General features: G+C 57.6%; 45 protein-coding genes and 1 riboswitch (1 of these 46 cut by a window edge). Of the genes, 17 read left to right on the top strand and 28 right to left on the bottom strand.

Going from position 1 to position 51,125, the window contains the following annotated elements; all coding sequences use genetic code 11:
* From ACIQUH_RS05530 to ACIQUH_RS05515, 4 genes are all read left to right on the top strand, one after another.
* Positions 1-195 (top strand): acetyl-CoA carboxylase biotin carboxyl carrier protein subunit (locus ACIQUH_RS05530; RefSeq protein WP_400813009.1); only part of this gene is annotated, 195 nt, incomplete at its 5' end.
* Positions 196-335: 140 nt separating this feature from the next.
* Entirely contained in the window at positions 336-2,477 is a 2,142-nt protein-coding gene (gene scpA, locus ACIQUH_RS05525; RefSeq protein WP_400813008.1) for a methylmalonyl-CoA mutase, read from the top strand.
* A gap of 13 nt (positions 2,478-2,490) precedes the next feature.
* Positions 2,491-2,907 carry a methylmalonyl-CoA epimerase gene (gene mce, locus ACIQUH_RS05520; RefSeq protein WP_400813007.1) on the top strand — a complete coding sequence of 139 codons (417 nt, stop codon included), beginning with the start codon at positions 2,491-2,493 and terminating at the stop codon, positions 2,905-2,907.
* Between the two features lie 172 nt (positions 2,908-3,079).
* On the top strand, positions 3,080-4,624 hold the full coding sequence (locus ACIQUH_RS05515) for a glycerol-3-phosphate dehydrogenase (protein ID WP_400813006.1): 1,545 nt from the start codon (positions 3,080-3,082) through the stop codon (positions 4,622-4,624).
* A gap of 19 nt (positions 4,625-4,643) precedes the next feature.
* Here ACIQUH_RS05515 and ACIQUH_RS05510 read toward each other — a convergent pair whose 3' ends face one another.
* On the bottom strand, positions 4,644-5,876 hold the full coding sequence (locus ACIQUH_RS05510; RefSeq protein ID WP_400813005.1) for an ROK family protein: 1,233 nt from the start codon (positions 5,874-5,876) through the stop codon (positions 4,644-4,646).
* Between the two features lie 242 nt (positions 5,877-6,118).
* On the opposite strand from ACIQUH_RS05510, the gene xylF reads away from it, so the two are divergent.
* The 4 genes from xylF to metE all read left to right on the top strand — a co-directional run bounded on the left by xylF (position 6,119) and on the right by metE (position 12,198).
* The gene (gene xylF, locus ACIQUH_RS05505) at positions 6,119-7,159 is read left to right on the top strand and encodes a D-xylose ABC transporter substrate-binding protein (protein WP_400813004.1); all 1,041 of its coding nucleotides are present in this window, start codon (positions 6,119-6,121) and stop codon (positions 7,157-7,159) included.
* 188 nt (positions 7,160-7,347) lie between these two features.
* Positions 7,348-8,652: a sugar ABC transporter permease gene (locus ACIQUH_RS05500; RefSeq protein ID WP_400813021.1), complete on the top strand. Its 1,305-nt coding sequence runs from the start codon at positions 7,348-7,350 to the stop codon at positions 8,650-8,652.
* A gap of 18 nt (positions 8,653-8,670) precedes the next feature.
* The gene (locus tag ACIQUH_RS05495) at positions 8,671-9,453 is read left to right on the top strand and encodes an ATP-binding cassette domain-containing protein (RefSeq protein ID WP_400813003.1); all 783 of its coding nucleotides are present in this window, start codon (positions 8,671-8,673) and stop codon (positions 9,451-9,453) included.
* A gap of 82 nt (positions 9,454-9,535) precedes the next feature.
* Positions 9,536-9,750: riboswitch (cobalamin riboswitch) on the top strand.
* A 99-nt stretch (positions 9,751-9,849) separates the two neighbouring features.
* Positions 9,850-12,198, top strand: coding sequence for a 5-methyltetrahydropteroyltriglutamate--homocysteine S-methyltransferase (metE, locus tag ACIQUH_RS05490; RefSeq protein WP_400813002.1), 2,349 nt, complete (start codon positions 9,850-9,852; stop codon positions 12,196-12,198).
* A gap of 195 nt (positions 12,199-12,393) precedes the next feature.
* Here metE and ACIQUH_RS05485 read toward each other — a convergent pair whose 3' ends face one another.
* From ACIQUH_RS05485 to ACIQUH_RS05455, 7 genes are all read right to left on the bottom strand, one after another.
* Positions 12,394-12,627: a hypothetical protein gene (locus tag ACIQUH_RS05485; protein WP_400813001.1), complete on the bottom strand. Its 234-nt coding sequence runs from the start codon at positions 12,625-12,627 to the stop codon at positions 12,394-12,396.
* Between the two features lie 94 nt (positions 12,628-12,721).
* Positions 12,722-13,159, bottom strand: a complete 438-nt coding sequence (locus tag ACIQUH_RS05480; RefSeq protein WP_400813000.1) for a helix-turn-helix domain-containing protein — start codon at positions 13,157-13,159, stop codon at positions 12,722-12,724.
* Positions 13,160-13,286: 127 nt separating this feature from the next.
* Complete coding sequence (locus ACIQUH_RS05475) at positions 13,287-14,444, bottom strand: hypothetical protein (protein WP_400813020.1); 1,158 nt, start codon at positions 14,442-14,444, stop codon at positions 13,287-13,289.
* On the bottom strand, positions 14,441-15,151 hold the full coding sequence (locus tag ACIQUH_RS05470; RefSeq protein WP_400812999.1) for a TfuA-like protein: 711 nt from the start codon (positions 15,149-15,151) through the stop codon (positions 14,441-14,443). The genes ACIQUH_RS05475 and ACIQUH_RS05470 overlap by 4 nt, the downstream gene beginning before the upstream one ends.
* On the bottom strand, positions 15,148-16,368 hold the full coding sequence (locus ACIQUH_RS05465) for a YcaO-like family protein (RefSeq protein WP_400812998.1): 1,221 nt from the start codon (positions 16,366-16,368) through the stop codon (positions 15,148-15,150). Before ACIQUH_RS05465 ends, ACIQUH_RS05470 begins: the two co-directional genes overlap by 4 nt.
* A 16-nt stretch (positions 16,369-16,384) precedes the next feature.
* Positions 16,385-16,813: a hypothetical protein gene (locus tag ACIQUH_RS05460; protein ID WP_400812997.1), complete on the bottom strand. Its 429-nt coding sequence runs from the start codon at positions 16,811-16,813 to the stop codon at positions 16,385-16,387.
* Between the two features lie 8 nt (positions 16,814-16,821).
* Positions 16,822-18,774, bottom strand: a complete 1,953-nt coding sequence (locus ACIQUH_RS05455; protein WP_400812996.1) for a BTAD domain-containing putative transcriptional regulator — start codon at positions 18,772-18,774, stop codon at positions 16,822-16,824.
* A gap of 172 nt (positions 18,775-18,946) precedes the next feature.
* Between ACIQUH_RS05455 and ACIQUH_RS05450 the strand changes: the two genes are divergently transcribed.
* From ACIQUH_RS05450 to ACIQUH_RS05440, 3 genes are all read left to right on the top strand, one after another.
* Positions 18,947-19,438 (top strand): hypothetical protein, encoded by a 492-nt coding sequence (locus ACIQUH_RS05450; protein ID WP_400812995.1) that lies wholly within the window; start codon positions 18,947-18,949, stop codon positions 19,436-19,438.
* Positions 19,439-19,600: 162 nt separating this feature from the next.
* Positions 19,601-19,909 carry a hypothetical protein gene (locus ACIQUH_RS05445; protein WP_400812994.1) on the top strand — a complete coding sequence of 103 codons (309 nt, stop codon included), beginning with the start codon at positions 19,601-19,603 and terminating at the stop codon, positions 19,907-19,909.
* A gap of 427 nt (positions 19,910-20,336) precedes the next feature.
* Positions 20,337-21,251, top strand: a complete 915-nt coding sequence (locus ACIQUH_RS05440) for a TIM barrel protein (RefSeq protein ID WP_400812993.1) — start codon at positions 20,337-20,339, stop codon at positions 21,249-21,251.
* Between the two features lie 77 nt (positions 21,252-21,328).
* Here the strand turns inward: ACIQUH_RS05440 and ACIQUH_RS05435 are convergent, their stop codons facing one another.
* Positions 21,329-22,726: a family 16 glycosylhydrolase gene (locus ACIQUH_RS05435; RefSeq protein WP_400812992.1), complete on the bottom strand. Its 1,398-nt coding sequence runs from the start codon at positions 22,724-22,726 to the stop codon at positions 21,329-21,331.
* Between the two features lie 278 nt (positions 22,727-23,004).
* Between ACIQUH_RS05435 and greA the strand changes: the two genes are divergently transcribed.
* Positions 23,005-23,487 carry a transcription elongation factor GreA gene (gene greA / locus ACIQUH_RS05430; protein WP_400812991.1) on the top strand — a complete coding sequence of 161 codons (483 nt, stop codon included), beginning with the start codon at positions 23,005-23,007 and terminating at the stop codon, positions 23,485-23,487.
* Between the two features lie 142 nt (positions 23,488-23,629).
* Here greA and rfbA read toward each other — a convergent pair whose 3' ends face one another.
* From rfbA to ACIQUH_RS05385, 9 genes are all read right to left on the bottom strand, one after another.
* Complete coding sequence (gene rfbA, locus ACIQUH_RS05425; RefSeq protein ID WP_400812990.1) at positions 23,630-24,493, bottom strand: glucose-1-phosphate thymidylyltransferase RfbA; 864 nt, start codon at positions 24,491-24,493, stop codon at positions 23,630-23,632.
* Between the two features lie 33 nt (positions 24,494-24,526).
* Positions 24,527-25,426 carry a dTDP-4-dehydrorhamnose reductase gene (gene rfbD / locus ACIQUH_RS05420; protein ID WP_400812989.1) on the bottom strand — a complete coding sequence of 300 codons (900 nt, stop codon included), beginning with the start codon at positions 25,424-25,426 and terminating at the stop codon, positions 24,527-24,529.
* Positions 25,423-26,490, bottom strand: coding sequence for a dTDP-glucose 4,6-dehydratase (gene rfbB / locus ACIQUH_RS05415; protein WP_400812988.1), 1,068 nt, complete (start codon positions 26,488-26,490; stop codon positions 25,423-25,425). Before rfbB ends, rfbD begins: the two co-directional genes overlap by 4 nt.
* A 6-nt stretch (positions 26,491-26,496) precedes the next feature.
* Positions 26,497-27,084: a dTDP-4-dehydrorhamnose 3,5-epimerase gene (gene rfbC, locus ACIQUH_RS05410; protein WP_400812987.1), complete on the bottom strand. Its 588-nt coding sequence runs from the start codon at positions 27,082-27,084 to the stop codon at positions 26,497-26,499.
* A 29-nt stretch (positions 27,085-27,113) separates the two neighbouring features.
* Entirely contained in the window at positions 27,114-28,004 is an 891-nt protein-coding gene (locus ACIQUH_RS05405; protein ID WP_400812986.1) for a glycosyltransferase family 2 protein, read from the bottom strand.
* Positions 28,005-28,032: 28 nt separating this feature from the next.
* Positions 28,033-29,064 carry a glycosyltransferase family 4 protein gene (locus ACIQUH_RS05400; RefSeq protein ID WP_400812985.1) on the bottom strand — a complete coding sequence of 344 codons (1,032 nt, stop codon included), beginning with the start codon at positions 29,062-29,064 and terminating at the stop codon, positions 28,033-28,035.
* 1 nt (position 29,065) lies between these two features.
* Entirely contained in the window at positions 29,066-29,491 is a 426-nt protein-coding gene (locus ACIQUH_RS05395) for a glycosyltransferase family A protein (protein WP_400812984.1), read from the bottom strand.
* Between the two features lie 299 nt (positions 29,492-29,790).
* A complete protein-coding gene (locus tag ACIQUH_RS05390; protein ID WP_400812983.1) occupies positions 29,791-30,729 on the bottom strand; it encodes an endonuclease/exonuclease/phosphatase family protein in 939 nt (312 codons plus the stop codon).
* Between the two features lie 60 nt (positions 30,730-30,789).
* Positions 30,790-31,836 carry a glycosyltransferase family 2 protein gene (locus ACIQUH_RS05385; protein WP_400812982.1) on the bottom strand — a complete coding sequence of 349 codons (1,047 nt, stop codon included), beginning with the start codon at positions 31,834-31,836 and terminating at the stop codon, positions 30,790-30,792.
* 380 nt (positions 31,837-32,216) lie between these two features.
* Between ACIQUH_RS05385 and ACIQUH_RS05380 the strand changes: the two genes are divergently transcribed.
* Positions 32,217-33,428, top strand: a complete 1,212-nt coding sequence (locus ACIQUH_RS05380) for a hypothetical protein (RefSeq protein ID WP_400812981.1) — start codon at positions 32,217-32,219, stop codon at positions 33,426-33,428.
* A 109-nt stretch (positions 33,429-33,537) separates the two neighbouring features.
* The gene (locus ACIQUH_RS05375; protein WP_400812980.1) at positions 33,538-34,482 is read left to right on the top strand and encodes a glycosyltransferase family 2 protein; all 945 of its coding nucleotides are present in this window, start codon (positions 33,538-33,540) and stop codon (positions 34,480-34,482) included.
* 150 nt (positions 34,483-34,632) lie between these two features.
* On the opposite strand, the gene ACIQUH_RS05370 is transcribed toward ACIQUH_RS05375, so the two are convergent.
* The gene (locus ACIQUH_RS05370; protein WP_400812979.1) at positions 34,633-36,120 is read right to left on the bottom strand and encodes an oligosaccharide flippase family protein; all 1,488 of its coding nucleotides are present in this window, start codon (positions 36,118-36,120) and stop codon (positions 34,633-34,635) included.
* A 491-nt stretch (positions 36,121-36,611) separates the two neighbouring features.
* Between ACIQUH_RS05370 and ACIQUH_RS05365 the strand changes: the two genes are divergently transcribed.
* Both ACIQUH_RS05365 and ACIQUH_RS05360 read left to right on the top strand, forming a co-directional pair.
* Positions 36,612-37,601, top strand: coding sequence for a polysaccharide pyruvyl transferase family protein (locus ACIQUH_RS05365; protein ID WP_400812978.1), 990 nt, complete (start codon positions 36,612-36,614; stop codon positions 37,599-37,601).
* Positions 37,602-37,648: 47 nt separating this feature from the next.
* Positions 37,649-38,524, top strand: coding sequence for a hypothetical protein (locus ACIQUH_RS05360; protein ID WP_400812977.1), 876 nt, complete (start codon positions 37,649-37,651; stop codon positions 38,522-38,524).
* A 288-nt stretch (positions 38,525-38,812) separates the two neighbouring features.
* On the opposite strand, the gene ACIQUH_RS05355 is transcribed toward ACIQUH_RS05360, so the two are convergent.
* From ACIQUH_RS05355 to ACIQUH_RS05320, 8 genes are all read right to left on the bottom strand, one after another.
* On the bottom strand, positions 38,813-41,788 hold the full coding sequence (locus ACIQUH_RS05355) for a DUF4838 domain-containing protein (protein ID WP_400812976.1): 2,976 nt from the start codon (positions 41,786-41,788) through the stop codon (positions 38,813-38,815).
* 492 nt (positions 41,789-42,280) lie between these two features.
* Complete coding sequence (locus ACIQUH_RS05350; RefSeq protein ID WP_400813019.1) at positions 42,281-43,849, bottom strand: O-antigen ligase family protein; 1,569 nt, start codon at positions 43,847-43,849, stop codon at positions 42,281-42,283.
* Between the two features lie 103 nt (positions 43,850-43,952).
* Positions 43,953-44,606, bottom strand: coding sequence for a hypothetical protein (locus tag ACIQUH_RS05345; protein WP_400812975.1), 654 nt, complete (start codon positions 44,604-44,606; stop codon positions 43,953-43,955).
* Positions 44,599-46,854: a polysaccharide biosynthesis tyrosine autokinase gene (locus ACIQUH_RS05340; protein WP_400813018.1), complete on the bottom strand. Its 2,256-nt coding sequence runs from the start codon at positions 46,852-46,854 to the stop codon at positions 44,599-44,601. Before ACIQUH_RS05340 ends, ACIQUH_RS05345 begins: the two co-directional genes overlap by 8 nt.
* 130 nt (positions 46,855-46,984) lie before the next feature.
* Positions 46,985-47,860 (bottom strand): hypothetical protein, encoded by an 876-nt coding sequence (locus ACIQUH_RS05335; RefSeq protein ID WP_400812974.1) that lies wholly within the window; start codon positions 47,858-47,860, stop codon positions 46,985-46,987.
* A gap of 232 nt (positions 47,861-48,092) precedes the next feature.
* Positions 48,093-48,884, bottom strand: a complete 792-nt coding sequence (locus ACIQUH_RS05330) for a metallophosphoesterase family protein (protein ID WP_400812973.1) — start codon at positions 48,882-48,884, stop codon at positions 48,093-48,095.
* 240 nt (positions 48,885-49,124) lie between these two features.
* Positions 49,125-49,730 (bottom strand): transglutaminase-like cysteine peptidase, encoded by a 606-nt coding sequence (locus tag ACIQUH_RS05325; protein WP_400812972.1) that lies wholly within the window; start codon positions 49,728-49,730, stop codon positions 49,125-49,127.
* A 136-nt stretch (positions 49,731-49,866) separates the two neighbouring features.
* On the bottom strand, positions 49,867-50,166 hold the full coding sequence (locus tag ACIQUH_RS05320; protein ID WP_400812971.1) for a hypothetical protein: 300 nt from the start codon (positions 50,164-50,166) through the stop codon (positions 49,867-49,869).
* Between the two features lie 344 nt (positions 50,167-50,510).
* Between ACIQUH_RS05320 and ACIQUH_RS05315 the strand changes: the two genes are divergently transcribed.
* Complete coding sequence (locus ACIQUH_RS05315; protein WP_003585610.1) at positions 50,511-51,068, top strand: HNH endonuclease; 558 nt, start codon at positions 50,511-50,513, stop codon at positions 51,066-51,068.
* A 30-nt stretch (positions 51,069-51,098) separates the two neighbouring features.
* Here the strand turns inward: ACIQUH_RS05315 and ACIQUH_RS05310 are convergent, their stop codons facing one another.
* Positions 51,099-51,125, bottom strand: partial view of a disulfide bond formation protein B gene (locus tag ACIQUH_RS05310; protein WP_400812970.1) — the final stretch only. It continues 489 nt past the right edge of the window; 27 of the gene's 516 nt are visible here — the last part of the coding sequence; its start codon lies beyond the right edge, outside the window — the gene reads right to left on this strand; it ends in the stop codon at positions 51,099-51,101.

Here is a 51,125-nt window from a genome sequence, read left to right as displayed (position 1 = left end):
CCTATGCCCGGCGTCATTACCGGCATCTCGGTCGGCGAGGGCGACGAGGTGGAGGCCGGGCAGGCGCTGGCGACCGTCGAGGCCATGAAGATGGAAAACATCCTGCGCGCGGAAAAACGCGGCCGTGTCGCCAAAGTCTCGGCAAAACCGGGCGACAGTCTCGCGGTGGACGAAGTCATCCTCGAATTCGAGTGATGTTTGTGACCGTTTTTCCGGAACGCATGCGGGCCGGAGCGGTTTACGGGCTCGGCGGGTTTATCCGGCAGTGGATTGCTGGATTTAGGTCACGATTGCCCGCCACAGTGCTAAAATGAAATGCAGAAGGGGAGAGATGCATGTCGGGTGAAAAAACGGTGCGGGATTGGCTGCAGCTTGCCGAAAAGGAGCTGAAGCGCTCACCGGAAGCGCTCGTCTGGCACACGCCTGAAGGTATCGAGGTCAAGCCCCTCTATACCGCCGACGATCTGCAAAAGGTTTCCCATCTCGAAAGCCTGCCGGGCTTTGCGCCCTTCACCCGCGGCCCGCGCGCCACCATGTATGCCGGGCGGCCCTGGACTATCAGGCAATATGCCGGTTTTTCCACGGCGGAGGCCTCGAATGCCTTTTACCGCAAGGCGCTTGCCGCCGGCCAGCAGGGCGTTTCCGTGGCCTTCGATCTCGCCACCCATCGTGGTTATGACAGCGATCACCCGCGCGTGGAGGGCGATGTCGGCAAGGCGGGCGTGGCGATCGACAGCGTCGAGGACATGAAAATCCTGTTCGACGGCATCCCGCTCGAAAAGGTATCGGTGTCCATGACCATGAATGGCGCGGTCATTCCCGTGCTTGCCAACTTCATCGTTGCGGGGGAAGAGCAGGGCGTTCCACGCGCCGCCCTTTCCGGCACCATCCAGAACGACATCCTCAAGGAGTTCATGGTCCGCAACACCTATATCTATCCGCCCGAACCTTCGATGCGGATCATTGCCGATATCATCGAATATACGGCGAAGGAGATGCCGAAATTCAACTCCATTTCCATTTCCGGTTATCACATGCAGGAGGCGGGCGCGACGCTCACGCAGGAGCTGGCCTTCACGCTGGCCGATGGCCGCGAATATGTGCGTGCTGCTTTGGCCAAGGGGCTGAATGTCGATGATTTCGCCGGTCGCCTGTCGTTCTTTTTCGCCATCGGCATGAATTTCTTCATGGAGGCGGCAAAGCTGCGCGCCGCGCGCCTGCTCTGGTCGCGCATCATGGAGGAATTCAAGCCGCAAAAGGCGTCGTCGCTGATGCTGCGCACCCATTGCCAGACATCGGGCGTCTCGCTGCAGGAGCAGGATCCCTATAACAACATCGTCCGCACCGCCTTCGAGGCCATGTCCGCCGTGCTGGGTGGTACGCAGTCTCTGCACACCAATTCCTTCGATGAGGCGATTGCCCTGCCGACGGAATTTTCCGCCCGCATCGCCCGCAATACCCAGCTTATCCTCCAGCATGAAACCGGCGTCACCAGGGTCGTCGATCCGCTGGCCGGTTCCTATTATGTCGAAAGCCTGACGAACGAACTGGCTGAGAAAGCCTGGGCGCTGATCGAAGAGGTGGAGGCACTGGGCGGCATGACCAAGGCCGTTGCGGAAGGCCTGCCGAAACGATTGATCGAGGAGGCGGCAACCCGCCGGCAGGCGGCGGTGGACAAGGGCGAGGAGGTCATTGTTGGCGTTAACCGCTACCGTTTGGAAAATGAAGAGGATATCGATGTCCTCGATATCGACAATGCCGCCGTGCGTGCCGCACAGATCCGCCGCATCGAAGAGACACGCCGCCGCCGCGATGGCAAGGACGTGACCTCCGCTTTGGCAGCACTTTCCGAAGTTGCCCGCAGCGGCAAGGGCAATATTCTCGAAGCTGCCGTTGTCGCTGCCCGCGCCCGCGCCACCGTCGGGGAAATTTCCGATGTGTTGCGGGCGTCCTTCGGCGACCATGCCGCCGTGCCGGAGGTGGTGAGCGATATCTACGGCGAGGCTTACAAGGACGAGCCGGAACTTGCCACGCTCGCCGCGCGGCTTTCCGGTGTTGCCGAACGGATCGGCACCAAACCGCGCATCATGGTCGCGAAACTCGGGCAGGACGGGCATGATCGCGGCGCCAAGGTCATTGCCTCCGCCTTTGGCGATATCGGTTTCGATGTGCTGGCCGGGCCGCTGTTCCAGACGCCGGCGGAAGCGGCCGATCTTGCGGTCAAGAACAGGGTGCATGTGGTCGGCATGTCGTCGCTCGCTGCCGGTCACAAGACCCTTGCCCCGCAACTGGTCGAGGCGCTGAAACAAAAGGGTGCCGAAGACATCATCGTTGTCGTCGGCGGCGTCATCCCGCGGCAGGATTACCAGTTCCTGCTTGATCATGGTGTTTCGGCAATTTTCGGTCCCGGCACCAATGTCATGGATGCCGCCAACAAGGTTCTCGACCTGTTGGAAGGCATCCGGCGGAACGCGTGAGGGAAAGACGGCCATGTTTGGAAGACTAAATCACGTCGCCATCGCGGTGCCCGATCTCGATGCCGCCATTGCCCGTTACAGGGCGTTGGGTGCCGATGTCTCGGAGCCGCAATCGCTGCCTGAACACGGCGTGACGGTGGTGTTCATTCAGGCGGATAACACCAAGATTGAACTTCTTCATCCATTCGGGGAGAATTCGCCGATTGCCGCCTTCCTCGAAAGAAATCCCGGCGGCGGCACCCATCACCTCTGCTTCGAGGTGGCGGATATTGTTGCCGCCCGTGATGATCTCGTCAAAAAGGGCGTCCGCATTCTGGGTGACGGCGAGCCGAAGACCGGCGCGCATGGCAATCCCGTTCTTTTCCTGCACCCGAAAGACACGGGCGGCGTGCTCTATGAGCTTGAGCAGGTTACCCCGACACACGACTGAAACACTGAGCCCGTAAGAGGCTGGCCATGCGGTGTGCGGCGCGCAGCGGCCGTTCGCCCTTGCCGAAACGTGTTTCGTTTGTTTTCTTTTGACATTCGTTTTGTTTTCGTTTTTATGGCAATTGTCTTTCAACGATGGGGGCGTAATCCCCCGGCGCTGTCGTGGAGGCTCTATGTCCGGCGAGACCATTTTCGATCTTTTTGTCATCGGTGGCGGCATCAATGGCTGCGGCATCGCCCGCGATGCGGTGGGCAGGGGCTATTCCGTGGCGCTTGCGGAAAAGGGCGATTTCGCTTCCGGCACGTCTTCTGCTGCCACCAAGCTCATCCATGGCGGCTTGCGTTATCTCGAACATTACGAGTTTCGTCTGGTGCGCGAAGCGCTGATGGAGCGTGAAATCCTCTGGGCCATGGCCCCGCATGTCATCTGGCCGATGCGTTTCGTTCTGCCCATCCAGAAGGGCGGCGTGCGCCCGGCCTGGATGGTCCGGCTCGGGCTGTTTCTTTATGACAATCTCGGTGGCCGCAAGCTTCTGCCGGCGACCCGCACACTCGATCTGCGGCGAGACCCGGCAGGAAAACCGCTGAAACCGGCTTTCGTCAGGGCTTTCGAATATTCCGATGGCTGGGTGGACGACGCCCGTTTCGTGGTTCTCAATGCGCGCGATGCGGCCAATCGCGGCGCGACGATCATGAACCGCACGCGGGTTGTTTCAGCACGGCGCGAAGGCGGGCTGTGGCTCATCGAGACGCTGGACGAAAAAACCGGACGAGCGGCCCTCCACAAGGCACGCATGCTGGTGAATGCCGCCGGTCCCTGGGTGGATACCGTGCTTTCCGGCGTCTTCGGGCGCAAGGATGTTCATAATGTCCGGCTTGTGCAGGGCAGCCACATCATCGTGCGCAAGAAGTTTTCCGATCCGCGCGCCTATTTCTTCCAGAACCCGGATAACCGCATCATCTTCGCCATTCCCTATGAGCGGGATTTCACACTGATCGGCACAACCGACCGCGATTACAAGGGCGATCCCGCCAGGGTGCGTATCTCCGAAGAAGAGATTTCCTATCTCTGCAACGCAGCCAGCGACTATTTCAGCGAAGCGGTGAAACCGGAAGATATCGTCTGGACCTATTCCGGTGTACGGCCGCTGTTCGATGACGGTGCTTCGAAAGCGCAGGAAGCCACACGCGATTACGTGCTGAAGGTGGAGGAGGCCGAGGGTGAGGCTCCACTCCTTAATATTTTCGGCGGCAAGCTGACCACCTATCGGCGGCTGGCCGAACATGCGCTGGAAAAGATCGGCGCGGCGATTGGCGAAAAGGGCAAGCCATGGACGGCGGGCTCCCACCTGCCGGGTGGCGATTTCGGCGCGGAGAGATATGAGGCGCAGGTGCGCGCGCTCGTCTCCCGTTATCCCTTCCTTGATGGGCGCCATGCCGAGCGGCTTGTCAGAAACTACGGTACGAAGGCGGCGGAAATGTTGGGCAGCGCCACCGATGTCTCCGGCCTCGGTCGGCATTTCGGCGGCACGCTCTATGAATGCGAAGTGCGCTGGCTGGTTGAGCACGAATGGGCCTTTGCGGCCGAGGACATTCTCTGGCGGCGCACGAAACAGGGCCTGCGCCTGAGCAAGGACGAGGCCGGCGGTCTGGACGACTTCGTGGCAACACTGACGGGTGGCGGGCAAAAGGCTGAAGTCCTGGCGGAGCGGGCCTGAAAATCCGCCAGTTGCCCCGTCAGTTCCCGGAACTCCTGGCCTGTCTCTCCGGGCCATCGGCGCTCAGGATATAGTCATCGGCGGCCGAAAGTGCGTGTTCCATGTGTCCTTCGAACACCAGTTCCGGTTCGTTGGGCGCGATGGCGATTTTCGGCATGCCGCCGAAACGCACCGCCTGTGATTGCGCCAGCCCGTCGCGCAGGCCGCTTTCCAGAAGATCGAAATAACGCGTGCCGGGGCCGGTGATGAAGACCGGCATATGGCCATGCAGGCTGAAGAGGCGTGAAAGACCGTTACCGAGCGCAAGTCCGGCGGTGCGGAAGGCGAACCGCGCCATGCGGGCGCCGGTGCGCGCCGAGGCGGCGATCTTGTCCACCTCTGCGATCGGCACGAATTTCGCCGGTTCGGCCTGCGGCGGAGCTTCGAAAGCGGAACGCAGGATGGCGTAGAACCCGGAATAGGCCTCGATGCAGCCTTTGGTGCCGCAACGGCACAGCGCGCCATCGGCCAGATGCAGCATATGGCCGAAATTGGGGGCGCTGACCTCGATCGCGCCGCCCGTTGCGCGGGCGATGCCAAGGCCGATGCTGTGGCCGAGCGACAGGGTGACGAGGGCTTCCGGCGCCGGGTTTTCCTTTGCGTGCTCCCGCATCCAGATGGCCTTGGCCGCCAGCAGGGTCTCGTTGTTCAGCGTCACGCGAATGCGGCCGTCCCCGGAAATCAGCCGCTGGAAATCGATCCTTTCGTCGCCGAGAACCGGCGACCAGAGAAGCGTTGCCGTGGCCGCATCCACCAGCCCCTTGCTGCTGATCGAGACCTGGAGAATATCGTGCCGGTCGATGCGCGAGCGATCGGCAAGCCGTGCAAGGCCGGCGAGGATAGCGCCGCCGAACGTGCCTTTTTCAGCCGTAATCCTCTGTTCGGTGAAGCGGTCCACCAGCTTGCCGGCATAATCGACCAGCGAATATTGCACGCTGTCGGAGGAGATGATGACGATGGCGACGTGGCAGAAAGCGCCGCGCGGGCCGAAGAGAATGCGCGGCCGGCCACGGCCGGCGGTGGCGAGCTGCTCCTTGCGCAGAATGAGACCGGCCCGCTCAAGCTCGGTGGTGATGGCGGAGACGGTCGCGGAGGCAAGCCCGGTGAAGGACGACATGTCGGTATGGGAAAGGCTGCCGTGCAGGCGCAGCGCCGCCATCACCGACAGGCTGTTTTTCTGGCGCACCAGTTCCGTACTTGCAATGGCGGACATGGGCTGGGGCCTGCTCCCTGAACGGCTTTTTCCTGTCGTGCTGACCCCGTCTGATGGCCCATACCACAGAGAAGATCAAGGCACCCGGATGCTGCCCGCAGCCGTTGTTGACAGCATGGGGAATCTCTGACATTAATTTTCTCGACTGTCGAGAAAATTGTGAAACCACAGAGACCGGCAGCTTTTTCCGGGCGTTTTCCCTGCATGGAGGTGTGGGGCTGCGCCCTTACCGGGAGGACATCATGAATTCTTTTGCCAAGCTTTTGGCGGGTACGGCCGTACTCGTTTCCCTGCATACTGCCGCGATTGCGGCTGATCTCGTCGTCGGCGTTTCCTGGTCGAATTTCCAGGAAGAGCGCTGGAAAACGGATGAGGCAGCCATCAAGGCAGCGCTCGACAAGGCCGGCGCGAAATACATCTCCGCCGACGCGCAATCATCTGCTGCAAAGCAGCTGACCGACGTGGAATCGCTGATCTCGCAGGGTGCCAATGCGCTGATCATTCTGGCGCAGGACAGCGACGCGATCGGCCCTGCCGTTGAAAAGGCCGTTGCCGAGGGTATTCCGGTCGTGGGTTACGACCGTCTGATCGAAAACCAGAACGCCTTTTACATCACCTTCGATAACAAGGAAGTCGGCCGTCTTCAGGCTGCCGAAGTCTTCAAGGTGAAGCCCGAAGGCAATTACGTCTTCATCAAGGGCTCTTCTTCCGATCCGAATGCGGACTTCCTGTTCGCCGGTCAGCAGGAAGTGCTGAAGGCCGCCATTGACGGCGGCAAGATCAAGAATGTCGGCGAAGCCTATACCGATGGCTGGAAGCCGGAAAATGCCCAGAAGAACATGGAACAGTTCCTGACCAAGAATAATAACAAGGTCGATGCCGTCGTCGCCTCGAATGATGGCACGGCGGGTGGCGCCATCGCCGCTCTCGCCGCGCAGGGCATGGCCGGTTCGGTTCCCGTTTCCGGTCAGGATGCCGATTTCGCGGCGCTGAACCGCGTCGCGCTCGGCACGCAGACGGTGTCGGTCTGGAAGGACAGCCGTGAACTCGGCAAGGAAGCGGCCGGCATCGCGCTGGAACTGGCGGGCGGCAAGAAGATGACGGAAATCAAGGGTGTCACCACCTTTGATGGCGGCCCGAAGAAGGTCACGATGCAGTCGGTCTTCCTGAAGCCGATCGCCATCACCAAGGACAATCTCGGCACGGTCATCGATGCCGGCTGGATCAAGAAGGAAACGGCCTGCCAGGGTGTGAAGGCCGGATCCGTCAAGGCCTGCGACTGATCGAATACGTCCCGGTTGGGCGCTGCGCCATGGTTCATGGCGCGGCGCCCTTTGGAGCATTTCCAGGAAACGCGGAACGGCTTTTCCGTCCGGAGAATGCGTAAGAACAAAACTTGGATCGTTCTGGCGATTCGAAGACAAGCCAAAACGACCCAAGATGTGAGGAGCACCGGCAGTTCATGGCCGACATGACCCAATCCAATTCCACAGCGTCGCAAAAGACGGAAAAAACAGGCTCGATAACACGCTTCATCAACGCTACCGAGCTGGATACCAGACTGCTCGGCATGGTTGGTGCACTTCTTCTGATCTGGATCGGATTTCATATCCTGTCCGGCGGGCTGTTCCTGACGCCGCGAAACCTCTGGAACCTTTCGGTGCAGACCGCTTCCGTGGCTGTCATGGCGACCGGCATGGTGCTCGTCATCGTCACCCGCAATATCGACCTGTCGGTCGGGTCGATCCTCGGTTTTTCCGGCATGATCATGGGCGTCATGCAGGCGGAGATCCTGCCGCAAATCCTCGGCTTCGAACATTCCGCGACATGGATCGTCACGCTGCTGGTCGGCATTCTCGTCGGCGGCGCGATCGGTATGCTGCAGGGCTCGATCATCGCCTTCCTGAACGTGCCCTCCTTCATCGTCACGCTTGGTGGCCTGCTGGTCTGGCGCGGCGGCACATGGTTCATCACCAGCGGCCGCACCGTGGCGCCGATGGATTCCACCTTCCGCCTGATGGGCGGCGGCACCAGCGGTTCGATCGGCGCGACATGGAGCTGGATCGCAGCCGTGGTTGCCTGCGTCGCCATCGTGGCGGCCATCCTGAATTCCCGCCATCAGCGCCGCCGTTTCGGCTTTCCGCTGCGGCCGGTCTGGGCGGAATATTTTCTGGTGGCGCTCGGCTGCCTTATCGTCGTCGGCTTCGTGGCGGTGGTCAACAGCTATCCATGGCCGGTCAACATCGCCCGCAACTATGCCGATGCCAACGGCATCGCCTGGCCTGAAGGCGGTCTGTTCATTTCGCACGGCATCGCCATTCCGGTGCTGATGGCGCTTGCCGTCGGTGCGGTCATGACCTTCATCGCCACACGGCTGCGCTTCGGGCGTTATGTCTTCGCCATCGGCGGCAATCCGGAAGCGGCCGAACTTGCCGGTATCAAGACCCGCTGGGTCACGGTGAAGATCTTCACGCTGATGGGCGTTCTCTGCGCCATCGCGGCGGCGATCTCAACCGCCCGCCTCAACGCCGCCACCAATGCCCAGGGCGAACTGGACGAGCTTTACACCATCGCGGCGGCCGTCATCGGCGGCACCTCGCTTGCCGGCGGTGTGGGAACCATAGCGGGCGCGATGCTCGGCGCGCTCGTCATGCAGTCGCTGCAATCCGGCATGGTGCTGGTGGGCATCGATACGCCCTTCCAGCGCATCGTCGTCGGTGTGGTTCTGGTCGTCGCCGTCTGGCTCGACACCATCTACCGCGCCCGCGCCAAGTAAGAACCGAGGAGAACTCCTATGACGGACCAAGTCACGCCCCTCGTGGAAATGCGCAATATTTCCATTTCCTTCGGCGGCATCCATGCGGTGGAAAACGCCTCTGTCGATCTTTTCCCCGGTGAGGTGGTCGCCCTTCTCGGCCACAACGGTGCGGGAAAATCGACACTCATCAAAATCCTCTCCGGCGCATACCGGCGCGACGGCGGCGATATCCTCATCAACGGTGAGGATGCGGATATCCGCAATCCCCGCGACGCCAAGAAATACGGCATCGAGACCATCTACCAGACGCTGGCCGTGGCCGACAATGTCGATGCGGCGGCCAATCTTTATCTCGGCCGTGAGCTGAAGACGAAATGGGGCACGCTGGATGATGTCGCCATGGAAGCCTCGGCCCGCGAGGTGATGGGGCGTCTTAACCCCAATTTCCGGCGGTTCAAGGAGCCGGTGAAGGCGCTATCCGGCGGCCAGCGGCAGTCTGTCGCGATTGCCCGTGCCATTCTGTTCGATGCCCGCATTCTCATCATGGACGAGCCGACGGCAGCACTCGGGCCGCAGGAGACGGCGCAGGTGGGCGATCTCGTCAAGGAACTGAAACGGCAGGGCATCGGCATCTTCCTCATCAGCCACGATATTCACGACGTCTTCGATCTGGCCGACCGGGTCTTCGTGATGAAGAACGGCAAGGTGGTGGGCCATGCCCGCACGCAGGATGTGACCAAGGACGAGGTTCTCGGCATGATCATTCTTGGCAAGGTGCCTTCGGGCGCGGTGCCTGGGCCGGGCGCGGTCGTCTCCTGACGACCGGCCTGCCGTGCCGCCATCGAACGAAATAAAGATATAAAGATTTCTTTATGTCTATTGACATTGTGGTATCCGTGGTGAGAATTGCCGATGTCATGGTTCTCCGGGCTTGGTTGCCCGATCCCGGAGCTAAGAGGGAATCCGGTGCGCCGACAATCGGCAAGACCGGAGCTGCCCCCGCAACTGTAAGCGGCGAGCCTTTGTCCACAACGTCACTGGGGTGAAAGCCCCGGGAAGACGGGCAAAGGCGACGACCCGCAAGCCAGGAGACCTGCCAGGACAAAATAACGTCCACGGGCGGGGTGTCCCGGTGGTTGCTGCAATGCTTCGGCCAAGGCCGGTCCTGCACGCGTCCGCTTTACCCATGCCCCCACAACCAAATGGGGTATGACAATGCCAGACAAGACCATTACAGTCGCATCGCTCGGTTTTCCGAGGATCGGACGCCATCGCGAACTGAAGTTCGCGCTTGAAGGCTTCTGGTCCGGAAAGATTTCCGAGACGGAACTGCTCGAAACCGCCGCCCGGCTGCGCGCCGAAAACTGGGCGCTCCAGCAGCAAAAGGGGATTACCCATATCCCTTCCAACGATTTCTCCCTTTACGATCACGTTCTCGACACGGCCGTGATGGTGGGCGCCATTCCGCCCCTCTATGGATGGGCGGGTGGAGATGTTTCCCTGTCCACCTATTTCGCCATGGCGCGTGGCAGCCAGAGCGAAGGGCACGCAGGCTGCGGCCACGGGCATGAAGGACATTCGCATCATGGTCAGGGCGCTCCGGCGCTGGAAATGACCAAATGGTTCGATACCAACTATCACTACATGGTGCCGGAGGTTTCAGAGGATCAGCATTTTGTGCTCACCTCGCAAAAGCCGGTCGACCACTTCCTTGAGGCGAAGGCGCTCGGCATCCATACGCGCCCGGTCATTCTCGGTCCGGTCACCTTCCTGAAGCTCGCCAAGGCGCGCGAAGCGGCCTTCAAGCCGCTCGATCTGCTGGCCGGGCTGCTGCCTGTCTATGAAGAGCTGTTGCGCCGCCTGCATGCGGCCGGTGCTCAATGGGTGCAGATCGACGAGCCGGTCGCGGTGCTGGACCTTTCCGAGGGGGAGCGTCACGCGCTGGCTGTGGCCTATCAGGCTTTGTCGAAGGCCGCGCCGGATCTGAAAATCCTGCTCGCCACCTATTTCGGTGGGCTTGAGGATAATCTCGAAGCCGTCGCAGCGCTGCCGGTTGCGGGTCTTCACATCGATCTGGTACGCGCGCCCGGTGCGCTGGAGGCGGCGTTGAAGACGTTGCCGGAAAATCGTGTCCTGTCTCTGGGCGTCATCGACGGCCGCAACATCTGGCGCGCCGATCTCGCCGCAATCGTCAGCCGATTGGAACCCATCATCGCGGCAGGCGGCGCGGCGGCGTTTCAGATCGCGCCGTCGTGCTCGCTACTGCATGTCCCTGTTGATCTCGAACTGGAAACCGGTCTCGATGCCGATCTGAAAAGCTGGCTTTCTTTCGCCACCCAGAAGCTCGGCGAGCTTGCCGCACTTGGCAAGGCTCTCGGTGAGGGCAAGGGCACTGTTGCGGCGGAACTGGAGGTTGCATCGAAGGCGGTTGCCACACGCGCCTCCTCGTCGAAGGTAACCGATACCGCCGTTCAAAAGCGTATCGCAACGATTGGCGAGGCCGACAGGAAGCGGGCGAGCCCGTTTGCTGAGCGGCAGAAAGTGCAGTCGCAGGCCATTGCGCTTCCTCTTTTCCCGACGACGACCATCGGCTCCTTCCCGCAGACGCCGGAGGTGCGCAAGGCCAGATCGGCGCATTCCAAGGGGGCGCTGACCGATGCGCAATATGAAAAATTCCTGCAGAAGGAAACCGAAGCGACCATTCGCTGGCAGGAGGAAATCGGTCTCGACGTTCTCGTGCATGGGGAGTTCGAGCGCAATGATATGGTGCAATATTTCGGCGAACAGCTTTCCGGCTTCGCTTTCACCCAGCATGCATGGGTGCAGAGTTACGGCTCGCGTTACGTGCGTCCTCCCATCATCTTCGGCGACGTGTCGCGTCCGAAAGCGATGACGGTTCGCTGGTGGGAATATTCCCAGTCGCTCACCGAAAAGCCCGTCAAGGGCATGCTGACCGGACCGGTGACGATCCTCAACTGGTCCTTCGTTCGCGACGATATCGCCAGAAGCCTGACATGCCGGCAGATCGCGCTCGCCATCCGCGATGAGGTCAATGATCTGGAAGCGGCCGGTGCGCAGATGATCCAGATCGATGAGGCGGCTCTTCGTGAAGGACTGCCGCTTCGGCACCGGGACTGGCAGGATTATCTCGGCTGGGCGGTGGAATCCTTCCGCATTTGCTCGAGCGGCGTCGGTGATCGCACCCAGGTGCACACCCATATGTGCTATTCCGAATTCAACCAGATCATCGACGCCATCGCGGCGATGGACGCCGACGTGATCTCCATCGAGACCTCGCGTTCGAAGATGGAGTTGCTGGATGCGTTTCGGACCTACAGATACCCGAACCAGATCGGTCCCGGCGTTTACGACATCCATTCGCCCCGTGTGCCGGCGGTTGGAGAAATGGTCGATCTTCTGGCGCTGGCGCGAGAGCGGCTTGACGACCGGCAGCTCTGGATCAATCCGGATTGCGGCCTGAAGACCCGCAAATGGGAAGAGGTCAGGCCGGCCCTGGTCAACATGGTCGCCGCCGCTGCCGAGCTTCGCCGCGCGGTACTCTGATATGGATGAGGCCCGGCGGGAGCCGGGCCTCATCACGGCTTCCGCCGGGAAAATGTGGGGGAGGGGTATATGAATGCCTGTCCGGCAGGATTGAGCCGGCCGGAAAGGCAGATAAAGAGAACGCTCCCGGGCCTACGACTGGAGATCGGTGTGGAAACGCTCAATCCCGGCGGATTTACGCCGTTGCGAAAGCGTTCAATGCAGGTCGGCCTGCGCAAAGGTGCTGACATTCAGCTCTGCGCTTACGGGCAGCAGACCCTGCTGATTGATGTCCTGGGCCAGCGACAACAATGCCATCTCCAGGAAATAGGTCGACATGCCCAGTTCCAGAGATTTCGAGCGCTGGCAAAGATAGGAAACCATCCGCCCGAGCGCCAGAATCTCGTCTGCATTGTCCTGTTCAAGTATAGCTGTGGTAGACGCCGCCATGATTCCCTCTCGACAGTCGACAGTATGAAAACGCGTTGATGCTGCGTTGTTCATTTTCGACCATATCGAGCGTCACGCGAGCGTCACACCTGCGTCAATCGTCGTTTTTGTCCGCCGGCGCGACGGCATTTTCCGCCGCTTCACTCGCGGCGAGCGATGTCACGAGAGCGACGATGCTTCTGCGCACGGCGGCGCTCTTGATGCGCGAAAAGGCCTGGTTGAGCGAAAAGCCTTCATTCGAGGCAACGAAGGTCTGCATGGCATTGATCGTGCCAAGGGCCGGATTGGCCGGGTCGCCATCGGGCGTGGCATTGGCGAACAGGGAGCTGACCTCCACGCCGAGAATCGACGCAATGGCCTGCAGACGGGACGCGCCGACGCGATTGGCGCCCTTTTCATACTTCTGGACCTGCTGGAAGGTGATGCCCAATCGCCCGGCCAGCGCACTCTGGCTCATGCCGAGCGACTTGCGGCGCATTCTGATTTGTGCGCCGACATGGACGTCGATCGGGCTGGGTAGTTTGGCGTGCATTACAAATTCCTCCGGTTGAGGTTATTAAATCCGATGATTATCAATTAATATTGTTGAAGGTATACATTCAACACAATTTCCACGGGTATTATGAAGCTTTATTGACAAAATAGCACGGTTTTTTCATTCATAATCGCGTGTGCGGGCTGCGATTTATAATTTTTGTCGCGCAACGCAACGCACCGTTGCGGCTGGAAAGATGGCTCCATCCGGCCACACCGATGGCCTGAAAGCCGATTCTGTCCCAAATTTTTCGGTTCATCGCGTCGAATTCCTCCAGCGACTCGGTATCGCCGAAATGCGGAACCCAGACGAATGGCCGTTTCTGACCGGAACGTGTGACATTTTCAAGAATGACATTGTTGTAAAGCCTGGGCAGGCATTTGTTGGTGTCGATGGCCGGCGAAACCGGGATGGGATTTCGTTCTATCGCAAAGCCCTGCCGCACGAGCCAAAGCGCCGAGGCGTCCAGTTTTCGTTTCAGCTCGGTTACGGCGCGGGCATGGCATCCGCCATGCGCGACGGGGTCGGCAAGAAGCAATAGCGGCCGGCCCGCGCTTATCAGACCGGTGACGGAAACGAACTGGTCGACGTGGAAGCCGCATTGGTGCATTTTTTCACCGATAGTTTCAGCTTCGCAGGTCTCCTTCGAAGAAAAATCGGAAGAGGCCGGGATTTTGCCGAGATCTTCCGGCCGATAACCGAAACTGAAGACGCTTCTGCCGTCAAAAGCCTGAATCTCTCGCCATCGCTGCGAAGGGATGGCCGCATTCTTTCCGATCCCCCTGTCATCTTGCAGGCTGGAATGACCCACTAGCCGAAAATCCGGGCCGACAAGCTGGTTGCCCCCTGCCAAGGCGACATGCGAATGCGTGGTTGCCGCTCCCAGATATTCGGCCAGGCTGGCGCCGATGGCCTTCTCAGCCACCAGCACGAGTTCCGCCGCAGCGTCCGTCTCGGGATCAGCCGCACGCACATGTAACATATCCTGTACCCAAGGATCCGAAACGCTGTCGTTTTCGGCAAGGGGTATCAGCTCGGTGCGGCAGGAGACAGGCAGGTGGTCGAACCAGTCTCGTGCTGACCCGAGAGAGGCGCGGTCGATCACAATCGCGGCGGTGATATCCGCAGGCAGTGCCGAGAGCAGGTTTCCGATTGGAATGAGCGGTGAAACAGTGTCATCGGCCCTGTTTTTCGCAAAAAAAGAGGCAGGCAATGCGAGCGCGATCGTGCGGATCAGCCCGCCACAATCGGGCATCAGCGGCAGGGGCGGGATGGCACTCAAGATGTTTTGTCCCCTGCCGTCTGCCGCGCGGCCAATTGCTGGAAAAACATCGTATTCTGGAGCTTCCATGATTGCGGCGGTGGCGATGGCAATGTCTCGCCCGCAAGCACCGCCAGAAGCCTGGCCGCATCGTTTCTTTTGACGGAAACGGCATTGGCCGCGAGCAGATTTGCCGCCGCGGGGCCGAGACCGGCTTCCCGAGCGATGGCGCGCCATGTCCTGCGGGTAAAATGCAGATTATTGGCAGCATGTGCGAGTGCGTCATATTCCTCTGGAGTGACCGTCTCGCGGCAGGCGGCAAGTGTCGCCCCGGCATCGACCAGCGCAATCGTCAGCGGGCGGTAATCGAGTTCGCCGGGTGCGTGGCTCACCGCCACATCGGCATCGGAAAAACGCTGCCCGTCCCGATAGGCTTCGAAAATCGCGCCGATGCCGATCATGCCGAAGGGTGCGCATTCCGTCGCCCGGAGCGCCCCCATGCTGGCGGCGCCGAAAACGGTGACGCCGCTCGACAGTGCAAACAGGATTTCCTTGTGCCAGACGGCGGCGCAATCGCCATAAAGCCCGTCGATCAGCCCGATTGTCCCGACGCCTCGCCGGACCGCATCGAAAATATCGCCGCAGACGGCTGGACCGCGAAGATCGAGGCCGGACATATCGCCTGCGATGCCGTGGATGGACGGGCCTGCAAAAACCACCGGCTTCATCCGAGGCCCCCGACAGTCAGCAAGTGATCGAGAGCGCGCTGCGAGATGTGGTGTAGGCCGCCGCCGGCAGGAGCGAGGCCGCTTGCCAGAACCCGCACGACATGCAGGCCGGAGACCTCGGTTTCCAGCGGGAAGACATAGATATCCTCGATGCCGCCGGCGAACAGGTGCTTCGCAAGCTGGTGCCATGGCGGCGAAGACGCGTCGCCATGTACAAAATCGAGATGGGCCGGCACCCTTTCCACGGGCTGCATGCCGGAGGCCGAAGGCCCGGCCGCAACCTTGTCCCGCTGGTAGCGGAGAGGGGAGAGATCGTCCCTCGCACCGCTGATGTCGGTCAATCGCGACTGGATCGCCTCCAGCAAGGCGGCAATCGCAGCATCATAGGTATTCGGCCGGCAGGCGGCGCCTGCGGCGCTGCGGGTGGCTGGCCCGTCTTCCGCCTGAAGCGACCGGGGCAGGCTCGCCATCACCACCGGCACGCCCAGCCCATTGGTCAGGTCGAAAAAGGATGGCGGCAGGCCGGCATCGGAAAGACGTTGGACAAGGCCGTCAAGCGAGGGGGCGACACCTGCCGGGATGAGGATCGGTTGTGGTGCGATGGCGCGCGTCTCGAAAGTGTCGACAAGGACGCAGGCGTCATTTTCAATGAGTTCAAGCAGGGCATGGAGGACCGCATGGTCATGGTCGAACCCCGCCGCGAGCCCTTGGGAACTCATGCGGAAAGCCCGCCGGTCCCATGGGAAATCCACGCGGAAATCCATGCCGATGAGCTCGTAGGGCGCAAAAATCTCCCGCTGCTGGCGAATGGACGTCCCCTTCACCCAGGCGCGTTGCTTTCGCGGATCGAGCGCGTCCGGATCGACCCTGCCGACGGTTTCGAAGGGAATGAGAGGAGTTTCCTTGTCCCGCATCTCCTGGACGGAGCTGAAAGCGGCGATATGTCTGCGGGTTTCTTCGGCAACCGCGCCTTCGATTGCTTCCATGATCGCCGACAGCCGGGCCTGTGCCGCGACAAGCCCCTTGCCCTGCGATACCGACAGCCCGCGTGAGTTGGGCCGGGCTGCGAACCAGACGGGAATTCCGATAATATCGAGGCCGGTCACGTCGCCGACACGGGTAATCCCGAACCGCCGAAGCAGTCCGGGATCGAAGAACGAAGCGTCTGCATGCCTTGAAGCCGCTGTCGCTGATATGGGAGCATCGGCGCCGGTCAAGGCTGCGCAACCGCGATCAGGGGGCCGTGTTGCTGTCGTCGGCAAGGATGGCGTCGAACAGCTCGCCGGTGACGGAGCCAGCCGGGCCGACAGCCTTCAGGGCCGCTTCGATCGGTGCCTGCACCATGCGGTTGAAATCCCAGCCGGCGTCGCTCACTTCGCCGATAAAGGCGAAATCGGCTTCGGAAACCACCGCGCCACCGGCGACAAGGGCTTCGATGCCCTGAATCTGAACCTGGTCCAGTTCCGCTTCAGGCTGGCCGTTCTGGCGAACGAGCATGGACTTTGCGGCGGCTGCCACGCGGGCATAACCATCCACGCCGGGATGGCTGGCTTCATAGGCGGCAATCGTCTCATGCGCCACGGACGCAACCCTGAGCGGCGCCGTGCGAATGAAGAGAACGCCGAAACCCTTTTTTCCGACAATAAAGAAATGTGAGGACATAATATCTCCTATTTGATCCCAGCTAATCGAAGTGCGTGATAGAATTTTTCATTCGCTATCGGGTCCCGGTCTGGAGACAGGCTGCTGATCTCCCTCGCCGTCATACCCGGATAGTTTTCCTGAAGCCTGTTGCCGCTTTCCCGGGCGGCGGCCAGATCGCCATGCAGCGCGTGGCTTGCGGTCAGCACACGCAGCGCCGGCTCGTCATTTTCCATCCGCCCGCACAGTTCCACCGCCGCGCCGTAATCCTCGCGCTTGAACGCGATGCTGGCGCCGGCCCACCAGTAGATGTCGGGCGCCAGCGGATTGAGGTCGATGGCCTGCTGAAACTTCTCCCAGGCGGTTTCCGCATCGCCGAAATGGGCGAGCGCATCGGCATGCTGGAGCAGGAGGTCGGCCGAGTTGGGCGCCAGCGCCTCCGCCTCGAAGAATTTTTCGGCGGAGATGTCGAAATCCCGCTGATAGAGTGCCACCACCGCGCACATCCAGTGGCCGACACCGAGCGCGGGGTCGATCTCGACGGAAGAGTCTGCTTCCGCCTTAGCGCGATGCAGGAGATGGGGGTCGTTGCCTCCCAGCATCAACCATTCCAGCTGCAGGCTCTGCGCCACGCGGGCGCGGGCCACCGCCATGCTGTGGTCGAGATCGACCGCCTTGCGAAACATCGAACGGGCTCTTCTGAGAAGTGGCAGGTCGCATTTGCCGCGCAGAAGCTGCTGGCCCTCCAGCAATTGCCGGTAGGCCTCGCCGCTATGGTTGCGGTCGGGCTCCACCTGAAGCCGCTCGATTTCGCGGGCAAGCCCCGCCGCCACCTGTTTGGAGAGCAGGCGGAAGGCGGCGTGGATATGCCGCTCGGTCAGGACCGCTTCCAGTGACCAGACGATTTCACCGCTTGCATCCTCGATCAGCGCAACCGACATGCGGGTTTCGTCGAACACGGTGGAAATGATGCGGTAATCCGCCCGCAGCATGGCGTAGCTGTCATCGGCCCGCTCATGCGCCAGCACGAAGGTGCTGTGCGGCGAAAGGACGGTGAAGGTGCGGTATCGGACAAGGCTGTTGGCGACATCCTCGACGAAGGCATGCATGACCGGCGAGACCGGCTGCCCGTCAACCCTTGCCGGGCGGACGAATGCGACGCGCGGTTTTGCCATTGTTTTCCGGCGATTGCCTTCTTCGGGCTCGGCGGGGGCCGTTATCGTGGCGGCCAGACTTTGTATTCTCCGCCGCAGCGCCACGGTTTCCGCTTCGGGCGAACGCCCCTCCTGGCGAAGCTGTTCCATCAGAAGCTGGTGCATGCCCTCGCAGGCGCTGATATTTCCGATCCGCGCATAGGCCGCCATCGCGGCGCGGTAGGTTTCTTCGCGCTCCGGCTCGATCTTGCAGGCGCATTCGGCAAGTCTCGCGATGTCGTTCGAGCTGGCCCGGCCGAACCGCGTCAATTCCTCCAGAAGCTGGGTATAGCTCGAAAAGAACAGGTCCCGGAGACGGCGGCGCTCCGAAAGCAGCCAGAGATAAAGGTGGTCCTGCCCGGCCTCCAGCCCCTCCAGCAACTCGCCGCCGAATTCGAGCAGCGCATTGAGCCGCCGCATCGGGTCTTCGGCCCTTGCGCCGGCAAGGAAGATGGCAAGGTCGGTCCGCTGCGCCAGCGTGCCGGCCTTCAGATCGTTCCCTTCTGTCAGAAGGATCGCCTCATCCTCGTTCGGAAGCTTCTGCAGGCGCAGGATCAGCTGCCGCAAATTGCCGAGAGCCCTTTTCTGCTCGACATTTTCCCACAGCAGCGATGCGGCGTGCTGGCGGGAAAGGGACTGGTTCGGCGCAAGGATGAGGGCAGCGGTGAGGGCGAAACCCTTGGACGGAAAAAATGCTTCCCGCACCGCATCACAGCGCGGGGTGCCAAAAAGCCGGATCGGTATCAGTTCAGCGTTCCCAGCCACTTTTGTCCCCTCATGAATCATCATCTAACAACGTGCCCGGGAAATTGAAAGTCATCATAGCGTTCCATTTGACGCTGGTGTGACGCGGCCTGCCTATTGTCGCAGACAGAAGCATGAATGACGGGTGGAAAACAGCGGACATGCGGCGGGCAGGCATCGGGAATTTTCGACAGTGATAGCGTTTAACGGAAGCTACATGGCCTTCGAGCCGCGTATCGAACCTTATCAGCGTGCCGACGATGTCGGATATGCGGTCAGCGAATTCATGTGGTTCAAGGGCCGTCCGTTCTATCCGGTCTCGGCGCTGGTCCATGCGAAGGTCGCGCATGCCAGGTTGTCGGCGGAAAAAGGCGACGTCGAGGACGAGGATAATCTCGATATTCTCTTCCGTATGCCGCTGGTGGCGGGCGGGCACTTTTTCGAAATCGTGCTGCGTTCGAATGAAGGGACATCCTACGGCGGCTGGGTGTGGGGAGAGGAGCTGGAAATCCTGAATGAATTCGTCAACGGCTATCGCGTTCTGGCGGGGAAGTTCGACGACAGGCTCATCCGGTTCGAATATTCCAAGCGGTTTCAGCGTTACCGGACGATGGAGCCGCTGCCGGTGGAAAAATCCGTCTTCCTGATCCAGCGGGAGGCAAAACCTTACGCGGGCAGGCGTGGTCTGCCGGGAGTCCCGGTAGCCTGATCGCGGTGATGTCTTTGGCTCAGGGGGCATGAAGGCAGGGACTGCGCCTATTGCTTCATGTCTGGCAAAGCGCGGCTTTGTCGGAAGTCATCCGCGAATATTTTTATTTTTATTGTGTGGAACATTATGATGCCCAATAGAGGTAAAGTGCGTAACAGGGGGATGTCATCGCAGCTTGTGGCGGTGAATTGCGTTTCCAGCGATAATACGCTTTCCGATGCGGAGAGCGTTGAGGACGAGCCGCGCCCGCTTCTGCGCAGCGACAGGCTCTACGTTGTCAGCGAGCCTGTTTCCCAGATATTGCATTCATCCACCATCGGGGATGTCCGAGCCGGAGAAGAGGCGACGGGCAGGACCGAGATTCGAAACAGGGTTGTCGATGCCGATATCAGGGCCGCGAAATGGGCCTGGGCGATATTGGCGATCGCGCATTGCTGGCTGATTTATTTCATGGTGCATAATCTCGGCTAGCACCCCCGCCGGAAGACATCCGGCTTCGACGTGCCGACGCACGCAGACCCATCGCCGCAATTTGCGGCCATTTCGTCGTTTGAACGGACCCGAGTGACCGCAACCCGACCCTTTGCCGGCCTCCCACGCACTTCTTCATGATGCCGCCGCCTGTCATGCCGCGAAGGCCCGCTCTCTCTGCTGCTTGCCTGCCGAAATGTCATAAAGCTGTAAATGAAGAAACTTAATTGAGTGATCGGTTTCGACGGAAACGGATCAACATGTCCCGGTCGCTTTTTATCATCACGGCGGCGACCTCGGACTTTCTTACGACATTGCATCGCCCGGGCTAGCCGACGTCAATATCGACCGCCCGGACCTGTTTGACGTGGCGTCGCATGGGCGGCGCCCGAACTCCCATGACCTTTGTAGCCCTGGAGATGACGAAGTGAGCAATCTTATAGGTACCGGCTTCAACGCCGGCTCGGATGATGGCGAACTGGCCACCCTCGAAAGCGATCTGCGCGCGCTTGCCGAAATTGGCTGCGACACCGTGGAAATCGCCGTGACAAGCCTCGACATGATCGCCGGCGGCCGGATCATCGAGGAGCGCGCCGACCGTTTCGTGTCGCTCGCGAAGCAGTTCGACTTCCGTTACACCGTGCATGGTCTCGTTTCTTCGAATTTCATGGATCCGGTAACATGCCGTTACCAGATCGATGCGGCCAAGGCGCTTGCCGTTCTCTGCGACCGTATCGGCGCGGGCATTCTCGTCCAGCATGGCGGCGCGCTGCGTGCCGACCAGATTGCCGAGCGGGCCGATGCCGACAGCCGCGAGCGGGAAGCACTTTTCGAACTGGCGGAATTCTGCAGGCCCTATGGCGTGCGCATCGCGCTTGAGAATATCTTCTCCACCGAACCCGGCCAATATCGCCAGACGCCGGCCCAAGTGGCAGCGACCGTCAAGGCTGTCGGTCACGACAATGTCGTGGCGTTGATCGATTTCAGCCATGCCTATCTCGAATCCACCTATCGTGGCCTCGATTTCCGCGATGAGCTTCGCGCCATGGCGCCGGTTGCCGGCCATCTGCATGTGCACGATTCCTTCGGCCGGCCGCAGGGCTTCTATCAGCCTTATTTTGCCCAGGAAAACACGGCGCTCGGTATCGGTGACCTGCACATGCCGCTTGGCTGGGGCGATATCGACTGGCAGGACATCTTCTCGGAACTTTCCTTCCTGCCCGATACCGTGCTGATGATGGAAATCGGCCGCCGTTATCGCGCCGAGCAACCCGCGAGCCTTAAAACGGCGCGGCATCTGATGTCGCTCAATGCCGCCCGCACCCAGCTCGCGGCCGAGTGATGGTCTGAACCAGGCATAGGCCGACAGGCTGATGTTTGAAACACCGGCAGTCCCGATGCGGCTGCCGGTGCTTTAATTTACGCTGCCCAGTCGGAGAGCGAATAGGCCTTGATGTAATCGATCATCATCTGCGAGCCGTCGCTGAAATCAGCGTCCGATGGCGTTCCCGCCGTGCCGCCGACGGCAAGGTTGACGACCATATACATGGGGTCATGCATATCGTCAGGCGTATCCGTCTGCGCCACGGCAACGTCGTCGAAATACCAGGTAATGTGCTCGGCATCCCACAACAGGCCGTAAGTGTGAAACCCTTCGGTGCTCGACACGCTGACATTGTTGATGACCGAGGTCTGCTCACCGGTGGCGTTGGAATGGGCGGACATGATGAGCGTATTGGGATTTTGGCCACGCATTTCGATGACATCGAGTTCCGGTGGCCAGGAGCCGTCTTCGGGCAGGAGCCAGAAGGCAGGCCAGGCACCCCGGTCGGTCGGCATATCGGCGCGGATTTCGAAATAACCATAGGTCTGGCTGAAGGAGGAATAGGTGTTCAGCATCCCCGAGGTATAATCGTACCCCTCCACCTCGTCGGCAATCGATTGCGGGGTTTCCTCGGCGGTGATGGTGAGGACGCCGTTTTCGACGCTGAACGGGTTGACCTCCGATGTGCCGGCATAGGCAGGGTTGATGTACCATTGCGCCTCGCCATTCGTCGTCAGCGAACTTCCTTTTTCCGGCGCCCACCAATATTTGGCGTCCCAGGTGCCCTGGTCACCGCTGCGCAGCGACAGCGTATCGAATTCATCGGCAAAGGTCTGGGTGAGAGACGAGCGGTCGAGGCTGAGTTCGAACTGGTCGGCCTGAAGGTCGTCTATGGTCGTTCCGGCAAGAACGATGGCCTCGCCATTCGAAAAATTGAGCCACAGGTCGCTGCCCTGCTGCGTGGAGCTGCCGACAAGCTGGTCGAAAGATGTGATGCCGTAGCCATTCAGCCGGATGGTGTCATTGGCGCTGAAATCCGTGATGAGATCGGTGCCGTTGCCGCTCGTGAAAACAAAGGTGTCGGCCCCACCGCCACCGATCAGCACGTCGTTGCCGGCGCCGCCATCGATCGTCTGGCTGCCCGATCCGCCGGTGATGATATTGTCGAGCGAATTGCCGAAGGCATAACGCCCGTCACCGGTTACCCTGAGATTCTCGAAATTGTCGGGCAGGGTGTAACTCATCCAGGTATCGATGGTGTCGATACCTTCCCCGGCATTTTCGGCGGCGCGATTGATGCTGGAATAGAGATAATAAATATCGTCGCCCGTGCCGCCCGCCATGGTGACGTTGACGGAACTGTCGCCCCACATGGAATCATTGCCCGCAGTGCCGGTGAGCAGCGGGCCGGAGCCCGTGGCAGAGAAAAAACCGGTGGAACTACCGCTGTAATAGAGTGTGTCTCCAAGCGCATTCACTACTGTCCGGGCCATGAACCGTCTCCTGTCCTTTAGCGTTGGTCTCCTCACTCCTCCTGCTACACACCCTAACAGGGCAAAAAGCCTCCTGTTAGGCCGAAATATGAGGGGTATGTTCCGTTGCGGTTGCATTCGGCTGTTTAGCGGGCGCGTTGTCATCCCCCGCTTCCGCCTGTTACGTCTCCGTTTTTTTGAACCCGCGCGGCCTGGTCTTGCGGTGCCCCTGCGGGCGATGGCAAGATTGGGGCGAATTGCAGATGTCCGCGGGGCATCTCGGGAATGGAGTGTCAGGATTGAGTGTAGCTTTTACCAAGGAAGACAGTGCGGAAACCGCAGCCGAAACCGTTCTGCCGGATCGGGTAATCTCGCCTCATCCCAATCTGGTAACGCAGGCCGGGCTGAAGGCGCTGGAAGAGCAGTTGCGGCTGGCGCGCGAAGCCTGTGAGGCGGCCAATGCCATTGAAGACATCAATGAAAGGCGACGCATTTCCGCCAACCCGCTACGCGATCTGCGATATTTCTCCGAGCGGGTCCGTACCGCGCAATTGATGCCCGATCCGCCAGCGGATGGCGTCGTCGCCTTCGGCAGTCTGGTGACATTCAGCCGCGATGACGGACGAACGCAGCGGTTCCGGATCGTCGGCGAAGACGAGGCCGATCCTGCTGCGGGAACGATGTCCTATGTCTCCCCCGTTGCAAGGGTGCTGATGGGAAAATCGGCCGGTGATCTGGTCAGTCTGGGTGGGCGGGAGATCGAAATCATCGAAGTTTTGTAGAGCTTCGCACGGAGGAGTTTTGTGAAACATATCCGTGCGATAGTCTGGAACGCAGCCGGTTAAGGGAAATGGCCGGACACACTCAAACCCTTGGTTTTTGTGTATTTTCTGGGTATAAGATCGCTAGGCACTCCTATTGGGTCTATCCAAGCAGTTTGAAAAGATAGCGACCGTAACTGCTCTTTCCGTAGCTTTCAGCGAGTTTTCGCATTTGATCTTCGCTTATGAAGTCCATGCGATAGGCAATTTCTTCCGGGCAGCAGATTTTGAAGCCTTGTCGGCGTTCGAGTGTCGCTACGAATTCACTGGCTTCCAGGAGACTATCGGGTGTTCCGGTGTCGAGCCAGGCGTAACCACGCCCCATAAGCTCGACGTTGAGCTTTCCGCGTTCGAGATATGTACGGTTGACGTCGGTAATCTCCAACTCGCCTCGCGCCGAAGGTTGCAGGTTAGCAGCGATATCGATGACGTCATTGTCATAAAAGTAGAGACCGGTTACCGCCCAGTTGGATTTTGGTACGGCTGGCTTCTCCTCGATCGAAACCGCCTTCATGGATTTATCAAACTCCACGACGCCATATCGATCTGGATCGGTGACCTGATAAGCGAACACGGTCGCGCCGTTCAGGCGATGGGTCGCACTTTTTATCTCGTCGCTAATACCGTGGCCATAAAAGATGTTGTCACCCAGAATGAGACATGATGGCGAGGAGCCGATGAAATCCGCGCCGATGATGAAGGCTTGGGCAAGGCCGTCGGGCGTCGGCTGCACGGCATAGTTGAGTGAAATCCCGAGGCGTGAACCGTCACCCAGAAGCGCCTGGAAGTTGGGCAGGTCGCGGGGTGTCGAAATTATCAATATGTCCTGGATGCCGGCCAACATCAGCGTCGACAGCGGATAAAAAATCATCGGTTTGTCGTAGATCGGCATGAGTTGCTTCGAGAGGACCGAAGTCATCGGATGCAATCGTGTTCCGCTTCCGCCCGCAAGTATGATGCCCTTCATGCCGTGCTTCTCCGTTTGTTTTGATAAGGCGACTTATGCTCGCAATTCAGCGAGCATTCGTTCGACGATCCGAGCGGTCGAACTCTGCCAAGTGGGTAAAACTATGCCGTGCAGATCCCGCAGCCGCGAGCAATCGAGCTGCGAGTTCGCTGGACGTTTTGCAGGCGTGGGATAGTCGCTCGTTGCGATCCTCGTTACTGTCGCAAACGGACCGTTTCGCAAGCGGGCTTGGGAAAAAATCTCTTCGGCAAAATCAGCCCAGCTTGCTGCACCGGATCCACTCATGTGGAAAGTGCCGCGGAGCCTGCGTGATTGATCCGATAGAAGATTGGAGGCCACTGTGAATATGCCATCGGCGATATCGAGAGCTGAGGTCGGATTACCGATCTGATCGTCGACAACTGAAAGATTTTCGCGCGTTTCCGCCAGCCGTAACATCGTCTTCAGGAAATTTTTGCCGAATGGGCTGTAAACCCAGGCAGTACGAAGGATCACGTGCTCGTCTGTTGCGGCGCGAACCGCTATTTCTCCAGCAAGCTTGGAGCGTCCATAAACACCGACTGGAGCGACGGGATCGTCTTCCAAATATGGCGTTCTCTTCTGGCCGTCAAAAACATAGTCGGTGGAAATCTGGATGACTGGCACGCCAAGCCGATGGGCAGCCTTTGCAATCTCTCCTGCTGAGAGACCGTTCATGCGTGTTGCAAGATCCTCTTCCGATTCTGCCTGATCGACCGCCGTATGTGCCGCCGCCGATACGATAATGTCTGGTGACGCCATTTCGATCGCTGCGCCAACCGTTGAAGGGTCGGCGAGATCAAGTTGAGGGCGACCAAGGGCGACAATTTCGAAAGATCCGTTGAGCAAAGCGCGTTCAGCCAGCGCCGTTGCGATCTGTCCGTGTATTCCGGTCACAAGCAGCCGCTGGCTCATGACGCGACCTTGATCTGCTGTTCGATCAATCCGAGCCGTGCTCCAGAGTAATCCTGTCTCAGCGGCTCCCACCACCACTGATTGTCCAGATACCATTTGACAGTCTTTTCGATGCCGGTGTCGAAATTCTCTTGCGCCGTCCATCCAAGCTCGACTTCGAGCTTGGTGGCGTCGATGGCATAACGAGCGTCGTGACCGGGGCGGTCGGTTACATAAGTTATCAGCCGTGCATGCGGTGCACCGGCTGGATTATACACGTCCATCAACGCGCATATTCGCTCGACGACATCGATGTTACGTCTCTCGTTTCTCCCGCCCACATTATAAGTTTCCCCGATGCGACCTTTCTCGGAGATGAGGTCAAGCGCCCGGGCGTGGTCCTCGACATAGAGCCAGTCCCGAATATTGGCGCCAGTCCCGTATATTGGCAGTGCCTTTCCCGCCAGTGCGTTGAGGATCACAAGCGGGATGAGTTTTTCCGGGAAATGATACGGACCGTAATTGTTGGAACAGTTGGAGACGATGACCGGCAAACCATAGGTCCGGGCCCAGGCTTTAGCCAGATGATCGGAAGAGGCCTTGGATGCCGAGTAAGGTGAACTCGGATCGTAGGGGGTTTCCTCCGTGAAAAGACCTTCCTGCCCGAGCGAGCCGTAAACTTCATCGGTGGAGACGTGCAGAAATCTGAATAGTTCTTTCTCGTCTGATTGCAGGCCGGACCAAAAACGACGTGCACATTCGAGCATGTTGAATGTGCCCAACACATTGGTCTCGACAAAATCGCGGGCGCCGGTGATTGAGCGATCCACGTGGCTTTCGGCGGCAAGGTGCATGACGCGCTGCGGACGGAAGCTCTCGAACGCGTCATGGATTGCCGAACCGTCACATATATCCGCTTTCAAAAACTGATGTCCGGGATGATCGATAACCGTCCGCAGAGAGGCCAGTGTGCCCGCATAGGTCAGCTTGTCGACCGTTAAAACCTCGTAGCCTTTGTCGAGCACCAGGTGACGAACAACAGCAGAACCAATAAAGCCGGCACCCCCGGTTACCAGAACACGCATATGGGATTACCCTTCCAACGAACCGACAGAACTCTGTGAATAGGTGAACATGGCGCCCAGCTCCGCCAGTGTAGGCTGGCGGCGATCTTTGGCTGACAAGACCGCTTTGCCGCTGGAGATCGGCCAGTTTATGCCGATCTCGGGGTCGTCATATGCGAGACCGCGATCATGTTCGGGACTATAATATTCTGTTACCTTGTAACTGACTTTGGTATTCGCCTCGAGCGTGCAAAAACCATGCGCGAAGCCCGCCGGAACCCAGAGCATTTGCCCGTTGTCGGCGGTAAGTTCGGCCGTCACGTGGTGTCCGTAGGTCGGAGATCCGGTACGGATATCGACTGCTACATCAAGGATGCCGCCAGTAACGCAAGAGACCAGTTTGCCCTGCGCTTTGGGTTCCAGCTGGAAATGCAGCCCGCGGATTGTACCAGCGTCTGCTGACAGGGACTGATTGTCCTGAACGAAGTCAAAATTTCCGACCGCTTCATTAAACAGGCTCTTACGGAAGGACTCCATAAAGTAACCACGCTCATCACCGAATTTCTTCGGCGTGATCAAAATCACATCAGGTATATCCAGTCTTTCAAACTGCATTATTGCATCTTCCGTTTGTTCTATCGACTTCAGAGATCAACAGGCGTTGTTGTAAACACGTTAGTCGGCGGTTCTGCCGACCACCGTTTTTTGCGGCCGCTGCGGATGATGTTTGCAATTCCGGGAGAGCGAAACAGCGGCAGGTGGAAGCGCCGCGCAAACAACAATAGGCTGCGGATATGTGCTCGGCCGGCAAAACTTAACGGGCTTGCTGCGCTCTGGCGCTGGTGATCATGAACAAGGGGAAGGCCTGGGAAATAGACCACACGATGGCCGCTCATCCAGGTGCGCGCACACAGGTCTACGTCCTCCATATAAAGGAAGTAGTTTTCCTCCATGCCGCCGAGCCGGTTAAACAGGTCGCGTCTTATGATGAAACCCGTTCCCATCACCCATTCAGCATTGAATGGTTCGCCTCTGTCGGTTTCGTCGAGCATGAGATGGCGATTTATGCGGTCCTTCATCAATGGACGAAGTCGACCGAAGCGTCGGGTAGCGATGTCCAGTACCGAATAGAAGCGTCGGGCGCCGTATTGCCGACTACCATCGGGGTTGATCAAATCCAGACCCGCAATTCCGATGTCCGGCATGGCGTCCATGTGATCAAGTACGGGTGTTACGCTATCCATCTCGAAATAGGTGTCGGGGTTGAGTACCAGCAAATAGTCCGCGTCTATTCCCGCGGCACCAAAATTAACACCGGCACCAAAACCGCCATTGACCAATGATGCCTTGATCTCGATATCCGGCATGGCGGCCTGCATCAGGCGCATTGAATCGTCGCCCGAGCAATTCTCGACGACGGTGATATTTTCAGGTGTGGCGATACCCCGGTCCCGTATCGAAACGACGCTGCGGATCGTCAATTCTGGCGTACGGAAATTGACAAGGATGACGTGCAGTCTCTGTCGTTTGGTCATAATACTCACCATGTTTCCGAACTACCGCCTAGATGGCAGCCCCCTTCACTATTTCCCAAAGGTGTCGAGCCGATACGCCCCAGTCGAAATCTTCCCGTCTCTTGCGGCCGCTCGTGATGAGGTGTTGTCGCAAGGCTTCGTCAGAGGTGATCCGATCAAGCCCTTCCCTGATCTCTTCAACGGACTGTGGATCCACCAGAAGGGCTCCCCCGCCTGCGACTTCCGGCATGGCCGAAACATTTGAGGTTATGACTGGTACCCCACACGCATATGCCTCAACGATTGGAAGTCCGAAGCCCTCGAACAGTGAGACATAGGCGACCGCGAGCGCCCCTCTGTAGAGTGAAGGAATCTGCTCGGATGGCAGTCGGCCCGTGAAAATCAAATTTTCGTCGACGCCAAGCTCGGTGGCCAGCGCGTGAAGCTCATTGTTGGGATTTCCGGTCAGAACCAGTCGTATTCCCCGGCCGCGCAGACTGGAGGCCGCATAGGCGCGCACGAGCCGGTCCAGGTTCTTGTAGCTGCGGTGATTGCCGCCGTAAAAGATGTAAGGATAGCCGGGGCTGTGTCGCAGCCCGTCTTCACGGAACATCGGTTCAGTGCCGTTATAGACAAGATGAACTTTGTCCGAAGGCATTCCAGACCAGTCCATGAACTCCTGTCTGGTATATTCTGAAACACAAATCACTGCCGCGCAGCGTCGATACAGCGGCCGATAGATCAGGTCATAATAAGCGCGCTTGGTTTTGCCGTAGAAGCGGCGATGGGTCAGATCGTGGACAACGACCACTGAGGGAAGTTTGGTAATTAGCGGTGGTACGAAGCCCGCGCTGAAAAATACGCCTTTACCGCCACGTCCGGCAAGCGAGCGACTGATCGAGACCGGCGATAGGGGCGAACCTATCCGTCCGCGCACCTTAACATCGACTATGCGCAGGTCGACTGGAAGCCGCGCCTCAATTTCGGTCTGCACCTTTCCGATGCCCGTTTCTTCAGGCCATCGCCGGTCTGCAAAAACAGTCGTGGTGGGCGCATATGCGTCACAACGTATCAAATCCACCTTAAAGGCTCCTTGATTGCTGTTTTACAATGGGAGCCCGAACTGCTTGAACATGCACTCCGCAACGGCCTTGCGAAGGCACGTCTGCGGCAGTGACGCGCATGCCGGCGTAAACGCCCAAGTCCCTGTCATTGAGGAAGGCAAAGTGCACCGGTTTCAGCGTATCCATCTGATAGATGCTGTCGTCTTCGGGAAATACAACGATATCGCCTGTGAGGCTGCGGGAAAGCCCTTTGCGGTTGTCTCGGATGTCGAGGACCGGACGGCTGCCTTCAAAGCGCTCGACCAGCTTTCCTTTGCTGTCATTAGAGCCCTGATCGACAACTATGATTTGGGTAGCAGGTACCGATTGGATATCAAGAGATTCCAAAAATTCGCGGATATGCCGCAGGCGATGCGTTGTGGATGTCACAAGCGAAATATTCAAAAGTAACCCTATTAAAATAATATATTTTCGAAAATAAGATAAAAATTAAAAAGCTAACGGATATGAATTTGGCCTTAGTCTATCAATTCGTTTCGCTATCGCAAGATGAAGTTTTGCACCGCACGCAAATTTTCGGAATATGTTTAATCACGAAGAGTCAAATGAATGAGCCATGCTCGGTGCGGAATTTATGAATCACGTAATTATTTCAAGTTCGTAGCGCAAAAGGTTCAGCGCTATGTCTTTCCTCAGCAAGGCGAAAATGGCCTTTGTGAGTGCTATCGACTGTGTGAGGAGACCTATCGCCCTGGCGCTTCCCCGATCTCCGCCATCAGTCCGAAATGATTTGAACCGAAGTGGTCCGATATCCGGCTGATCGAGTTGATCACAAGCGGCGATCGGGTAAATACATGATCGATCCCTATGCCGAAACTGCCGAGTGAAGCGGGCCAGGTCGGCGTTTCATAACCACCGCCGCGCAGCGATGTCGAGGCCAGCCAGGCCTGCATGTCGGGCGTGATAACCGAAGAGTTGAAATCGCCGGCCAGCACGAGTCGGTTGCCTGTCCGGTTCACCACGCCCTGCAGATTGCGCAGTTCCAGCTTGTGGTTTTCGTCGTAGTAGGGCTTCGTCAGATGCGCGGCGATGATGGTCAGCGGCCTGCCGTCGGGATTGACCGTGGCTATGGCAAGCCGATCCCGCCGCAAGGCGCTTAAGCTCGCATATTCAGTCTTCGTGAAGGGATATTTCGACAGCATTACCAGATCGCAGGTCGTGGTGCGGTTTCCGCAACCCAGCCGATGCGGATAGATAGCGTCCAGTCTTGTGAACAGGCTTAGGATCGGCGGCGCTTCGAGAATGACGGCAATGTCGGCACCGGAACTCTCCACGAAAGACACGATGCGCTCCGCATTGTCGAAATTCAGCGAGTCGATATTCATCTCCAGAAGCCGCAGCTTCGTCGGGGAAGGGGCCGCCGTCAGTACCCCGAAGTCCGTCTTCAGGATCAGCGAGTGAATAAACAACGCTGCGGCGATGAAAGCCAGTATCGACGCATAGGTCCGCAGACGGCCCGCGGCGATGAAGGCCAGACAGGGGATGAGGCAAGCAAGCGCAATATGTGTCTGGAAGCTGAACACCAGCGACAGCAGCCAGAAATCCGTCACATAACGAAAGCTGCTGAGCGCCAGTACCAGCGCGACGAAATCCAGTGCGGCCTGAGACAGAAATCGGGACACGTCAAAAAATCCGGGTTGTACATGCCAAAGCCTGGGCCGCCATGTCGGCTTCGGCGTTGATTAAGATTGGGCCGTTGAGAGCGCTGCGCTGATCGAACCGCGCCGGGTTTTTCCAGTCAGAAAGTCGCCAAGCGCAAGCCGGACGCTGCGCCCGCCGGCCGCATCGCCCTTTAGCCGGAACGCGGCTGCGACGGCGACAACTTTGGCCAGCGCGATCGGCAGGCAGAGCGGGGCGAATTTGTGGATGAAGCGCAGGAAATTGACATTGTAATAATAGAGGGTCATGTCGCTGGGGCGTCCACGAGAATTGGTCCCGATCGAGCGGCCTTCCTTGTGATAGATCACCGCTTCTTCGGCCCAGGCAGTCTTGAAGCGTCCACGGTTTCTGGCTTCCCAGTCAAGTTCCTCGAAATAGAGGAAATAATCCTCCGAAAGCAGGCCGATTTTTTCTATGAACGCGCGGGACACGAGAATGGAAGCAGCACACATGTAGTCGACGGGCGATTCCGCCAGAACCTCGCGAAGCCTGCTGCGGGGCTCCCCTTCTCCGACATTGGATATCCGCCCCATATATCTGTTGAAACGTCCGCCCAGTGTCTGAATCACGTCGGGCGTATCGTAATAAACAAGCGTCGAGCCGCAAATCCCGATCGATGGGTCTGTGCGGGCCATTTTTTCGAGATAGGCCAGCGACATCGGATCAACGACCGTGTCGTTGTTAAGGAGCCAGATGAAGCCGCAGTCGGGATCCGACAGTGCGGCCTTCATGCCGATATTGCAGCCTCCGGCAAAGCCGCTATTGTCGGCATTGGCGATGACCGTCAGGAACGGGGCGCCGGATGCGCGGAAGTCCTCTGAGACGGAAAGCGTCTGCATGTCCGGCCGGGCGGCTGGTTGCGGACTTGCGAAGCGCGACCAGGGTGGACCCGATTTGTCCGCCTGTAAACGACCTTCCGACCAGTCTCGAAGCCGTTGAACGCCATCCGTGGTGGTCTGGTTGTCGACGACGATCACACGACAGGCGGGTTCGCTAATCCCGACGAGGGATTCGAGGCACTCGATCGTGTCGTCGTAGCGCTTCCAGTTCACAAGGACGACATAGATCATCGTATTTTCTCGTTCCTCTCAGTAAACGTCGTACGGTAGCATAGGTTCGGGAGCTCACAAATCTTTGTAGAAGTCCCAGGGCGATTTCAGTGATTGACAAGTATCGCGCAAACATCACACTTCCATGAATTTTTCATTCATGCTAGGCAAGATCAATGCCAATTTGCGTACTACAGGATGACCTCGTCGTGGTTGTTTTTTCACCAAAACGGGGAAAATAGGCATGCGTTGTTCGAGCTTTACAAGCGTGGCAAGGAAACGGGTTGCTAAAAATCTGGTGTGTCTTTGCCTGGATCACGATTATTCAGGTGCACTGCAGTAGTTTCGGGGTATCGGGTACATGGCGAAGACCGAGTTCGTCGGGATGCGGGAGTTTCTAGTTGACCTATACCAGCCGGATTTCTGATCCACCGATGGCGATGGTGCGGGGCCTCCCCAAGGCGCCGACCGTCATCCTGTGGGGTGCACTCCTTAGCCTTCCATTTATGGCCATTCAGATATCGGGGCTTCAGCCCGCGCATGTCTGGCTGGTGGCCACTCTGTTCTATCTATTGCTGATACGCTCCTTCACGATTTCTCTGACGGAGGCTTGCGCCCTTCTTTTTTTCCTCGGTTTTGCCGGCATTGTGACCTTCCTCCAAGATTATCCGCGGGTAAAATCATTCGATCAGATCATCAAATTCGCGCTGTTCTATCCCGGCTTTTATTTTGCCGGTCGATGGGTAGCCCAAAAATTTGCGGATCGGCCGCTACCGCTCGGCTATGCATTCCTTTTGCTCTTTCTGGGGTTCCAATATGTCACGCAGGTGCTGGAGCTTCCCGTGATCTACAAGGAGCATTTGTTCGGCCAGGGCACGTTGAACGGCACGTTCCGAGAGCGCAACTGGCTGGCGGTCTATTTTCTACTTCTGTCCTACGTGATCCTGCTGAAGGACGAATCCCGTTGGCGGTTCGTGCCGTTTTTCCTGATCAACGCGGCGGTCACACTGTTGTCCGGATCCAAGACCACATTCGTTGCGTGCGGCATCATCTTTCTGTTGCAGGCACGCGCGAACCTCGGCTGGAAGGTCATACCGATGATCGTTGGGGCGGTCTTCTATATGACGGCTTTTGCGGACGAGTTCAGCGAAGAGAAGTTGAATGTGAAGTTTGAGCAAGAACGCGGCCTTGCCTACGAGGCGAGCATGAAACTGATCGGCGAAAATCCGGTGGGATATGGTTTCGGCTTCGTCGAAGCCTATTTCGGCAGCATGACATCTGAATCGATCCTGGGGCTTGGGACTGGCGTCAATGCCGTATTTTCCGCTCCCATTGATCTCTACATCATAGCCGGTGCGGGGGGGCTGGTCTTCTGGGCGGTGTTCTTTGCCGGTGTCGGCAATCAGGCGTTAACGGTGCTTTTGCCGGTGGCGGCGCTTACTCTTCTCAATCCGCTTCATCAATCGGAAATCGTATATTTCTTCTGCGGTATGCTGACGACGTTCGGGCGAATGCGCCTATCGAAACGGTGGACCAGTCGTCGAACGTCGCAGCCTTCTATTTCACATCCGGTTCGATCCGGGGATCCAAATATTGACTTAAATAAAATCTGATTTGACCGACCGTTTTCAGCACCGGGGATATAACTTGCTCGATAAATTTAAAAAATTCGTCTTGAGGCCGCTCAGGATCCATTCTTTATCGCTGAGATTTGCGGGCAGCATGTCGATAGTCCAGGATAATCGCGAGCATTTAAAAAATGCCGGCTACGTCTCCATTTCCACGGTGCGTAACGAAGCTTTCCGCCTTGCGGCCTTCATAGATTACCATGAGCGGCTGGGCGTGGAGCATTTCGTCTTTATCGATAATGATTCGACGGACAATATCGCCGAGGTGCTCGGTGGGCGGGCGAACGTTACCATCTTCCGCTCGGCTGCGTCCTATAAGGATACGCGTTACGGCATATGTTGGAGCAACTATATCCTGTCGCGATATTGCTCTGGAAAATGGATACTGAGCCTCGATCCGGACGAATATCTCGTTTATCCCGGCAGCGATCAACTGAAGCTTCCCGGGTTGACCGCCGCCATGGAAAGCCGCCAGTGCCGGTCGCTCTGCGTCACCATGGTCGATATGTATGGTAAGGTCGGCATTGCGCAGAACGCGGTGGCCGAGGGGCAGTCGGCTCTGGAAGTCTGCAACTATTTCGATGGTCAGGGTTATGAAGAAACCCGTTCGGAGATGTATGATGCCGTGATCATACGCGGCGGTCCACGCGCCCGCGCCTTCTTCGGAGATGTCGCAGCTTCCCCGACCTTGAACAAGGTGCCGCTGGTCCTCTGGCGGCGGCATTACGCCTATCTGCTTTCGGCCCATTTCATCTGGCCCTATTCGCTCAATACCGACAGTCTTCGGCTGTTTGGCGGCCTGCGTGGAGCTCTGCTGCATTTCAAATTCGTCTCCAGCTTTGCGAGCAAGGTGAAGGAGGAGACAAAGCGGCAGCAGCATGCGGTCGAATACGCCAATTATGTTCGTCAGGACGTCGACAATCTGGTCTTCTTCTCCGAACTTTCGAAGCGTTACGAAGACTGGCAGAGCTTGGCGGATAACGGCCTGATACGGCAGGGTTCGCTGACCTTAGGGGCAGAAGCGGGCGGCACGGCTTGATGACTGATCGGAGTGGCTGAACTGCCCTTTTCGACCGGACATTCGGCATAAGCAAGAGGGCTCAAGCGCGGGCTGATGTCAAATGAGCACCGACGCCATTGAAGTGATCACGGATGAGGTCCGCCGCAAACAGTGGACAGGCGGGATCGGTCAGATTTGTGACTTTTGTCTGAGTTTGGTCATGACGAGGGCCCCCATCGCTCTAAAGCGCGTATGATCGAGGGCGGCAATGAGGACGAGCCATACTAGTACGTAAATTCCACCCAAGGCTACACCCTGCCAGAAAGTGTTGAGATTTAGAAGCGCGATATAGGGGCGGGCGTAAGTCACAGATAAAAAGCTGACCATACCATTCGCGACCGCGGGTGCTAGCGTTCGTACTATATGCAGCGCTGATAAACCAAGCTCCCGCGAGACGAAATAGAAAGAAACTGGTGTCGCCATCAACTGACCGACTACGAAAATGGTGACTAGAAGATGCAGTTCGCCGGTCGGTAGTAGCAGTAGGCCTAGGATTGGCGAGACCGTCTTGACGGTGCCGGCGATCAGATTGATTTCAGGGCGCCCGCGTGCGCCGAGGAACGCAGCATTCATGTACTGAACGCATTGTATCGCGCCTAGCAAAAGAAGTACCATTGCAACGTCATCAACGCCTTGCCATTTTTCGCCGAACAGAACGTGGCAAATCTCAGGACTGAGAACAGAGACCATCACGAAAACCGGCGAGACAAACGCTGAGGAAAGTCCAATCGTCTTTAAATAGATATTCGCCGTTCGCTCTCGGTCAGAGGCGATCGTTGAAAGAACCGTGAGCGACACACTATAGAGCGCTCCCTGCAGTAGTTCCATCATCGTTAAGTAGAGCTTCGAGCCGACAATATATACACCGTAAAGGGCAAGGCCTAGTTGGCTGACTATCAACAGGTCTATGAAACGCGAGCCCGCAAAATCCACCAATCTTTGTCCCACAATAGGTAGACCGAACCGCAACATCTGACGGAAAGCCAAAGGATTTAGTTCTAGGCCAGGCTTCCACTGCGGTCGCCACCATAACCACAGGAGACCGATCAGACTTGCCACGTAGGCCTGGGCGACGAAGCTCCAAATACCGAAGCCAGCACCGGCGCAAACGACTGCCGTTGCACCGCCAAGAAGGTTGGCGTTAAGCGTTCTCAGTGCCAGAGTACGAAACGCCAGCTTGCGCTTGTAGACCGCCTCTTGAAATTGCGTCAGCGTATTGATGATCATCGTACCGGCGATCATCATCACATAGAATGCCAGTTCCGGTTTACCGAGCCAGACGGAGATGTCACCAGACATCAAGGTGACGACCAGCACTAAAACGGCGACGATACCTATGGAAAAATAGAACGGAAGGTTGATGTCTCTCGATTTCAGGTTTTGCCGCTGCAGAATTGCATCGCCAAAGCCGAATTCCGCCACCATCGGAATCAGCATGAGCACCAGTGCCGCCGCAGAGGCAATACCAAATTCTTCGGGGCTAAGTAGTCTCGCCAGAAGGATTGATAAGCCGAAAGCAACCAGTTTCCCTCCCCAACTTTGTATTATCGACCAGAATATCCCAAGCTGTGCTGTGCGACGAATATCATTTGGGAGTGAGTGTTCGTCATGGTTCATTGCTCGCTCCGGTCACATATGATCATTCTTAATGGCTTTCGAACACTACGAGTTACGATTGCGAGGTCTCTACTTAAATCCCGTGCCGCTCTCCGCATGGATCATATATTCACGCGCTATTGCGGACAGCGTTGCATACAGATGGCTTGAACTGCCGTCATTGGTGTAGGAAGTTTGGTGAAGCGAAACGCGACAGCAGCCGCCTTCCTTGAGTGTAAATTGTTTTGTTACAATAGGTTAACGCGAAGTGTGGCCAATTCGACGCTAATGCTGATTTTGAACACGGGCAGCGTTGTTTGCCGGGGCTAAGAGTGATTTCCTTATATAAACTGCAGATAGTATCTGCGTGAGCTCTCTAATTCAAAGGCTTGTAAAGGCAATGGAATAAATGTAGGCGTATCATAGTTTGAAAACCCTGCCATTTTAAGACCCTGCCATTTTTAAGAAAGCCTGTCACTACGGGTTTACTCATTTGAATAAAGGATTTGAAAATGCGTGTGCTTCTTTTCGATACTGCTGTTGGGAGCACTAATGTTGGTGATGACATCATTATGGATGCGATCAGGCAGGTGATAGACGAGCTATTTCCTGAAGCAATTAAGCTATCCGCGGCAACGCATGATTATCTCGACTCACATGGTGTGGCTCTGGCCAAACGAAGTGATTTAAAGTTTTTGTGCGGTTCAAATATTTTATCTTCTCATGTTTTTAAAGAATCGACTTGGCTATTAAGGCCATATCAAGCGTTCCGCTTAAGAGATGTTGTGGCGTTTGGTGTGGGCTGGAAAGATTATCAGGAAAAGGCCACTTTTGTTACCAAGTTTACATATAATCGGATATTTTCTTCGCGTTTGTTACATTCTGTGCGCGACGAATATTCAAAGAAGATGCTTGAAAGTATAGGAATCCGTTCATTAAATACGGGTTGCCCTACGATGTGGCGTCTTACTCCCGAGCGCTGCGCCAGTATCCCAGTGTTGAAGGCGCCGGCGGTTGTATTCGCAACGACTTTCTATCGACCGAATGTAGAGGTTGATAGAGAAATATACTTGGCACTGAAGAGTAAATACGAGAAGATATATTTTTGGCCTCAGCAATACGAGGACATTGAATACTTTCAGTCATGGTCCAATGGTGATGATGAGATCATACCTCCCAATTTGATTCACTATAACTATGTTCTTGATAATTTGAATGTGGATTTCGTAGGTTCGCGGCTTCACGGAGGCATCAGGGCGATGCAACGAGGCCGGCGTTCATTGATCTTGAGTGTCGATAACAGGGCTCGTGAAATTGCAAGTGATACTCATCTTCCGGTGCTTGATAGGAGCGAGAAGGAGCGTATCGTTGATTGGATATCAAGCCCAACTCCAGTTTCCCTGAAATTGCCTGTTAACGAAATTCAGACGTGGAAAGACCAGTTTAGGTCGTTAAATGCCGATGCTGGCAATAGTTCGTATTTTAGGATTACGGCCAGATAATTGGGCCATCTTGTGCAGATATTTTTGTTATAGGGGCGCGAGTTGTTATGGCAGTCGCGAATTTCTTCTGGCATGGCCCGGCGCTCAGGCTCTATGAGCGCGCCTGCCTATCATCCTTTGTCCGCAAGGGCATTAAGGTACACCTTCACACCTTCAATGCGTCTCTTTCTGTACCCGACGGGGTGAGGCTTGTAGACGCCCGGACGAGGGCTCAAGAAAATGAGGTCTTGTCGCTCACTCAGGGTGGCAAGGTCGGTTCTATCGCCGCCTTCACTGATCTTTTCCGCTATCGTCTGTTTCGGGATGAACCCGGCTGGTGGTTCGACACTGATGTTTATTGCCTGGCCGATGCCAGTGCGTTCATGGAGTTGGAAGCGCGGTCGAAAGGCTTGCTGATTGGTGAAGAGGCGCCCGGCAAACTCAACGGCGCCGTACTTTTCATCTCTAGGCCCGACATTGCAGTAGAGCTTGAAAAGCGCGCGGATGCACAGGGAAAGAACTTCGATTGGGGAGCCATCGGCCCCAAGCTGATCACCGACTATGCCGCCGAGTTTCCAGACCTGTGCACGGTCCTGTCACCGGAGAAGTTCTACCCGGTCCATTTCGATGATGTGGCTCTGCTGTTTCGCAAGGAGGAGCGCGATGCCTGCGAGGCGCGGACCCGCAATGCCATATGCCTGCATCTCTGGAACGAAATCCTGAGCCGCAGCCGCATCCCACCTGAACTGATGCCGTGCGGTGGCAGTTACCTGCATGAGTTGTTCATCGCCACGGGGCAGCCTGTCGATCCTCTTGCGTCGCTCGACTACGGTGCTTTCGAGCAACTGACCTATGCCGCCAATATCAGCCCTGCCGGGCGCGGGGCAATCCGCTGGGTTAAGAGGGCGGGGTCGGCGAAACGGTTCCTGCTGCGACAGCACTGACATGGGGCTGAGATTGGCGGCGGCATCTCCGAGATCTATTCGCGCACTGGCTTGAGCCCCAAACTTCCTCCAAATTTTGCTGGAGTCCGTTTCGATTGTGAAGCGCCCAGCTTTCTGGACCAGCGGAAGCTGGAGTTTTCCAGCTTTATTTGGGGACGCGAGCTGGCGCGCTTCCTGATTCATCATCGCCGCTGTCCCATACAATGGTCCGCTCTTGATTAATTGGTCCAAGCAGCTTTCGTCTATTGGCCGAAATTTGTATTCTGAAATAATGCCATTTTCCGGCTTTTATTGGCATTTTTGTGTGGAGGCGAGCTTTATGCGCGGTAAATTTTTGCCAGTCTGCTCGGCAGAGGTTTCCTGCCACGGCCGGGATAATGCAACTATCCTATCCACAAACACCCTGGATCCTGCAGGCCCACGTATGGGAGCCAGATAGATACTGTAAGCGTGATCGGTTGTGTATGAAAAAGGTCCTCCGGGCACTTCGAACCACGAATATTGTTTAGAAATTGACGGGTCGTACTCAATCGTATCGAAGCAGTTCATGGGGGGGGCGGCACCGAGTTTGGCGACGATTTCATTCTCTGTTGCATGTTCTGCACGAATGGCAGCATAGAGCCACCATTTTCCGGATTTGGGCAATTTGTCGAACTTGAGCTGTGTGTTCCAACCCGTCGAGCTTCGATCAAGAGCGATCGCTGCCCCGTCAGAGGCAAGGGGATCGGGCACGATCGCGCTTTTCGCTCCGGCGAAGCGTTGGAATGATATATCCTGTATGTCTTTCCAGTCGATCCCATCCGCGGCGATGTCCGGTTTTTGCGGCGTTCGCCTCTCGATGGCCAGAAGGGAGGTCAGGGCTTCTATCTTTTCATTTTGAATGTAGTGGCTCACGCCGGCTTGTAAGATAGCCTTTCTAAAGCGCTCAAGTCGTTGATTTATGCCCAGGTTCACGTCGAACCCGATCTGATCGCGCAAGCTTGAATATTCATTCCGGCGCAAGAGGATCACGTAGTCCACCGGGATGCGCGCCGTCTGCACACGTGCTTCATAGAGGGTTCCTCGGACAGACGCCTCAGCTTTATCGAACAACCCGTCAGCCCGTTTGACAAACTCCGCGTCAAACATGGCCATGTCGACTGTGGTCTTTTCTGCCAGAACATCATCAGTGTGGCTGATCTTATCGTGGTAGAAACGGATGTATTCAATGATGGCTGGAGCCGCAGGCCCGTAATAAGCCTCGCAGAATTCGCGCACCAATCCGTCGATATCCTGTTCCGGGTCCCATAGCAGGCGAGCGATCATCCACGCTCTGAGACTCGCGAATTCGGCGCCCTGCGTATTAAAGCTACCTTCGCCCATATATCCTTCAACATGTTCGAGCGATGCGAGCCATTGGATCGACCTGCCGATCGGAAAAATGTTCGGAGTAGGCTGGATGAAGCCAGCGAAATTCGTGATGTGGTCCCAGACAAGAACATTGCGGGCAATCTTATTCCAGCCGGCAATGTCCTTGCCGAGAGTAGCATTGGCGGAGCCGTTGAGGGCGTCGCGATAATTGACGTGGATCGTCATCGGATAAACGAGGATGTGATCCGGTACGGTCATGCCTTCCGGCGGTGTGAAGCTCCAGTGGTAGGCGTTAAAAGCGAGGCGAGCGCCGGGCAGTTCCACACGGACACGTTGAGCAACGTCGATCATCATATCCAGCCGGGGCGCCGACGCATGCCCGCCATGGCGATTAGCGAATGCCTCGCTATCGGCGTCCATATCCCAGCCCCAATCCATATCATGAATGGCGAACCAGATATTCCGGTAGTCCGGCAACAGGCGTAGCCGTTCGACAACCACGCGGGCCATCTCCGCTCGCATCTCCTCATTCATCATTGCCAGTTGCCCGCCAGCGTACCACTCCGGATGAGCAGCATTATAGGTGGCTCGAGGCAACAATTCGTAGAAATTGGCGATGATGCCCTTGCTTGCCCAGTTTCTGCTCCAGCTGTCAAGCGCTGGCGGTGACGGTTGAAAAGAAGGACCGTGAGATTCACCGTTCATCAGGTTGCGCTGGCGCCACGCCTTATCTTGTGCCTCGACGTTAAGGACTTCACGAAAATCGAAACGTGGAATTTGTCGTTCCTGTTGAGGCGGTAATGTGATGTCCGGTGTCGGCGGAAGATGCGTCACGTCCGGTGCCAACCATCGAATTCCGAGCTTACGGTCAAGGAACCAGTTGACGCCGTACATGGTGCCGCGCGGGGTACGTCCAGCGATCAGGATGTGGGGACCAAAGGAACGTATAACGAAGCCATCGTCTCCGAGTCCCTCAAAGTCGGCCTCGGTGAACGCTTTGCGCGCGAACGCATTGAGGCGCCCGACGACGAGCAGCGGCTGCTGTGTGATAGCCTCATCTATGGATAGATGTGTGGGGCCGACAGCGCCCGCCACCTTTGCAGAGAAATTTGAGAGGTCGGCGGCGGCTTGAAGCGTCATCACGTCCTCATCGAGGCCGACATGCACCCGCATTGTCATATCTCCTGCCTTCGCCAGCAGATGGCGCCCATCCAACGGAGCGGGACGGGCAAGCTGATTTTGCAAGAGTTCGGCATTGGAAGTGGGATCTGCAGGCGGAGGAAGCCACTCGGCCGCCAGGGTCTGGCGGGCGGCTTGGGCGGCTGAAGTTGCCGGTTCATCCGTCTCCACCACAGAAATGCCGGTGAACGCCGCTGTACCTGGCGTGCACGGCGCTTTTCGAAGGTAAAGAACCATCTGATCCGCTTTGGGCGGCGCAGTAAAAGTAATGGCATATGACCGCCATTCGGCCACGCCGCCGCCCGCCACTAGGGCTGCTTTCTCGGTCCGCAAAACTGGAGCTGCGGTGCAATTTCCGTTCTCGCGGCCGTCTACGGTGACGAGGGAAGGCCCCTGCCATTCACCTGCGACGCCTGGACCACGAAAGCTCATCTGTACAGAAACCGTGCCGGCTTGTGTAACCTCGCCAAGGATCTCCATCGAAAGGCGGTAGTTGCGGCCGCCTGAGACGCCGATTTTCTCTTGTACCACCATACCGGACGGAACGACGACGGATGTGCGCCCGCTTGCTTCCCGCGCGCGTATACCTGCACCTTGTGACCACCATGGGAAGATATCGCCCGCGAAGGAGCCGTTTTTGATAAATTCGTGCTGCTGCGCAAACGATGAAATAGGAAAAAGAATAAGTGCCACGAAAAGGGAAGCAACGGATGGTCGTGAAAATCCCTTCATCATTGTTCCTTTAATTATATTTAATAAAATATACTTATAAAAATATATAAAATCATGAATGATAATGCTTTTATTTAATGTAAAATTTGCAATTATATTTTATATATGGAAACAAAATCCGATTTTACTCTGTATAGAACCAAAATAAAATGATGTTGCCTAAACTTTAATTTTATCGAAAACCTAGTCGCGAAATGAAAACCATGCTGCGAGTTCCGGCCGAATGGATGCTTTGCGAGATGCGGTGGGAGCCTTGATACCAATCACACCACCGGATGTGCTAACTGTTTTGGAGTTGAAGATTGTGGGCATAAAAACTTAGATTGTCCACAAACGCCGCACCGAATAACGACTTTCTACCATAAGCCAATGTCGGGCATGATACAGGGAATTGACCCTGATAGCTGTCATGCTGGCGAAGCTCCCCGTAATGGTGCGGCAGAGAAAGCCTGCAATATGAATTTCGCATCCGCGACACGGACGCAGACGCCAGATTTAAGGTTGCCGAAACAGGGTTTGCGCGGGCTCGTCCCGGCTGATCGGGGGCGATATTGCGGGAATGGCCACGGGTAAGCTCTGCCGCCGTCCGTCCCGTTCCGTTCCGGGCGGATGCAGGCACAAAGTGACGATGGGTGCGAGGAATATGGCGTAGGCCATGGCGAAGCCGGGAATCTGCAGTGAAAAATCAAGTGTCGAATGCAGTACGACAAGCAACAGCCCTGCAAGGCCGAGATGCGAGGCGTAGCGATAGCTTTTGCGTTTGCGTGCCCCGCGAATAAAAATGGCCACTTGGGCGAGTGTAAAAAAAGCCACGTAAAGCGGGAATGCGATGCCGAGCGTTAGCAAGCCCTCGGCATAGACATTATGGGCATGGGTGACGACGGTGTTCACCCCGCATTGCGCCGGATGGTAGGGCGCGTAGCCTTCTGCAAAGCTTGCGAGACCCGATCCCCAGGGCCAGCCGTCGGCAATGGCGCGCGTGATGCCCGGCATGTAGCAGAAGCGCAGGTCGTCTTCCAATCGCGTTTCCATGCGAAGCGCCACCCGATTGGCGAAAAGTGAGAACAGGCCGACGGCAATGGCAAGCATGATTGCTGCCACTCGTTTCGACCCGCGCCGTTTGTCCCGTAAGGGAGCCGCATTGCGCGCGATCCTGGGAGGAGGGTTAAAAACGGTAAGAAGAATAAGGAAGAGCAGTGCCGCAAAACTCGACATGATCCCCGCGCGCGATCCGGTCAGCATCAATGCTATGAAGCAAAAGGCAGTGAGCATGCTGGCGAAGCCGGCGCTGCGGATGAGGCGCTTCTGTTTGTCAGGCACGGTCAGGCGATTTGCCACAAGGGCTCTGACCATTGCCCAGTTCGGAGCCAGGAGCCTTTTATGCAGCAGCACGACGAGCGTGAGCAGGATAAGGCCGAAAAAAGTCGCGGCGGTATTGCGGTTGACGAAAAGGCCGGTCAGGCTCTCAAGATAAAACCGTTTCTGAATGAAGCCGAGCGTTTCGGGAAAAAACTGAAATTGCACGATCGACCATAGCGCGAGCCAGCCGCCGCCCATTGCGAACCACCGTAGCGCTTTTGCCGCGCGCTCGTCGCTATCGAAAATCACGAGGCCGGTTATGAAGGTGCCGAAGGGCAGGGCGGCGCTGAGCAGGCCGAGCCGATCGTCTGCCGGCGTGAGCGAGGTCGTGGCGGCGGGTGCGACCTGCGTGAACAAGGCGGCGACGGACCAGGCTGGATTGGGGGTGGCAATGCCCGGCAGAGACAACGACTGCAGCAACACCTGTACGATAAGTGCTCCCAGCAAAAGGCAAGCTGCGGCGAGCGCTTTACTGGCCCCGGCCCGGGGTGGTCCGAACAAGAGGATCGCAGGCACCAGCAGGAGATAAATTGCAAGCGTGACGACGATGCGGCTTTCGATCTCGGTCGCGCCGCGATTGAGAAGCGTGAACAGAAAGATTGCCCAGAACGCGATCACAACAGCCCCCCTTAGGTAATGTTGAAACACGACTGGTCGCGAGGGCAAGGAGGACAGCGGGTCTGAACGGGTCTCGATAGGAGGCATGTGTTTTCGGCTTTGCGGAATTGTTTGTTGCGGCGATGTAGGGAGTTGACGGACAAGACCTGACCGCAAGCCGCTCCTCTGTCACGGAAGCGGCAAGGGGTATTTATGCGCCCCGCGGCTTCTGTGGGCAGACATTACGCAAAGTCCAGCGCAATACGTCTCCTTCCTTGCCGCAAACGATCATGGTGTCCGCGTCTCTGGCCGCCTCGGCCTGAGGCAGCGTTCCTTTTGGAAATTGCTGCCACATCGCGAAGCGTCCACGTATCAGATTGGCATCGGCGGGTCCGTAAAGCTGTGAAAAATTCATCAGCACGGCAATTTCCATGGGCGAGGCGTTGCGCAGCGAACGAACCATGGCAAGACGTAGCCATACGTCTCCATTTGCGGGAAAACAAAAGAGCGCATGACGAATATAGGTTTCGGCAAATCCAAGACGTGCTGCTCCGGCCTCGGATGCTACATCCTTGCCATTTGCATCGAGATCGGCCAGGACGAGCCTCAGCCCGGCCTTGATGATATCCGAGCGGCAGATTTTTTCTGCTACGACGGGACGGAGCCGTTCGACGGTCCTTGCCAGGAAGTCAGGTGCCAGGCCGTTCTTGTCGTCGGCGATCTTCGCTGTCGCAACAATATCGGAAAAACGCCGTGTTGCGGAAAATGCCTCTGCTGCGACGGATAAAACGAATACAGAAATGATGAGAACCGGCACGACCGCAAAGATTTTACGCAGGCGCGTCCCGCGGTCCCGCCTAGTCATGATAATATCGCGTGTAGCGCGAATGATAATATTCGCTTGAGCCGTAAGCCCGGTAAAGCTTCAGTTTTTCCGTGTCGACCTTGTTGAGGATGACGCCGAGGCATTTCTTGCGAATATGAACTTCGTTTTCGATCGTGTTGCGTACGGCCTTGCGGGCGGTCTTGCCCCATTCGGCAACAAAGACGAAACCGTCGATCCGTCCAGCCATGGCTCGGGCGTCGATCACCGGTCCGAGCGGTGGCAGGTCTACGACTATATAGTCGAAGGCGCCGCTCGCCTCGGCCAGCAATTTGTGCATCTGTGCGGATGTCAGCAACTCGGAGGAATGTGGTACGCGTTGCTTCACGACCGTAGGCAGGAACACGAGCCGCGTCTTTTCGTCGTGCAATAGCACATCCCGCATATTGCGGCCTTCCAGCAGCACTTCGAGCAGGCCCTCTCCAGCGTGACGCGCCAAAGCGCGGGTGGCGCCTGGATTGCGAATATCGGCGTCAAGCAGCAATACTCTCGCTCCCTGTCCCGCCAGAAGTTGCGCCAGATTGATCGAAATCGTCGATTTTCCTTCACTCGGCAAGGCCGATACAACACCCACCACCCGCGCGCCGCTTTTTGCTGGAATGCCGAGATCTATGGCAAGCCGGGTGCTGCGCAGCGTTTCGGCGAAGGAGGACAGCGGATGGTCGACAGCGTAGCGGCCGATGCTGGAGGGGCGTGTGGCGGCGGGATTGCCCTCTTGTCCTTTCGGCAGGATGTCTTGGACAGGCTTGTTTTGGATGAGGGGGGTATTGCCAAGAAATTCCAGTCCCAGGATATCGCGAACCTGTTCCCCGGTTCGGAAGAATCGGTCACGGAATTCACGGAACGCGGCGATGCCGCCGCCAGCGACAGCCCCCAGGAACATGAACAGCGCCAAGACCAGCGGCTTGTTCGGTTTGCTCGGAGTTTTAGGCGGCATCGCCTTGGAGATCACGCGGGCTTCCGTCACGGGGAAGGATTGCTGCTGCATCGCCTCCTGATAACGCTGCAGGAAGGTCTGATACATATTTTTGTAGGTTTCCGCTTCGCGCTGCAATTCGCGCAACTGAACCTGTGTCTGGCTGGCCGAATTACTGACGTCAGTGGCCCTGGCGACGCTTTCGGCCAGTGATTTTTCCCTCGCTTCCGAGACCTCAAGATCACTTTTGTAACTTTGTGCGATTCGGCTGACTTCCTGGAACATCAGACGACGGTATTCCTGCATTTCGTTGCGCAGACGCACGGCCTGAACGTGGTTGCCGCCGAGCCGGCCGGCGATTTCGGCCTCGACCTTGGAGGATTCGAGATATTTCTTGCGCAGATCATTTGCGACGGAGCTGTCGAGAATATCCGTTACGACGGCATCGACATCGTCGGTAGCGAGGATATGGTCGATCCGTTGCACCCGCGCCCGCGCCCTTGCCGTTTCCGACTGCGCCAGGATCAGAGCGCTGTTGGATTCGGCGAGTTGCTGATCGGAGAGCAGGCCGTTATTGCCGGCCGAGATCAAATTGTGTTCGGCGCGAAATTTCTGCACGGCCAGATCGGTTTCGAGGGCCCTCTGGCGTAATTCGGCTATGCGGTCGGACAGCCAGTCGCTGGCGCGCTTCGTTGCCTCGTATTTGGAGTTCAGCTTATCAACCAGATAGGCGGAAGCCACTGCATTGACGATCTGGGCGGCAAGCACCGGGGATGTCGAGTTGTAGGTAAGTTCCAGCGCGTAAGTGCGGCCTATGCGTTTTACGGAAAGGTTCGATAGCAACCGGTCCGAAAGCGCGCGCTTCAGGGTTTCGTCATCGATGACCGTGTCTTTTTCCGGCGAAAACCATTGGGAAACATTTACGAGCGAACGGATGGTATTGATTATCGAGCTTAAAAGCGACGCGCGCTCAGCTTCGAATTCCCGATTTTCCGCCAGATTCAGACTATTAATGACCGAAAGCCCGATGGTTTCCGATTGCAGAACCTCGACCTGGCTGAGAATGGATGCCTCGTCCTCGACGACGCCACCGATCGTCGAAAGCTGCTCGACGATCTGGCTGTTGTTGCGATCGATCAGCAGGGTTGCCGTTGCAGAATAAATCGGGACCGCGGTCACGATATAGGTCAGACCGATTGCTGCAGCGACAGCAATGGTGGCAAGCACGATACGCCATTGCCGACGGATCATCGCGAGAGCGGTTTCGATATCGATAATATCGGCCGTAAGCGCGCTTTTGTCGTAGTCGGCCATCGTCAGGGGATCGTGCCTTTGCAACAACTGTCAGCCTCGTTGTTTTTAGCGGGCGCAGCGCTCGCGAAGTCCCGCTTCGTCTTAAGACAGAAGACCGCGATCCCCCGAGGGGATCGCGGCAAAGCCAGAGTCAAACCGGACTTGTGCTGGTTGGTGTACTTGTGCTGCCGGTTGAAACCGTTATCGATAGCAAAGGTGCTGCGCTGCCCGACGCCCCACTGCCGCCACCGCCAACCGGAGCTGCTCCACCGCCGGCCTGTGCCGTGCCGGACGAGCCGCCTCCGGCCGCCGAGCCACCAATGCTGTTGCCGCTGGCGGGTGTGGAGCCGGCGCCGCCGATCGGTGAGGCAGCCGCAACGGCGGCTGCGGGAGCGGCAGGGCCGGCGGCCGTGCCCTGGACGTTTTCGCTAAATGCAATGAGAAGATCGGACGGCACGCCGACGCTCTTCGTCTGCAGCTGTATCGCGGCTGCGAGTATCGTATCGCCCCTCTGCATCGCCGTGGAATAGGCAAGTGCCAAACCTTCGCCGACCACCTCGGAGAAGTCCTTGTTGGCGACCTTTTTGGCCAGCGCGACGATGGTGGACAGCTGGCTTGAATCACTTAGAATCAGAGCAGAAAGCTGTTCGGAAAACTGCGCAGCGCTGGTGGAAACGGCGATAATCGGAAATCCGCTTGTTACTCTTCCGGTCATGTCCGCTGCTGCGGCATCGGTGCTTGATGCGAGGGTGACCAGATCCCCGACCGTGACCTGCGTCGGAGACTGTTTGAAGAGTTCAGCGGCTGCAAGCGAAACGTTTTCCGGATTGGCGGCGTTGACACGGCCGAGGAAGGCGGCTGTCGTCTCGTCGGCGGTCTTAACCGGTGCCACACCCTGTGCCGGTGTAGCCTGCTGTGGTGCGGCCGGCGGAACGGGCTCTACGTTCTGAGCGTTCGCAGGAGAAAACCCGATGCTGGCGATCAACACTGCACCAGCAAGAGTCGGGCCATTGTGAAGGCGGGACATAATACGTCTCCAAATCTCTAAAATACGACTTTAAATACAATCAATGTCGAATATGATGATCCAACATTTAAAAATTTCTCTTTTTTAAATCGCACAGCCCAAACGAACGATCAAGTGATAAAATAACGCATTGAGCGGAAGTTTTCGGTATTATTAACGGCGAGTCCTACGGATTTTCGATGTTGAGGACGGCATGTTATCGGCCGACCACAGCGCTCGGCGCCGTTTAATATTACGCCAGTATGGAAATTCCAGCGTCGGAAATTCTCAAAATCGTAAGCGTGCCTGTCGTAAAAGCTCCGGTGTCAATACCGATCCGTCGCGGGCCGGTTTCTGGTGTGACAACAGGCGTGTGGCCATGAATGACAAGCAGGTCGAGCCCGGCTCCCTGCGACAGGAATGGCTCCCTGATCCACAACATGTCCTCATCGGTCTGCGCATCCAGTGGCAGCCCTGGCCGGAAGCCGGCATGCACGAAAATATAGGGTCCGATGCGCGCATAGACCGGCAGGCTGGATAAAAGCTGGCGGTGGGTATGCGGGATCGCACCGATCAATGCGTCCCTGAAAGGCTGAAGCCGCAAGCGGCCCTTGTGCATGAAATAATCGATATCGACGCCATAGGATAAAAGCGTCTGGCGGCCGCCGAAATCCAGCCAGTGCATGTTGTCCTGCGGATTTTCCAGAAAGTCGCTGAACAGCTGCTCATGATTGCCGCAGAGCGCGATACGGCGCAGTGGTGCCGGCGGTGGCTGGAGAAGATGGTCGATGACACCGCAGGAATCCTGTCCGCGATCGACATAGTCGCCAAGAAGAACGACCAGCGCGGGAGAGGGCTCAGGCCCCAGATCGGCAAGGATTTTCCGTTCCGCCTGCAAAAGCAGGTCGAGGCAGCCATGCACGTCGCCAATGGCATAGATCGGATAGGAGGCCGGCTTGTCGCCAAGGTCGATTCTGCGCCGCCTCCGGTCGTCGCGGGGGGCTGGTTGTTTACGACCGCGAATCCAGTTGAGCACCTTGGGCATAGCTGCCGATACTGTCTCTCCCGCACAAGGTCAAGAGCGTTGAAGGCGGCTGTTGCATCACCCGCCAAAGCTGCGCTGACGCTATGCCTGATCGTCCATTAAAACCCGCCCGACGAAGCGGCGAAAGGCGGTTTTAGCAAAGCAGCACGCGTCAGTTCCGTGTGGGGAGAATAGCCTCTTCGACGTCCGAAAGATACGTCGCCGTAAACCGAAAGGGCGGCCTCCGCATGAGGACCTGTTCTAGAGTTTCAGCCAGACACGCGGGTTCTCATGCGACTGGATCTTGATCCATTTCAGATCCACCGCCTTCCACGGCTTGACGACATTGGTGCGGTTATCCAGCACCAGATCGCCCTGGCTGGTGCTGACGACCAGAACGGCGTGACCTATGCCATCCGTCGTGCGGGCGGTCGCGATGCGCAGGGCGCCTGAAGGCCAGCCGGCGCGCAGAAGGCGCTGCCGTTTGGTCACCGCGAAATCCTCGCAGTCGCCGCTTGCCGGGTTCAGTTTCCAGTCGTCTTCGCCGTCCCGTTCCCCGACATAGCTTATCGCAGTGTTGATCTCGGCGTTGATGCGCTGGAGTTCCGCGCGCTTCTGTTTGCTCAGGTCCACCGTATCGCGGTCGCCGATCCGGATGCACTGGTCGGCCGCGCCTTCGCAGAATTTCGCAAAGGCGATCGGCGCGATGGTCGGACGGCTGGTCGTCATGAACTGGCCGGGCCGCGATGCGCCGGGCTTCTGGGCAAGGCCACCAAGCTGGACGGCCGATGCGGTTGTCGCGATGCTTGCCGCCATGCCGGCAGCGACGGCAAAAATCTTTGCCAGACGGATTGTTCTCTTCGCCATGCCCTTGCCCCTGCACAGTTGTCTTCTCTCGTGCCTGGCACCATAGCGACCCATTCTTGCGGGCCGTTTAAGTCGATAGATTGCATTTTAACGAAGTCTAATTTTGTTACAGCACGCTGAAAAGCCGGCTTCGCGCTCACCTGCAGCGGGTTCGGCCTTCGGTGTCGACAATACAGGTCTGTTGCGGGACCGCCCGTCTGAGTTCGCGCCGTGTATCGGGTGAGGCGCGGTTTGCCGGTGGCCGGTCGTAATTTCGGTAAATTTCGAAATTACGCCCGCCGATCGTTCCCTGCGCCCCGCCGCGGCCATCCGGCGTCACTTCGTAATTCTGGTACTGCTGGGCATGGGCGCCCGCGGAGAGGCCGATCACGGCGGCGAGGACGCCGGCCGCGAGGCTGCCCCGCAATGCTGCCGCTTGCCGCCTGCCCACCATCATGACCGTTCCTCCATTGACGAAATGACGGACGCCGCCGCACATTTGCCATGCCCGGCGCGCATTGATTTTCCAATGGTCCGTCGGGGGTAATCATATCACCGATATTGCGTCCGGTGTGAGAAGGATTTGTGTCTGGCAAGGGCCGAATCGCCTCCCTGCCGCATCAGCCCGCGGTGTCCCTGGCCAGGAGACGCCACCGTGCCGCTTGATCGTCAGGAATGCGAAAAAACGCCATTTCAGGGCTCAAAAATTAAGCTCTTCGCCGCTGCATTTATAGGCTTCACAATCCTGTAACAACGGACCTAATATACAAGTGCAGATGCCGAATCGCTCAGGAGAAGCCCTTGACGATTGCAGTTTCACCACAGGCCCTGCCGGCGCTCGTTCTGAACGCAGACTACAGGCCACTGAGTTATTATCCCTTGTCGTTATGGTCCTGGCAGGACGCGATCAAGGCTGTCTTTCTAGACCGTGTGAACATCATTGCAGAATATGATCACGCGGTGTCGTCCCCCAGCTTTTCCATGCGGCTGCCGAGCGTCGTCAGCCTCAAGACTTATGTGCAGCCCACCCGCAACCCCGCCTTTACACGCTTCAACGTTTTCCTTCGGGACAAGTTCGAATGCCAATATTGCGGCACGCGGGACGAATTGACCTTCGACCATGTGATTCCCCGCGCGCATGGCGGTGAAACCACCTGGCACAATGTCGTTGCGGCGTGCTCTCCCTGTAACCTCAAAAAAGGCAGCAAGCTTCCCAAGCAGGCGGGCATGTTCCCGGCGCAGAAGCCCTTCCAGCCGACGGTTCAGGATTTGCACAATAACGGGCGGCTGTTTCCGCCCAACTATCTGCATGAAAGCTGGATGGACTATCTTTACTGGGATACCGAACTGCAGCCCTGATCCTTTGAGGACTGCAACGCGGTTTTCCGCTTACCGGCTTTTACGGCTCGCGCCAAA

This window comes from Agrobacterium sp. NPDC090283 (genome assembly GCF_044769685.1).
Lineage (GTDB): Bacteria > Pseudomonadota > Alphaproteobacteria > Rhizobiales > Rhizobiaceae > Agrobacterium.
This window is presented reverse-complemented; position numbering and strand designations above follow the sequence as displayed.

What these genes read in the sequence shown, in the direction of transcription:
- scpA (WP_400813008.1), top strand. Translation starts at nt 336, where the DNA reads ATGTCGGGTGAAAAAACGGTGCGGGATTGGCTGCAGCTTGCCGAAAAG.
- mce (WP_400813007.1), top strand. Translation starts at nt 2,491, where the DNA reads ATGTTTGGAAGACTAAATCACGTCGCCATCGCGGTGCCCGATCTCGAT.
- ACIQUH_RS05515 (WP_400813006.1), top strand. Translation starts at nt 3,080, where the DNA reads ATGTCCGGCGAGACCATTTTCGATCTTTTTGTCATCGGTGGCGGCATC.
- ACIQUH_RS05510 (WP_400813005.1), bottom strand. Translation starts at nt 5,876, where the DNA reads ATGTCCGCCATTGCAAGTACGGAACTGGTGCGCCAGAAAAACAGCCTG.
- xylF (WP_400813004.1), top strand. Translation starts at nt 6,119, where the DNA reads ATGAATTCTTTTGCCAAGCTTTTGGCGGGTACGGCCGTACTCGTTTCC.
- ACIQUH_RS05500 (WP_400813021.1), top strand. Translation starts at nt 7,348, where the DNA reads ATGACCCAATCCAATTCCACAGCGTCGCAAAAGACGGAAAAAACAGGC.
- ACIQUH_RS05495 (WP_400813003.1), top strand. Translation starts at nt 8,671, where the DNA reads ATGACGGACCAAGTCACGCCCCTCGTGGAAATGCGCAATATTTCCATT.
- metE (WP_400813002.1), top strand. Translation starts at nt 9,850, where the DNA reads ATGCCAGACAAGACCATTACAGTCGCATCGCTCGGTTTTCCGAGGATC.
- ACIQUH_RS05485 (WP_400813001.1), bottom strand. Translation starts at nt 12,627, where the DNA reads ATGGCGGCGTCTACCACAGCTATACTTGAACAGGACAATGCAGACGAG.
- ACIQUH_RS05480 (WP_400813000.1), bottom strand. Translation starts at nt 13,159, where the DNA reads ATGCACGCCAAACTACCCAGCCCGATCGACGTCCATGTCGGCGCACAA.
- ACIQUH_RS05470 (WP_400812999.1), bottom strand. Translation starts at nt 15,151, where the DNA reads ATGAAGCCGGTGGTTTTTGCAGGCCCGTCCATCCACGGCATCGCAGGC.
- ACIQUH_RS05460 (WP_400812997.1), bottom strand. Translation starts at nt 16,813, where the DNA reads ATGTCCTCACATTTCTTTATTGTCGGAAAAAAGGGTTTCGGCGTTCTC.
- ACIQUH_RS05455 (WP_400812996.1), bottom strand. Translation starts at nt 18,774, where the DNA reads ATGATGATTCATGAGGGGACAAAAGTGGCTGGGAACGCTGAACTGATA.
- ACIQUH_RS05450 (WP_400812995.1), top strand. Translation starts at nt 18,947, where the DNA reads ATGGCCTTCGAGCCGCGTATCGAACCTTATCAGCGTGCCGACGATGTC.
- ACIQUH_RS05445 (WP_400812994.1), top strand. Translation starts at nt 19,601, where the DNA reads ATGTCATCGCAGCTTGTGGCGGTGAATTGCGTTTCCAGCGATAATACG.
- ACIQUH_RS05435 (WP_400812992.1), bottom strand. Translation starts at nt 22,726, where the DNA reads ATGGCCCGGACAGTAGTGAATGCGCTTGGAGACACACTCTATTACAGC.
- rfbA (WP_400812990.1), bottom strand. Translation starts at nt 24,493, where the DNA reads ATGAAGGGCATCATACTTGCGGGCGGAAGCGGAACACGATTGCATCCG.
- rfbD (WP_400812989.1), bottom strand. Translation starts at nt 25,426, where the DNA reads ATGAGCCAGCGGCTGCTTGTGACCGGAATACACGGACAGATCGCAACG.
- rfbB (WP_400812988.1), bottom strand. Translation starts at nt 26,490, where the DNA reads ATGCGTGTTCTGGTAACCGGGGGTGCCGGCTTTATTGGTTCTGCTGTT.
- rfbC (WP_400812987.1), bottom strand. Translation starts at nt 27,084, where the DNA reads ATGCAGTTTGAAAGACTGGATATACCTGATGTGATTTTGATCACGCCG.
- ACIQUH_RS05405 (WP_400812986.1), bottom strand. Translation starts at nt 28,004, where the DNA reads ATGACCAAACGACAGAGACTGCACGTCATCCTTGTCAATTTCCGTACG.
- ACIQUH_RS05385 (WP_400812982.1), bottom strand. Translation starts at nt 31,836, where the DNA reads ATGATCTATGTCGTCCTTGTGAACTGGAAGCGCTACGACGACACGATC.
- ACIQUH_RS05375 (WP_400812980.1), top strand. Translation starts at nt 33,538, where the DNA reads ATGTCGATAGTCCAGGATAATCGCGAGCATTTAAAAAATGCCGGCTAC.
- ACIQUH_RS05370 (WP_400812979.1), bottom strand. Translation starts at nt 36,120, where the DNA reads ATGAACCATGACGAACACTCACTCCCAAATGATATTCGTCGCACAGCA.
- ACIQUH_RS05365 (WP_400812978.1), top strand. Translation starts at nt 36,612, where the DNA reads ATGCGTGTGCTTCTTTTCGATACTGCTGTTGGGAGCACTAATGTTGGT.
- ACIQUH_RS05360 (WP_400812977.1), top strand. Translation starts at nt 37,649, where the DNA reads ATGGCAGTCGCGAATTTCTTCTGGCATGGCCCGGCGCTCAGGCTCTAT.
- ACIQUH_RS05355 (WP_400812976.1), bottom strand. Translation starts at nt 41,788, where the DNA reads ATGATGAAGGGATTTTCACGACCATCCGTTGCTTCCCTTTTCGTGGCA.
- ACIQUH_RS05350 (WP_400813019.1), bottom strand. Translation starts at nt 43,849, where the DNA reads ATGCCTCCTATCGAGACCCGTTCAGACCCGCTGTCCTCCTTGCCCTCG.
- ACIQUH_RS05345 (WP_400812975.1), bottom strand. Translation starts at nt 44,606, where the DNA reads ATGACTAGGCGGGACCGCGGGACGCGCCTGCGTAAAATCTTTGCGGTC.
- ACIQUH_RS05340 (WP_400813018.1), bottom strand. Translation starts at nt 46,854, where the DNA reads ATGGCCGACTACGACAAAAGCGCGCTTACGGCCGATATTATCGATATC.
- ACIQUH_RS05335 (WP_400812974.1), bottom strand. Translation starts at nt 47,860, where the DNA reads ATGTCCCGCCTTCACAATGGCCCGACTCTTGCTGGTGCAGTGTTGATC.
- ACIQUH_RS05330 (WP_400812973.1), bottom strand. Translation starts at nt 48,884, where the DNA reads ATGCCCAAGGTGCTCAACTGGATTCGCGGTCGTAAACAACCAGCCCCC.
- ACIQUH_RS05325 (WP_400812972.1), bottom strand. Translation starts at nt 49,730, where the DNA reads ATGGCGAAGAGAACAATCCGTCTGGCAAAGATTTTTGCCGTCGCTGCC.
- ACIQUH_RS05320 (WP_400812971.1), bottom strand. Translation starts at nt 50,166, where the DNA reads ATGATGGTGGGCAGGCGGCAAGCGGCAGCATTGCGGGGCAGCCTCGCG.